The 57,671-nt window shown below is 72.0% G+C and carries 46 protein-coding genes and 2 pseudogenes (2 of these 48 running past the window's edge); 23 read left to right on the forward strand and 25 right to left on the reverse strand.

The window, feature by feature from the left end:
* Positions 1-1,431, forward strand: partial view of a GMC family oxidoreductase N-terminal domain-containing protein gene (locus ACFYUV_RS18275; RefSeq protein WP_387669780.1) — the 3' portion only. 90 nt of this gene lie to the left of the window's left edge; only the last 1,431 of its 1,521 coding nucleotides appear in the window; its start codon lies off the left edge, out of view; its stop codon occupies positions 1,429-1,431.
* A gap of 24 nt (positions 1,432-1,455) precedes the next feature.
* A pseudogene (locus ACFYUV_RS18280) lies at positions 1,456-1,887 on the forward strand (ATP-binding cassette domain-containing protein); the annotation flags it as partial.
* Here ACFYUV_RS18280 and ACFYUV_RS18285 read toward each other — a convergent pair.
* Complete coding sequence (locus ACFYUV_RS18285) at positions 1,884-3,095, reverse strand: ROK family protein (protein ID WP_387669781.1); 1,212 nt, start codon at positions 3,093-3,095, stop codon at positions 1,884-1,886. The pseudogene ACFYUV_RS18280 and the gene ACFYUV_RS18285 sit on opposite strands and share 4 nt — an antisense overlap.
* Before the next feature lie 215 nt (positions 3,096-3,310).
* Here ACFYUV_RS18285 and zwf point away from each other — a divergent pair, with 215 nt between their 5' ends.
* The 7 genes from zwf to ACFYUV_RS18320 all read left to right on the forward strand — a co-directional run bounded on the left by zwf (position 3,311) and on the right by ACFYUV_RS18320 (position 13,267).
* Positions 3,311-4,714: a glucose-6-phosphate dehydrogenase gene (zwf, locus tag ACFYUV_RS18290; RefSeq protein ID WP_387645503.1), complete on the forward strand. Its 1,404-nt coding sequence runs from the start codon at positions 3,311-3,313 to the stop codon at positions 4,712-4,714.
* Positions 4,711-6,663: a phosphogluconate dehydratase gene (edd, locus tag ACFYUV_RS18295; protein ID WP_387669782.1), complete on the forward strand. Its 1,953-nt coding sequence runs from the start codon at positions 4,711-4,713 to the stop codon at positions 6,661-6,663. Before zwf ends, edd begins: the two co-directional genes overlap by 4 nt.
* 88 nt (positions 6,664-6,751) lie before the next feature.
* On the forward strand, positions 6,752-7,717 hold the full coding sequence (gene glk, locus ACFYUV_RS18300) for a glucokinase (RefSeq protein ID WP_387669784.1): 966 nt from the start codon (positions 6,752-6,754) through the stop codon (positions 7,715-7,717).
* Positions 7,718-7,775: 58 nt separating this feature from the next.
* Positions 7,776-8,390, forward strand: a complete 615-nt coding sequence (eda, locus tag ACFYUV_RS18305) for a bifunctional 4-hydroxy-2-oxoglutarate aldolase/2-dehydro-3-deoxy-phosphogluconate aldolase (protein WP_352351613.1) — start codon at positions 7,776-7,778, stop codon at positions 8,388-8,390.
* Positions 8,391-8,705: 315 nt separating this feature from the next.
* Positions 8,706-9,488, forward strand: coding sequence for an IclR family transcriptional regulator (locus tag ACFYUV_RS18310; RefSeq protein WP_387669785.1), 783 nt, complete (start codon positions 8,706-8,708; stop codon positions 9,486-9,488).
* 212 nt (positions 9,489-9,700) lie between these two features.
* On the forward strand, positions 9,701-10,837 hold the full coding sequence (locus ACFYUV_RS18315; RefSeq protein ID WP_387669786.1) for a cytochrome P450: 1,137 nt from the start codon (positions 9,701-9,703) through the stop codon (positions 10,835-10,837).
* Positions 10,838-10,957: 120 nt separating this feature from the next.
* Entirely contained in the window at positions 10,958-13,267 is a 2,310-nt protein-coding gene (locus ACFYUV_RS18320) for a protein kinase (RefSeq protein WP_387669788.1), read from the forward strand.
* Positions 13,268-13,566: 299 nt separating this feature from the next.
* Here ACFYUV_RS18320 and ACFYUV_RS18325 read toward each other — a convergent pair whose 3' ends face one another.
* The 6 genes from ACFYUV_RS18325 to ACFYUV_RS18350 form a co-directional block, all read right to left on the reverse strand.
* Complete coding sequence (locus tag ACFYUV_RS18325; RefSeq protein ID WP_387669789.1) at positions 13,567-14,472, reverse strand: D-isomer specific 2-hydroxyacid dehydrogenase family protein; 906 nt, start codon at positions 14,470-14,472, stop codon at positions 13,567-13,569.
* Positions 14,469-15,200: a FadR/GntR family transcriptional regulator gene (locus ACFYUV_RS18330; protein WP_387669791.1), complete on the reverse strand. Its 732-nt coding sequence runs from the start codon at positions 15,198-15,200 to the stop codon at positions 14,469-14,471. Before ACFYUV_RS18330 ends, ACFYUV_RS18325 begins: the two co-directional genes overlap by 4 nt.
* A 2-nt stretch (positions 15,201-15,202) precedes the next feature.
* On the reverse strand, positions 15,203-15,823 hold the full coding sequence (locus ACFYUV_RS18335; protein WP_387669793.1) for a bifunctional 4-hydroxy-2-oxoglutarate aldolase/2-dehydro-3-deoxy-phosphogluconate aldolase: 621 nt from the start codon (positions 15,821-15,823) through the stop codon (positions 15,203-15,205).
* 863 nt (positions 15,824-16,686) lie between these two features.
* A complete protein-coding gene (locus ACFYUV_RS18340; RefSeq protein ID WP_387669795.1) occupies positions 16,687-17,601 on the reverse strand; it encodes a sugar kinase in 915 nt (304 codons plus the stop codon).
* A gap of 73 nt (positions 17,602-17,674) precedes the next feature.
* Positions 17,675-18,949, reverse strand: coding sequence for an MFS transporter (locus tag ACFYUV_RS18345; protein WP_387669797.1), 1,275 nt, complete (start codon positions 18,947-18,949; stop codon positions 17,675-17,677).
* Positions 18,950-19,251: 302 nt separating this feature from the next.
* Positions 19,252-19,857: a TetR/AcrR family transcriptional regulator gene (locus ACFYUV_RS18350; protein WP_364333638.1), complete on the reverse strand. Its 606-nt coding sequence runs from the start codon at positions 19,855-19,857 to the stop codon at positions 19,252-19,254.
* A 229-nt stretch (positions 19,858-20,086) separates the two neighbouring features.
* Here ACFYUV_RS18350 and ACFYUV_RS18355 point away from each other — a divergent pair, with 229 nt between their 5' ends.
* On the forward strand, positions 20,087-21,445 hold the full coding sequence (locus ACFYUV_RS18355; RefSeq protein WP_387669798.1) for a PQQ-dependent sugar dehydrogenase: 1,359 nt from the start codon (positions 20,087-20,089) through the stop codon (positions 21,443-21,445).
* 558 nt (positions 21,446-22,003) lie between these two features.
* Here ACFYUV_RS18355 and ACFYUV_RS18360 read toward each other — a convergent pair.
* The 4 genes from ACFYUV_RS18360 to ACFYUV_RS18375 form a co-directional block, all read right to left on the reverse strand.
* Positions 22,004-22,570 carry a signal peptidase II gene (locus ACFYUV_RS18360; protein ID WP_387669799.1) on the reverse strand — a complete coding sequence of 189 codons (567 nt, stop codon included), beginning with the start codon at positions 22,568-22,570 and terminating at the stop codon, positions 22,004-22,006.
* 84 nt (positions 22,571-22,654) lie between these two features.
* A complete protein-coding gene (locus ACFYUV_RS18365; RefSeq protein ID WP_387669801.1) occupies positions 22,655-23,533 on the reverse strand; it encodes a carbohydrate kinase family protein in 879 nt (292 codons plus the stop codon).
* Between the two features lie 72 nt (positions 23,534-23,605).
* Positions 23,606-24,631 (reverse strand): LacI family DNA-binding transcriptional regulator, encoded by a 1,026-nt coding sequence (locus ACFYUV_RS18370; protein ID WP_352328468.1) that lies wholly within the window; start codon positions 24,629-24,631, stop codon positions 23,606-23,608.
* Positions 24,628-26,097: a glycoside hydrolase family 13 protein gene (locus ACFYUV_RS18375; protein ID WP_387669803.1), complete on the reverse strand. Its 1,470-nt coding sequence runs from the start codon at positions 26,095-26,097 to the stop codon at positions 24,628-24,630. The genes ACFYUV_RS18370 and ACFYUV_RS18375 overlap by 4 nt, the downstream gene beginning before the upstream one ends.
* A 231-nt stretch (positions 26,098-26,328) precedes the next feature.
* On the opposite strand from ACFYUV_RS18375, the gene ACFYUV_RS18380 reads away from it, so the two are divergent.
* Complete coding sequence (locus tag ACFYUV_RS18380) at positions 26,329-27,612, forward strand: ABC transporter ATP-binding protein (protein ID WP_387669804.1); 1,284 nt, start codon at positions 26,329-26,331, stop codon at positions 27,610-27,612.
* 214 nt (positions 27,613-27,826) lie between these two features.
* Entirely contained in the window at positions 27,827-28,450 is a 624-nt protein-coding gene (locus tag ACFYUV_RS18385; protein ID WP_387669806.1) for an FMN-dependent NADH-azoreductase, read from the forward strand.
* On the opposite strand, the gene ACFYUV_RS18390 is transcribed toward ACFYUV_RS18385, so the two are convergent.
* From ACFYUV_RS18390 to ACFYUV_RS18400, 3 genes are all read right to left on the reverse strand, one after another.
* Positions 28,447-29,628 (reverse strand): hypothetical protein, encoded by a 1,182-nt coding sequence (locus ACFYUV_RS18390; RefSeq protein ID WP_387669807.1) that lies wholly within the window; start codon positions 29,626-29,628, stop codon positions 28,447-28,449. The genes ACFYUV_RS18385 and ACFYUV_RS18390 overlap by 4 nt on opposite strands.
* A gap of 193 nt (positions 29,629-29,821) precedes the next feature.
* Positions 29,822-31,084: an acyltransferase family protein gene (locus ACFYUV_RS18395; protein WP_387669808.1), complete on the reverse strand. Its 1,263-nt coding sequence runs from the start codon at positions 31,082-31,084 to the stop codon at positions 29,822-29,824.
* Between the two features lie 24 nt (positions 31,085-31,108).
* Positions 31,109-32,215 (reverse strand): cation diffusion facilitator family transporter, encoded by a 1,107-nt coding sequence (locus ACFYUV_RS18400; RefSeq protein WP_387669810.1) that lies wholly within the window; start codon positions 32,213-32,215, stop codon positions 31,109-31,111.
* 51 nt (positions 32,216-32,266) lie between these two features.
* On the opposite strand from ACFYUV_RS18400, the gene ACFYUV_RS18405 reads away from it, so the two are divergent.
* Positions 32,267-32,623, forward strand: coding sequence for a metalloregulator ArsR/SmtB family transcription factor (locus ACFYUV_RS18405; RefSeq protein ID WP_357969218.1), 357 nt, complete (start codon positions 32,267-32,269; stop codon positions 32,621-32,623).
* Here ACFYUV_RS18405 and ACFYUV_RS18410 read toward each other — a convergent pair whose 3' ends face one another.
* The 4 genes and pseudogenes from ACFYUV_RS18410 to ACFYUV_RS18425 all read right to left on the reverse strand — a co-directional run bounded on the left by ACFYUV_RS18410 (position 32,624) and on the right by ACFYUV_RS18425 (position 37,831).
* The gene (locus tag ACFYUV_RS18410; RefSeq protein ID WP_387670375.1) at positions 32,624-33,091 is read right to left on the reverse strand and encodes an acyl-CoA dehydrogenase family protein; all 468 of its coding nucleotides are present in this window, start codon (positions 33,089-33,091) and stop codon (positions 32,624-32,626) included.
* 57 nt (positions 33,092-33,148) lie between these two features.
* A pseudogene (locus ACFYUV_RS18415) lies at positions 33,149-33,787 on the reverse strand (acyl-CoA dehydrogenase family protein); the annotation flags it as partial.
* Between the two features lie 42 nt (positions 33,788-33,829).
* A complete protein-coding gene (locus ACFYUV_RS18420; protein WP_387669811.1) occupies positions 33,830-34,465 on the reverse strand; it encodes an amino acid-binding protein in 636 nt (211 codons plus the stop codon).
* A gap of 231 nt (positions 34,466-34,696) precedes the next feature.
* On the reverse strand, positions 34,697-37,831 hold the full coding sequence (locus tag ACFYUV_RS18425) for a bifunctional cytochrome P450/NADPH--P450 reductase (RefSeq protein WP_387669812.1): 3,135 nt from the start codon (positions 37,829-37,831) through the stop codon (positions 34,697-34,699).
* 54 nt (positions 37,832-37,885) lie between these two features.
* On the opposite strand from ACFYUV_RS18425, the gene ACFYUV_RS18430 reads away from it, so the two are divergent.
* A complete protein-coding gene (locus ACFYUV_RS18430; protein WP_387669813.1) occupies positions 37,886-38,443 on the forward strand; it encodes a TetR/AcrR family transcriptional regulator in 558 nt (185 codons plus the stop codon).
* A 70-nt stretch (positions 38,444-38,513) separates the two neighbouring features.
* Positions 38,514-39,674, forward strand: coding sequence for a thiolase family protein (locus ACFYUV_RS18435; protein ID WP_387669815.1), 1,161 nt, complete (start codon positions 38,514-38,516; stop codon positions 39,672-39,674).
* 3 nt (positions 39,675-39,677) lie between these two features.
* On the opposite strand, the gene ACFYUV_RS18440 is transcribed toward ACFYUV_RS18435, so the two are convergent.
* The 6 genes from ACFYUV_RS18440 to ACFYUV_RS18465 are packed head-to-tail and all read right to left on the reverse strand — an operon-like array spanning position 39,678 to position 46,775.
* Entirely contained in the window at positions 39,678-39,974 is a 297-nt protein-coding gene (locus ACFYUV_RS18440) for a hypothetical protein (protein WP_357969202.1), read from the reverse strand.
* Positions 39,975-39,992: 18 nt separating this feature from the next.
* Positions 39,993-41,243 carry a right-handed parallel beta-helix repeat-containing protein gene (locus ACFYUV_RS18445; RefSeq protein ID WP_387669816.1) on the reverse strand — a complete coding sequence of 417 codons (1,251 nt, stop codon included), beginning with the start codon at positions 41,241-41,243 and terminating at the stop codon, positions 39,993-39,995.
* 58 nt (positions 41,244-41,301) lie between these two features.
* Positions 41,302-43,086, reverse strand: coding sequence for a glycoside hydrolase family 13 protein (locus tag ACFYUV_RS18450; RefSeq protein ID WP_387669818.1), 1,785 nt, complete (start codon positions 43,084-43,086; stop codon positions 41,302-41,304).
* Positions 43,087-43,091: 5 nt separating this feature from the next.
* A complete protein-coding gene (locus tag ACFYUV_RS18455) occupies positions 43,092-43,931 on the reverse strand; it encodes a sugar ABC transporter permease (RefSeq protein ID WP_358292982.1) in 840 nt (279 codons plus the stop codon).
* On the reverse strand, positions 43,928-45,496 hold the full coding sequence (locus ACFYUV_RS18460; RefSeq protein ID WP_387669819.1) for an ABC transporter permease subunit: 1,569 nt from the start codon (positions 45,494-45,496) through the stop codon (positions 43,928-43,930). The genes ACFYUV_RS18455 and ACFYUV_RS18460 overlap by 4 nt, the downstream gene beginning before the upstream one ends.
* Position 45,497: 1 nt before the next feature.
* Entirely contained in the window at positions 45,498-46,775 is a 1,278-nt protein-coding gene (locus ACFYUV_RS18465; RefSeq protein WP_358292986.1) for a maltose ABC transporter substrate-binding protein, read from the reverse strand.
* Positions 46,776-47,073: 298 nt separating this feature from the next.
* Here ACFYUV_RS18465 and ACFYUV_RS18470 point away from each other — a divergent pair, with 298 nt between their 5' ends.
* The 3 genes from ACFYUV_RS18470 (at position 47,074) to ACFYUV_RS18480 (ending at position 50,855) form a co-directional block, all read left to right on the forward strand.
* Positions 47,074-48,567 carry a glycoside hydrolase family 13 protein gene (locus ACFYUV_RS18470; protein ID WP_387669821.1) on the forward strand — a complete coding sequence of 498 codons (1,494 nt, stop codon included), beginning with the start codon at positions 47,074-47,076 and terminating at the stop codon, positions 48,565-48,567.
* A gap of 63 nt (positions 48,568-48,630) precedes the next feature.
* Positions 48,631-49,989: a sensor histidine kinase gene (locus ACFYUV_RS18475; protein WP_387669823.1), complete on the forward strand. Its 1,359-nt coding sequence runs from the start codon at positions 48,631-48,633 to the stop codon at positions 49,987-49,989.
* A gap of 47 nt (positions 49,990-50,036) precedes the next feature.
* A complete protein-coding gene (locus ACFYUV_RS18480) occupies positions 50,037-50,855 on the forward strand; it encodes an SAM-dependent methyltransferase (RefSeq protein ID WP_387669824.1) in 819 nt (272 codons plus the stop codon).
* 27 nt (positions 50,856-50,882) lie between these two features.
* On the opposite strand, the gene ACFYUV_RS18485 is transcribed toward ACFYUV_RS18480, so the two are convergent.
* A complete protein-coding gene (locus ACFYUV_RS18485) occupies positions 50,883-52,211 on the reverse strand; it encodes a cation:dicarboxylate symporter family transporter (protein WP_387669825.1) in 1,329 nt (442 codons plus the stop codon).
* A 104-nt stretch (positions 52,212-52,315) separates the two neighbouring features.
* On the opposite strand from ACFYUV_RS18485, the gene ACFYUV_RS18490 reads away from it, so the two are divergent.
* The 5 genes from ACFYUV_RS18490 to ACFYUV_RS18510 all read left to right on the forward strand — a co-directional run.
* On the forward strand, positions 52,316-53,809 hold the full coding sequence (locus ACFYUV_RS18490; protein WP_387669827.1) for an ATP-binding protein: 1,494 nt from the start codon (positions 52,316-52,318) through the stop codon (positions 53,807-53,809).
* A complete protein-coding gene (locus ACFYUV_RS18495) occupies positions 53,806-54,525 on the forward strand; it encodes a response regulator (protein WP_387669829.1) in 720 nt (239 codons plus the stop codon). The genes ACFYUV_RS18490 and ACFYUV_RS18495 overlap by 4 nt, the downstream gene beginning before the upstream one ends.
* A gap of 73 nt (positions 54,526-54,598) precedes the next feature.
* Complete coding sequence (locus ACFYUV_RS18500) at positions 54,599-56,635, forward strand: N-acetylneuraminate synthase family protein (protein WP_387669830.1); 2,037 nt, start codon at positions 54,599-54,601, stop codon at positions 56,633-56,635.
* Positions 56,636-56,638: 3 nt separating this feature from the next.
* Entirely contained in the window at positions 56,639-57,625 is a 987-nt protein-coding gene (locus tag ACFYUV_RS18505) for a glycosyltransferase family 2 protein (RefSeq protein WP_358293003.1), read from the forward strand.
* Positions 57,625-57,671, forward strand: the beginning of a protein-coding gene (locus ACFYUV_RS18510; RefSeq protein ID WP_387669832.1) for an alpha-2,8-polysialyltransferase family protein. The gene runs 1,201 nt beyond the window's last position; 47 of the gene's 1,248 nt are visible here — the first part of the coding sequence; its start codon is at positions 57,625-57,627; its stop codon lies beyond the right edge, outside the window. The genes ACFYUV_RS18505 and ACFYUV_RS18510 overlap by 1 nt, the downstream gene beginning before the upstream one ends.

Raw genomic sequence — 57,671 nt, forward strand, 5'->3', positions numbered from 1 at the left:
GCCGGCATCGCCAACGTCGTGCTGGAACGGGGCCGTCGCTGGCCGATCACCTCCCGCGGCGGGAACTTCCCGGCGCTGCCCTCGCTCGACAGGCGGCTGGTCTGGCTGGAGGGCGAACGACACCCGCGGGCGCCCGGCCCGGCGACCCCCCTGTCGCGATTCGTCGACCGGATCACCTCGATCCCCCGGCCCCGCTCGACCGGCCTGCTGGACGTCCTGCTGCACAGGAACCTCACCGTGATGTGCGGCGCCGGAGTGGGCGGCGGGACCCTCGTCTACGGCGGCATGCTGCCACAGCCGATGCCGGAACCGTTCTCCCGCGTGTTCCCCGGCGAGATCGACTATGAGGAGCTCGATCAGGTCTACTATCCGCGCGCCCGCCGGCGCATGATCGCCGCGACCTTCCCCGAGGAACTGCTCACCCACACCCGCTACCGGTCCAGCCGGATCTGGCATTCCGCCGCCGTCGCTTCGGGACTCGAAGCGGAACTGGTGGTCGGCAACTACGATTTCGACGCCGTCCGGGCGGAACTCGCGGGAGACCGGGACGCCGCGATCACGCGGGGCCAGTACGCCTTCACGGGCTGCAACAGCGGCGCGAAGATGAGCGTCGACCGCACCTATCTGGCACGGGCCGAAGCGACCGGCATGACCGAGGTACGGTCCCTGCATCGGGTCACCGCCGTCGCCCAGGACCGCGAAGGCCGCTTCCGGGTGCGAGCGGACCGGCTCGGGACGGACGGCGCCACCCTCCAGCGGGTCACCCTGATGACCGACCGGCTCATCCTGGCCGCGGGCGGTGTGCACACCCCGCAGTTGCTGGTGCGGGCCCGGGACACCGGCGCCCTGCCCGACCTGAACGAACACGTCGGCGCGGACTGGGGCACCAACGGCGACCAGATCCCCCTGCTCATGACGCCGGCTCTCCCATCGTGGCCGGGGCAGGCTGGACCGCCTGCCGCTCTCGTCCGCAGCCGCGACGGCTCGGCCATGGTGACGCACGGTCCTCTGCCCCTGCCCGCGGGGATGATGACCTGTCCCGGGGTGGGAATCCCCGATCGGCTGGGGCGCTGGAACTACTCCGGCGAGTCCGGCACTGTGCGACTGGAGTGGGCGGCGGGCAGCGACGCGACGGCCCGGCGTACGGTCGGCGACCTGCTCCGTCAGATCGCCCGCCACATCCCGGCAGGCGCCTGCGTGATCGACCCGAACGCCGCGCACCCGCTCGTGCTGCACCCGCTGGGCGGAGCCGTGATCGGCAAGGCCACGGACGTCCACGGCCGCCTGCACGGATACAGCGGGCTCTACTGCCTCGACTCCGCTCTCATGCCCGGTTGCACCCCCGGCGTCAATCCCGCGCTGACCATCGCGGCGATCGTCGAACGTTGCCTGGACCACCTCATCGGCGAGTTCCTCGCGGCCGGGCACTGAGCCTCACGCAGAGCCGTGCCGGGGATGGGCGCCCGCGTCGTCCCCGGCCACTTCGCGCAGACCCACCTGCGGCCCGACCTGCACGGACGGCCCATCGGCGAGCTGGTGGCGGAGACGTTCGCGCTGACCAGGAACGACGCCATGGCCGCGCTGGCCCGCTACGAGCTGGCGCCGGCCGGCGGGCAGCGGTTCGAGACGTTGTCCGGCGGCCAGCAGGCGCGGCTGCAGATCCTGCGGCTGGAGCTGTCGGGGGCGACGCTGCTGCTGCTCGACGAGCCGACCGACAATCTCGACCTGGCCAGCGCGCAGGCGTTGCAGGAGGGCCTGAACGGCTTCGCGGGAACGGTGCCGGCGGTCACGCACGACCGCTGGTTCGCCGACGACCTGGACCGCCACCTGATCTTCGGCGCGGACGGCGTGGTGCGGGAGAGCCCCGAACCTCGCTGGGACCTCTAGCCGGCGCCGGCCAGGCCGCGCTCGCGGCGCAGCGTCGAGACCGTCATCGTCTCGTCGACCGCCTCGGGCGAGAGCACGTGGTCGAGCACCATCACCGCGCAGCCGCTGATGCCCGCGCCCGCGCCGAGCCGGCTCGGCTCGATGCGCAGCCGCCGGGTGGCCAGGGCGGTGGAGCGGCGGTAGACGACCTCGCGGATGCTCGACACCAGCGGGCCGAACGCCTCGGCCATGTCGCCGCCGAGCACCACGACCGAGGGGTTGAGGATGTTGACCGCCCCGGCCAGCACCTCGCCGATGCGGCGGCCGGCCGTGCGCACGATGGCCATCGTCTCGGCGTCGCCCGCGCGCACCAGGGCGGTCACGTCGGCGATGGTGCCGACGTCCTTGCCCGCCTCGCGCAGGTCGCGCAGCAGCGCGGTGCCGCTGGCGACGGAGTCGACGCAGTCGGTGTTGCCGCAGCGGCACAACACGCCGCCGCCGTCGAGCACGGGGATGTGGCCGATCTCGCCGGCCGCGCCGAGCGCGCCGCGCAGGATCTCGCCGCCGGCGATCACGCCCGCGCCGATGCGGGTGGAGACCTTCACGAACATCAGGTCGCCGAGGTCGGGGTAGGCGCCGCGGTGCTCGCCGATGGCCAGCACGTTGACGTCGTTGTCGACGAGCACCGGCACGGGGAACCGCTCGCGGATGATCGGCGGGATGACCACGCCGGTCCAGGAGGCCATCACCCGGGCGCTCTCGGTGCGGCCGTGGGCGAACTCGACGGTGGCGGGCACGCCCATGCCGACGCCCCTGACGCAGGAGCCGGGGCGGTCGCCGAGCAGCTCGTCCCAGGTGTCCATGAGCAGCGGGAGCACGACGTCGGGGCCCTGCTCGACGTCGATGAAGAAGTCGCGGCCGGCCAGCTCGCGCCCGGCCAGGTCGCAGACCGCGACCCGGGTGCGGCTCGCGCCCAGCGCGGCGACCAGGACGACGCCGCCCCCGGCGTTGAACTCCAGCCGGACCGGCGGCCGCCCGCCGGTCGAGGGGGCGTCGGTGCGCTCGACGACCAGGCCGCGGTCGAGCAGCTCGCCGACGCGCAGTTGCACCGCCGGGCGCGACAGACCGGTCACGCGGCCGAGGTCGGCGCGCGTGACGGCCTCACCCGTGCGGATGAGGCGGAGCACCTCGCCACTCGTGGCGAGGGTCGCGGCGGTACGTCGAGGCATCGGCTAAGTGAATCACATGGGCTTCGGTAATGAAAAGTGAAGACTTTTTCATCTCAGATGCCAAAACCCTGCTTGTGCACGACCCAAACTCTCGTTAGTGTCCGTTCTGTCCTTGCTTGGTAGATCAACGGAGCTTCGCCTTGTCCCCCCTCTCGACCGCCAGCCCCGCCCATACCGCCGATCTCGTCGTCTTCGGCGGCACCGGCGACCTGTCCATGCGCAAGCTGATCCCGGCGCTCTACCACAGCGACAGGGACGGCCGGCTGTCCCCCGAGACCCGCGTCATCGCCATGTCCCGGGGCGGGCTGACCGACGCCGACTTCCGCGGCAAGGTGGACGCCGAGGTACGCGACCAGGTCCCCGTGGACGATCCCGCCGTCTGGCAGCGCTTCCTGGGCCGCCTGCACCACGTCTCGGTGGACGTCGGCGGCGAGGACAAGTCGGGCTGGGGCGCGCTGACCAGGCTGCTGGCCGGTCACGAGCAGCGCGACCGGGTGTTCTACCTGGCCAGCCCGCCGATGACGTTCGGCCCCTTCTGCCGCGAGCTGGAGGAGGCCGGCCTGGTCACCCCGCTGTCGCGGGTGGTGCTGGAGAAGCCGCTCGGCCGCGACCTGCCCAGCGCCCAGCGGATCAACGACGAGGTCGGCGCCATCTTCGACGAGCGCCAGATCTTCCGCATCGACCACTACCTGGGCAAGGAGACGGTGCAGAACCTGCTGGTGCTGCGCTTTGCCAACGCCTTCCTGGAGCCGATCTGGAACTCGTTGTGGATCGACCACGTCCAGATCACCGCCGCCGAGACCGTCGGCACGCCGGGACGGCGCGGCTACTACGACCACGCCGGCGCGCTGCGCGACATGGTGCAGAACCACCTGCTCCAGCTGCTCACGCTGACCGCGATGGAGCCGCCGTCGCGCAACGACCGCGAGTCCATCCGGGACGAGAAGGTCAAGGTGCTGCAGTCGCTGCGGCCGATCGTGGGGACCGAGGTGGACCGGTTCACCGTGCGCGGCCAGTACACAGAGGCCGGCGGCATGCCGTCCTACCTGGACGAGCCCGCCTCCACGCCGACGACAGAGGCCTCGCGGCGGGTGGAGACGTTCACCGCGATCCGGGCCGAGATCAAGAACTGGCGCTGGGCGGGGGTGCCGTTCTACCTGCGGACCGGCAAGCGCATGCCGTACCGGCGGTCGGAGATCGTGGTGCAGTTCAAGGACGTGCCGCACTCCATCTTCCCCGGCGGCACGCCGAACCGCCTGGTGCTGCGGCTGCAGCCCGAGGAGGGCATCGAGCTGCACATCATGGCCAAGGAGCCGGGCGCGGGCGAGGTGACGCTGAAGCCGGTGCCGCTGTCGCTCAGCTTCGGCAAGACGTTCACCGCGCGGGTGCCGGAGGCCTACGAGCGGCTGCTGACCGACGTACTGGCGGGCAACCCGACGCTGTTCATGCGGCGTGACGAGGTGGAGGCGGCCTGGCGCTGGATCGATCCGATCCTGGCGGCCTGGGAGTCCTCCGCCGACCTGCCCGAGCCCTACCCCGCAGGAACCACCGGCCCCGCCGGGGCCCACGAACTGCTCGGCCGCAGCGGTCGCGCCTGGCACGAGGAGGAAGACCTGTGAATTCCGTCATCCAGGAGATCACCGATCGGATCGCCGAGCGCAGCGCGGCCAGCCGTACCGCCTACCTGGCGCGGATCCGGCGCGACGGCGAGGCGGCGCGGGCCAAGGGCCCGGCGCGCGCCCACCTGGGCTGCGCGAACCTGGCGCACGGGTTCGCCGCCGCCTCCGATGAGGACAAGCTGATCTTGCGCGGTGCCGGGAGCGCTGCCAAGCCCGGCGTGGCCATCGTGACCAGCTACAACGACATGCTCTCCGCCCACCAGCCGTACGAGACCTACCCGCCCGAGCTGAAGGCCGCGGTGCGCAGGGCGGGCGGCGTGGCGCAGGTCGCCGGCGGCGTGCCCGCGATGTGCGACGGCATCACGCAGGGCCGCGCCGGCATGGAGCTGTCCCTCTACAGCCGCGACGTGATCGCCATGGCGGCCGCCATCGCGCTGTCGCACGACATGTTCGACTCGTCGCTGCTGCTGGGCGTCTGCGACAAGATCGTGCCGGGCCTGTTCATCGGGGCGCTGCACTTCGGGCACCTGCCGGCGATCTTCGTGCCGGCCGGGCCGATGACCTCCGGCCTGCCGAACAAGGTCAAGGCGCGCACCCGCCAGCTCTTCGCCGAGGGCAAGGTCGGACGGGCGGAGCTGCTGGACGCCGAGGCCGAGTCCTACCACTCCCCCGGCACCTGCACCTTCTACGGCACCGCCAACTCCAACCAGGCGCTGATGGAGGTCATGGGCCTGCATCTGCCCGGCTCGACGTTCGTCAACCCGCACACCGAGCTGCGGCACGCCCTGACCGAGGCGGCCGGCCGCCGCGCGGTGGAGATCACCGCCCACGGTCCGGAGTACACGCCGATCGGCGAGCTGGTGGACGAGAAGTCGATCGTGAACGCCTGCGTAGCGCTGCTGGCCACCGGCGGCTCCACCAACCACACGCTGCACCTGGTCGCCATGGCCGCCGCCGCGGGCATCGTGCTGACCTGGGACGACCTGGCCTGCCTGTCGCGCGTCGTGCCGTCGCTGACCAAGATCTACCCCAACGGTCAGGCGGACGTGAACCACTTCCGCGACGCCGGCGGCATGCAGGTGCTCATCGGCGACCTGCTGGACGAGGGCCTGCTCCACGGCGACGTGCTGACCGTCGCCGGCCCCGGCCTCGACCGCTACCGCGAGGCGCCCTCGCTGGTGGACGGCGAGCTGGTCTGGGAGCCGGTCACCGGCGGCAGCAAGGACCGCGACGTGCTGCGCCCGGTCGCCGAGCCGTTCTCGGCCGACGGCGGGATCCACATGGTCGAGGGCAACCTCGGCCGGGCCGTCAGCAAGGTGTCGGCGGTCAAGCCGGAGCACCTGGTGATCGAGGCCCCGGCCAAGGTGTTCGACGACCAGCTCGACCTGCTGCGCGCCTTCGAGACCGGCGAGCTGGACGGGCAGGACTTCGTGGCCGTCATCCGCTACCAGGGCCCCAGCGCCAACGGCATGCCCGAGCTGCACAAGCTCACGCCGCCGATGGCGGTGCTGCTCGACCGCGGGCAGCGGGTGGCGATCGTCACCGACGGCCGCATGTCGGGCGCGTCGGGCAAGGTTCCCGCGGCCATCCACCTGTCGCCCGAGGCCGCCGACGGCGGGCCGATCGCGATCGTCCGCGAGGGCGACGTGATCAGGCTCGACTCGGCCGCCGGGACGCTGGAGCTGCTGGTGCCCGCCGAGGAGCTGGCCCGGCGCACGCCCGAGGGCCGGCCGCTGAGCGACGCGGAGTGGGTCGGCACGGGACGCGAGCTGTTCGCCACGTTCCGCCGCATGGCCGGGCACGCCGAGCAGGGCGCCGGGATCTTCGGGGTGAGCGGCGCCGAGTCGCCGCACCACGGCCCCGGGCTGGGCTTCCCCGCCGAGGCGGGCGCCTCGCACCTGGAGAGCGGCGCGCCCGTGGGCACGCGGGCCGCCGGGCTGGGCCGGTGAGCGTCCGTGGCATCCTTCCGGTGACGACGGCGTACGATCTTGGCCCCGTCGTCGTGGGCATCGGAGGCGTGAGCATCGGAGGTGTGGGATGAGTGCCTTTGACCTTCCCTGGCTGGTCGCCGACATCGGGGGGACCAACGCCCGGTTCGGGCTGGTCACCTCGCCGCAGGCCCGGCCGTCGAACGTCGCGGTGCTGGCCGGCTCCGCCTACCCCACGCTGCCCGACGCCGTCGACGCCTATCTCGCCGAGCACGCGGGCGGGGCGCGGCCGGGCGCGGCGTGCCTGGCGCTGGCCGGGCCGATCGACGGCGACCGCTACCGGCTGACGAACTCGGCGTGGGCCGGGTCCGTACGCGACCTGGGCATCCCGTACGCGGTGCTGCTCAACGACTTCGAGGCCCTGGCCGTGTCGCTGCCCCACCTGGAGGGCCCCGACCTGGTGTCCCTGGGCGGGCCCGAGCCCTCCCACGGCGTCAAGGCCGTGCTGGGCCCCGGGACCGGGCTCGGCGTCGGCGGGCTCGTGCCCACGGACCGGGGCTGGACGCCCGTCCCGGGCGAGGGCGGGCACGTCACGGTGCCGGTGATCGACCGGCGCGAGCTGGAGATCGTCCGGGTGCTGCAGGCCGAGGGGCTGCCGCACGTCGTGGCCGAGCACCTGCTGTCCGGCCCCGGCCTGGTACGCCTGCACCGGGCGCTGGCCAAGGTCAACGGCGTGAGCGCGCCCGACCTGAACGCCTCCGACATCGTGGCCCGGCTCGACGACTCGCTCTGCGCGGAGACCGTCGAGGTGTTCTGCGAGATGCTGGGCAGCTTCGCCGGGAACGTGGCGCTCACCCTGGGCGCCAGGGGTGGGGTCTACCTGGGCGGCGGAGTGCTGCCCCGTATCGTGGAACGGGTGCGGACCAGCGGGTTCCGTGCCCGGTTCGTCGGCAACCCCGACATGCCCGGATACCTGGAGGCGATCGCCACCACGCTGATCGTCGCGCCCCAGCCGGCGCTCACCGGCGCGGCCGCCTGGCTGCGCGCGCGGGCCACCACCGAACTCGTGGGCTGAGGCCCACCCTGATCACCACTAGACGGCCGTGACCCCGGCCGATGAGGAGAAGACTCTGATGAGCTTGCTCGACCTCGCCCCCGTGATCCCCGTCGTGGTGATCGACGACGTGGCGACCGCCGTGCCGATGGCCGAGGCTCTCGTGGCGGGCGGGCTGCCCGTCATCGAGGTGACGCTGCGCACGCCGGCCGCGCTCGGAGCGATCGAGCGGATCGCCGCGGAGGTGCCGGGGGCCACGGTCGGCGCGGGCACGATCCGCACCACCGCCGACATCTCGGCGGCCGTGGCGGCCGGTTCCCGGTTCCTGGTCTCGCCGGGCACGACGTTGTCGCTGGTGGAGGCGCTGGAGTCCAGCGGCGTGCCGTACCTGCCGGGCGCGGCGACCGTCTCGGAGGTGATGGCGCTGGCCGAGCGCGGCATCAAGGAGCTGAAGTTCTTCCCGGCCGAGGCGGCGGGCGGCGTCGCCTACCTGAAGTCGCTGGCCGGGCCGCTGCCGGACGTGCGTTTCTGCCCGACCGGCGGGATCCGGGCCGAGAGCGCCGCCGACTACCTGCGGCTGCCGAACGTGGGCTGCGTGGGCGGCAGCTGGCTCACCCCCGCCGACGCGCTGGCCGCGGGCGACTGGGCCCGCGTGGAGAAGCTCGCCGCCGCCGCGGCGGCACTGCCCCGGTAGCTTCCAGGGCCGCCACGGCGGCCCTGGGCTTTCCTGCGCTCGTTCACGGGTGGTGGGCCTTGGCGTCGCCGCGCGCCTTCTCTCACTCGTGAACGGGTGCGCGTCAACGACGGCGCGCGGCTGGTGGGCGCATATGCCGCAACTCTGGACCTTTCTCCCAGAACCCCCGCTGAACTGGCCCTTTCCAGGCACTCGGAGATCATCAGCCTGCGCCGAACCGGGTATTCGGACGCGTGACGGCGGGGTAGGGCAAGGAATGCCAAGCCGCAGCCCCGGGAAGCCCCATCCGCTCCTCGGAGAGCGAAAGGGAGCACCATGCCGCTGGAAACGGCCCGTCAGGAAGACCTCACGCGCCCGGTGACGCCGATCGGGAGCCTGGAGCGGGGCATCGACATCCTCCTGGCGCTGAGCGCCGCGCCCCGGCCGGTCAGCCTGGCCCAGCTCAGCCGGAGCACGGGCCTGCCCAAGTCCACGGCCCACCGGATCCTGGGCGTGTTGTGCGCGCGCGAGCTGGCCCGCCGCGTGGGCACCGGCTACCTGCCCGGCCGGCAGCTGGAGACGATGGCCGGCATCGCCCGCAACCGCATCCCCGGGTCGCGGCGGGTGGTCCTGCCGTACCTGCTCTGCCTGCAGGAGACCACCCGCCAGACCGTCAACCTGGCCGTGACCGCCGGCCTGGAGGCCCGCTACGTCGAGCGCCTGTACGGCCACGACCGCGTCCGGTCCCGCTCCGACGGCACCGACCTGGCGCCGCTGCACTGCACGGCGACCGGCAAGGCGCTGCTGGCCTTCGACACCGGGCTGCGCGAGGAGGTGCTCGGGCGGGGCGGCTTCGAGCGGCTGACCAGCCGCACGATCACCGGCGTGGCCACGCTGGAGCGGGAGCTGGCCCAGGTCCGCCGGTACGGCGTGGCCTACGCCCAGGAGGAGTACACCGAGGGCGTGTCGTGCGTGGCCGCGCCGGTGTTCGGGCCGGGCGGCGGCGTGTGCATGTCGGTGGGGGTGGCGGCGCCGGGCCCGTCCGCGCCGCTGGCCCGGCTGGGCCTCACCGTACGCGGTGCGGCGCAGGCGATCTCGGCCGCGCTGGTGGTGGCCTGACGTGTTCCGGCCCCTGGAACGCTCCACGGGACGCGTCCCGAAAACGTTCCGCCCAGCGAGACCCCCGCTTGCGCACCCGACGGACGGGCGATCGCATGACCCCATGGATTTCCTTCCCGTCCCGGCCACCGAGGAGGCGCCCGCGACCCCGCCAGATCAGGCCCGGACGACCTCAGGCACGCGGGCGCCGGCCGGAGACGGGGAGGCCACGCGTGCCTAGAGGCCTGCACAGGGCCACGGTGCTGGAGACCCTGCGCCTGGCCGGCGCCCTCCTGCCGCCGGGCACGCCGCACGCGACGGCCGGCCTCGACCTGCTGCGCTCCCGCGCCCTGCTGACCGGCCTGCACGTCCGGTACGGCGGCCGTCCGGTGCTCGTCCGCGGCCCGCGCCGCACGGCGCTGGTGGTGCTGTCCCAGCGGGACGCCGAACGCGTGTTGTCCGAGCCCGCCTTCGTCCCCACCGTGCGCGAACGGGCCGCCGGCCTGCCCTACGACGTGCTGCGGCCGGCGTTCGCGGAGGTGGCCCGGCAGGAGGCGGCCGCGCTGACGGACGGCGTCGTCGACTACGCCCGGCTGGAGTCGTGCTGGCAGCGGGTGGCGCGGCGGTGCGTCTACGGCGCGGGCGCGGCCGGCGACGAGGAGCTGAGCGCCCTGCTCGCCCAGGTCAGACGGGCAGGCAGGGGGCGGGCCAGACGCCGCCAGGAGATCCTTTCCGGCCGCTACGACGCCCGCATCCTCGACCATCTGCGTCGCGCCGAGCCCGGCACCCTCGCCGGTCTGCTCGCCGAGACCAGCGGCCCGGAGGCGCGCGGCCTGCGACAGGCGGCGTTCTGGCTGCTCGGCTTCAGCGTGACCGCCGCCAGCCTCATGCGCACCCTCGCCCTGCTGGCCACCTACCCGGTCCAGCGCAAGTGCGCCCGCGCCGACCCCGACTACCTGCGCGCCTGCCTGCGCGAGGGCCTGCGCCTGTGGCCGCCGGTCCCGGCCCTGTCCCGCCTCACCACCGAGGAGACCGACTGGTACGGCGTCCCGGTGCCCGCCGGCACCCACGTGATCCTCCCGTTCGCCCCCCACCAGCGCAGCCCCCGCCTGCACTACGCCGATTCCTTCGCCCCCGAGATCTGGCTCGACGGCACCGCCGCCGGCGAATGGTGGGCCCTGCCGCGCTGCGACGGCGTGCACCTGATGCTGGGCGTCGGCACGGCCTTCCTGGGCGGGATCCTGGCCTCGGCCCGCCCGAAGGCGACCGGCCGGCCGCTGTCCCCGCACCGCCCGCTGCCCCAGACGCTCAACGCCGCCCGCCTGCGGGTGACGATGCGCCCGCTGAAGCGGCGTCCGGGCCAGAGCTGACCGGGCTTCGTCGCCACCGGGCGGCGGCTTCTCCGTTAGAGTCTGGGGTGGAAAAAGGCGTACCGGCGGAAGAAACGGTTCGGTTTGCGACGGGATGACGACGGCGAGAGGACGGCGACCGTGGGGCGCTCGGCAGGCACTCCGCTGAAGCCTGAGGATCCGCCGGCGATCGGCCCCTACGAGCTGTTGAGCCGTCTCGGCTCGGGGGGCATGGGCACCGTCTACCTCGCCAGGGGCGCCGACGGGGTCAAGGTGGCGCTCAAGGCCATCAGGCGTGACTTCACGGCCGACCCGGTCTACCGGGCGCGTTTCCACGAAGAGGTGTCCAACGCGCGCAAGGTGGCCTCGTTCTGCACCGCGCGGGTGCTCGACCACGGCGAGGACCGCGGGGTGCTCTACCTGGTCACCGAGTACATCGACGGCATCTCGCTGGAAGACCAGCTGATCGAGCACGGCGCGCTGCCGCCGTCGGTGCTGCACTCGGCGGCCGTGGGCGTGGCGGCGGCGCTGACCGCCATCCACGCCGCGGGGCTGGTCCACCGCGACCTCAAGCCGGCCAACGTCATGCTGACGCTGGCCGGGCCGCGCGTGATCGACTTCGGCTTGGCGCGCTCCACGCACGTCGCGTCCCGGCACACGAACGCCGGCATGGTGATGGGCACGCCCGGCTGGATCGCTCCCGAGCAGGTCTTCGAGGGGCACACCAGCCCGGCCGGCGACGTGTTCGCCTGGGGCTCGCTGATCGCGTACGCGGGGCTCGGCGGGCATCCGTTCGGTGAGGGGGACGCGTACGTGATGGCGGCGCGGGCCCGTACCGCGCCACCGGACCTGCGCGGCCTGCCCGCCCCCCTGGACCGGCTGGTCGCCGCGGCCATCCACCCCGACCCCGCGCGCCGGCCCGCGGCCAAGCAGCTCCTGCTGGAACTGGTCGGCGCGGCCGACGAGCCCGCAGCCCAGCTGGCGGCCACCGAACACCTGACGAATGCATGGAACCCCTCGGAGTTCCGCCCCCTCGGCCACACGCCCCCACCCGCCGAACGCACGGGCCCCCCGCACCCGCCCTCACCCGCGGAACGCACGGGGCCTCCGCACCTGCCCTCACCCGCGGAACGCACGGGGCCTCCGCACCAGCCCTCACCCGCGGAACGCACGGGCTCCCCCCATCTGCTTCCGCCTGCGGAACGCACGGGCCCTCGCCCTCCGATGCCCTCTGCGCCGGGTTCTCGCCCCCCGATGCCCCCGTCCCCCGACCGGACGGGGTCCCGCTCCCCCATGCCCCCCGCTGCCGAACGCACGGGATCCGCCGTTCCGATGCCCCCCGCACCCGAACGCACGGGATCCCACCCTCCGCTGCCACCCACAGCCGAACGCACGGGGGCGGGCTCCGCGATGCCGCCTTCCGCCGAGCGCACGGGCCCGCGTCCACCGCACGCGCCCTCCCCGGCCGAGCGCACGGGCCCCCGCCCGCCCATGCCCATCCCGGCGGACCACCCAGGGCCAGGCACATCGCAGACTCCGTCCACAGCCGACCCCGCGGCACCCCACGCCGCCCAGATGCCTCCGGCGACCGAGCACACCGGCATGCGCCCACCACACATGCCCTCCCCGGCCGAACGCACCGGCCCCCGCCCGCCCATGCCCGCCGCCGCAGAGCACATGGGGCAGCGGCCCCCCATGCCTTCGGGCATGGAGCACCCTGGGCAGCAGTCCCCCATGCCGTCGCCCGCCGAGCGCACCGGACCGCGTCCGCCGCAGATGCCCTCCCCGGCCGAACGCACGGGCCCTCGCCCGCCCATGCCCGCCCCCACGGAGCACCCGGCACCTCGCGCGCCGCAGATGCCGCCTCCCGTGGACCGGACCGGGAACATCCCGCTCCCCCACCACCAGACCACCGGCCAGGCCCCCCTACCGCCGCACACCACGGGCCAGGGACCGCTGCCCGGGTACCCGCCTCCGCGCCGCAAGCGCGGCGTGTTCACCGGCTGCATGACCGCGCTGGTGATCGTGATCGTCCTGTTCGTGGTGCTCCTGGCCACCCTGGCCTGGATCTTCCGCTCCCCCGCCGTAGGCGAGGAGGGCCCGGTACAAGACGGAAAGCTGAAGTTCGCGGTAACCGGCACAAAGTGCCCCAAGCCAGCGAAGTCCGCCTCCCGCCGTACCTGCCAGGTCACGGTGAAGGTGAACAACGTCGGCCCCGACGCCCGCGTCCTCTACCCCGGCCAGCAGAAGCTGATCGACGAGGACGAGGCTCTGCACGGCGGCAGCAAGCTCCTGGACAAGAGCGGCACGGAGATCACCCCGGTCCGCATCGCCCCCAGCCAGTCCTTCATCGGCACGCTGGTGTTCGACCTGCCGAAAAGCGCCGAGCCGGCGGGCCTCGAAGTACATGACTCCGGCCTGAGCGCCGGAGCCCGAGTAGCCCTGAGCTAACCAGCGACTCAGATCTGACCGCCAGAGCCCAAGTAGCCCGTGGGCCAACCAAGAACCAACCCTCACATCCCGGCAAAACGCCGCCCTGGACCGCCCCCCTCACCACCCAGCACCGGCCAGCAGCCCCAAGCCAAGCCCTCTCAATCAGGCTCCATCAGGGCCATGGTCTGTTGGCGGTGTCACTCGAAAAGGCAGGACTCCGGATGAGAAGGCACGTCGTCGCCGCGGGACTCCGGACAAAAGGCACGGCTCGCGACAAGGGCACTCCCCCGTTCCGATGATTCCCAGGCTCTTCCCCCTCAGAACCCCTGCTCCGGCGACACCACCCCTTCCATCGGGGCGCCGTCGGCGAAGTGGCGCACGTTCGCGGCCACGCGTTCAGCCAGGCCGCGCCAATAGGACGACGGCGGGTTCGCCGTGTGCGGCGTGATCAGGACATTGTCCATGTGCCACAACGGGTGCCCGGACGGCAGCGGCTCCGGGTCGGTGACGTCCAGTGCGGCACCACCGATCCGTCCCTCGCGCAGCGCCGTCACCAGGTCATCGGTCACGACGAGCGCACCCCGGGCGATGTTGACCAGCCAGGCGTCCGTACGCATCAGGTCAAGCTCGGGAGCACCGATCATCCCCTTGGTGCTCGGCGTGGTCGCAGCGGCGAGGACGACGTACGCGGCCTCCGGCAGCGCCTCCTGATAACGGGCACGAGGCAGTATCCGGTGCGCACCGGGCGCACGGCCGCTGTCGGTGACCGCGATCACCGGACAGCCGAACGGCTCCAGCATCCTGATGAGCGCCCGCCCGATGCCTCCACAGCCGATGATCGCGACCGTCGAGCCGGCGAACTCCCTCGACTCGTTCCTCCCCCACTCTGTGGCCCTGGCCAGCCGGGGCAGGTTGCGGGCCGCGGCCAGCATGAGCGCGAGCGCGTGCTCGGCGACGGGCACACCGTAGGAGCCGGTGGCGGCGGTGAAGACGGGCTCCTCAGTGATCACTCCGGCCTCGGCGTACCGCTCGACGCCCGCCGCGGGCAGCTGCACCCACCGGATGCCGTCATGGATCATGGACCGCAGCTCCTCGGGGCCGCCGCGCCCGTAGTAGACGATCGCCTCGGCCTCCTCCAGCGGCACGACGCTGCCGCCCGACCGCCGTACGGCGTCGACCAACATGGGGACCGGCTCAGGGCCGACGTGGACGGCGACGCTCATCGGGGTACCTCCGTGACGTGCTCTCGGCTGTCTGCCAGGATCTGCTCGACCTCGTCGCGGGCCCGTCCGACGATGTCCGCGGCGGCCTGCGCCGCCTCGGCAGCCCGCCCGGCGGCAACCGCTTCGGCGATCTCGTGGTGGAGTCCGATGGCGGTCGTCTCCAGGCGTTCGGGCAGGAGCAGCAGGTCGCGTCTGGCTTCGAGCAGCACTTCGGTCACCTCGGCGAGCTGGGCGAACATGCCGTTGCACGACGCGGTCAGCAGCACCCGGTGGAAGGCGGCGTCTGCCGTGACGTAGGCCTGGCTGTCACCCTCACGAGCGGCGGCGTCCATGGCACGGGCGTGGGTGGCGAGCTCGTCCGGCACGCGGAGGTCGGGCCTGGACGCGGCGAGCGCGGCGGCGGCAGGCTCGACCGCGGCGCGCAGCTCGGCCAGCTCACGCAGCTGCGCCTCACGCCCCGGCGAGGCCAGCCGCCAGCGGATCACCTGGGGATCATAGAGGTTCCAGGCGCTCATCGGCCGTACGGTGACCCCGACACGAGGACGGCTGGTGACCACGCGCTTCGACTCCAACACGCGGACGGCCTCGCGCGCGACGGTCCGGGAAACCCCGTACCGCTCCTGGACGTCCTCCAGCCGCAACACCTGCCCCGCACGGATCTCCCCGCCCGCCAGCGACCTGCCGACCGCGTCGAGCACCTGCCCATGCAGGCCTCGTAGTGTCTCCACGCTCATCGGGCCCCCGCCAGCCCGGCCAGCAGCGCCGCAACCCGTTCAACCGCGGCACCCGGACCGCCCGAAGTCAGCGCCGATCCCATGCCGCAGGCCACGGCGCCGGCCGCGATCCACTCGGGCGCATCGTCCACGGTCACGCCGCCGGTGGGAATCGCCGGCGCCTGCGGAAGGGCAGCCCGCACGTCGCGCAGCCAGGCGGGTGATACGCCCGACGCCGGAAAGATCTTGACTGCGTCCGCCCCCTCTTCCAGGGCACGAACGATCTCGGTCGGGGTCGCCACGCCCGGGAAGACCGGGACGCCGTAGCGGTGCCCGGCGCGGATCACCTCAGGGTCCAGGTTGGGTGAGACCAGGAAGCGCGCGCCGGCCTCCACAGCGGCCCTGGCGGCGGCCGGGTCGAGGACGGTCCCCGCCCCGACCAGGGCGTCGGGCCGCTGCTCGGTGAGCCTCGCCACGGCGCTGAGGGCGCGGGGCGTGGTGAGCGCGACCTCGACGGCACGCAACCCGGCATCCAGCACGGCCTCGGCCGACGTCAGGGCCGCCTCGGGCGTGGCGGCCCTGACGATGCCGAACACGCGTTGCTCTGTGACAGCCTGGACGATCTCCCAGCGGTACATGACTTCCTTCCTAGGTTTCCTCACCGGCGAACAGCTACGGCGAGCCGCCCTCCGTGGTGACGCACGATCCCCGCCTGGCCACCCAACGCCCGGCCCGCCTCCCCCGAACCGCCTTCATCCCGACCTCGTCAGCTCATGGACGGACTCATTTCTCGCATGCCCACCTCAGCTCCGACCTCGTGAACCCACGAACGGACCGCCTCACGCATGCCCGCCTCAGCCCAAAATCGTCGGCTCCCGGACGGACCGCCTCCGCCGGACATCGTCGGCTTCCGGACGGACCGCCTCTCACATGCCCGCCGCAGCCCCGACCTCGTCACCCCACGAACGGACTGCCTCTCGCATGGCCACCCTCAGGTGAACCTGCCTGCACCGCACTTGCCGGTCCACCGTCGAAATGTCCTTCAGTCGCCTCAACCCGGAAAGGTTCCTTCGCCCGAAGCTCGCATCCTTCGATGGCCGCTTCCGCATGCACCCTCTTCGAACCAGCAGCCCTCCACGGGCTCTTCGCCTTCGGCATACCGTCTTCGGATCCCCCGTTCGTCGAGGCGACCGACATGGCGACCTCACCTATCCAGACAAACCCCTCCAGCAGACTCGCAATTCACCTTCGCTCGTCCTCAACGGGCTCATACGGCGGGAGAGGCCAGTTAGCGCAGGCCCCCGTCGCCATGTACATCATCAGCAGACCGACATCAGCGTCACGAACCTCCGGCGTGGACGGCCTCGAGCTCCGTACTCGACCGCCTTCGACAGGCTCGTGGTTGGTAGCAAACGACTTCGATGAATCAGTGATCAGCAGTGGCGGTTCTTCGGTAGTGATCGCGCTCTTGGCGGCGGAGAATCTTCGGCTGGTTCGCGGGCTATCGATGGACCGTTTCGGCGTGCCCCGTGAAGGCGGCCAAGGCACGATCCAGGCCCGGCCGGTCCGGAAGGCCGTCGGTGTCGTCGGCGCACTGGACGACGAGCGCCGCCACCGCCGCCGCCTCGCGCAGGCACACCTCGTACGACTCACCGCGCAACATCCCCGACAGGAACCCGGCGGCGAAGCCGTCCCCTGCTCCCACGGGATCGGTCACCGGCACCGTGAACGCCTCCTGCCGCAGCCCTGCGCACGTGGCGGACTTGTCCCGGTGCTTGACCACGGTGAGGCCGGGCAGCGTCGCCGGGTCGACGTGGAGCAGGTCGAGTTCGTCCTCGCCGGCCAGCACTACGTCCGCCCTGGACAGGAGCGGCGCCACCCGCTCGCGCCACGCCGCGGGTTCGCCCAGCTTGTATCGGATGTTCGGGTCGATGGAGACGAGCGCTCCGGCCTGCCCGGCCAACTCCAGCAGCCGCAGGGTCGCCAGGTGCGCGGAATCCGACAACATCGGAGTGATGCCCGTGACGTGGACGATCTTCGCACCGTTCACCATCTCCGGCGTCAGCTCATCCGGCCTCAACCTGGACGCGGCGGCCCCGGAACGGTAGTACTGCACGTCGATGGCCCGGAAAGGATGACTGTCGCGCACCAGCAGCCCGGTCGGCGCACCGGGGTCGATGACCGCGTGCCGGGTGTCGACCCCCTCAGCTCTGAGCATGGACAGGACCGCCCGGCCCGCCGGGTCAGCGCCGACCCGGCCGAGCCAGCGCACGTCATGGCCCAGTCTGGCGAGCCCCGCGGCCACGTTCGACTCCGCGCCCGCGATGGAGCGACGGAACACCGTGGCACGCTCCAACGGGATGCCGGGCTCGGCCAGCATCAGAAGCATGGCCTCACCGCACACCACGACGCTCATGACTCGCCCATCTCCTGTCGTTCCGGATCCGTCAACGGTGCTATCACGTCATGAAGGACAAGAGAAGGATCACTCAGGTCGTCTTGTAGGAGGAGGGCTGGGAGATGTCGATCCTGGATCGGTCGGGCAGAGCCAGCGCGGCGGCGAACCCGACGACCGCACCGACGATCATGAAGATCGCTATCGCCTGCCAGCCGTAGTCGTGCAACAACCATGTCGCGATCAGCGGCGCGGGGCCGCCGGCGATGATCGAGGCGAGCTGATAGCCGAGTCCCGCGCCGCCGTACCTGAGGCTGGTCGGGAAGCTCTCGGCGATGAGCGAGGCCTGCGGGCCGTACTCCATGGCGTGCTGGATCTGCGTAATCATGATCGTCAGGAAGACCACCAGCACGACGCCGGTGTTGAGCAGCACGAAGTACGGGAACGCCACCACCGCCAACAGCGCTGCTCCGGTCGCGTAGACGAGCCGCCGGCCGACACGGTCGCTCAGGTGCCCGAAGAACGGGATCGCGACCAACTCCACCGCCGCCGCGCACGTCACCGCCGACAGCGCGACCGTCCGGGACAGGCCGAGCTGCTGGGTCACGTACGTGATGGCGAACGTCGTGTAGAGGTAGAACGGCATCTGCTCCGACACACGCAGCAACGCGCTGAGCACCACCTCCTTCGGGTGCCGGCGCAGCACCTCGACGACCGGGAGCCTGACCACCTGCCGCCGTTCCAGCACCCGCGCGAACATCGGGGTCTCCAGCACCTTCAGCCGCACCCACAGGCCGACCGCCACCAGCGCCAAGCTGGCCACGAACGGCACCCGCCACCCCCAGTCCTTGAAGGTGTCGCCCGTCGTGGCGGCCAGCAGCGACATCGCGCCGGTGCCGAGGATCAGCCCGATGGGCACGCCCACCTGTGGCCAGCTCGCCATGAGCCCGCGCCTGCGCTGGTCGCCCCACTCCATCGACAGCAGCACCGACCCGCTCCACTCGCCGCCCACCGCGATGCCCTGCAGGACGCGCAGGACCACCAGGATGATCGGCGCGGCGATGCCGATGCTGTCGGTGCCCGGCAGCACTCCGATGAGCGCACTGGCCACGCCCATCGTCAGAAGGGTGACGATGAGTGTCGCCTTCCTGCCGATGCGGTCGCCCCAATGTCCGAAGATCGCCGCGCCCACGGGCCGGGCCGCGAAGCCCACGGCGTTGGTCGCGAAGGCCGCGAGCGTGCCCGCGTACGGCGTGGACTTCGGGAAGAAGACCTCGGCGAAGACCACAGCGGCGGCCGTGTTGTAGAGGAAGAAGTCGTACCACTCGATGGCGGTGCCGACCACGCTGGCCGTCGCGGCCTTGCGCACTTGGGCTCTGTGCTCGACGGTCGTTAATCCGCTGCTGCTCTCGGTCACGCTGCACCTCGAAGGCGTTCCTGGGTCGCGGCCGCGCCAACGGTTGCCTTACCCCGCGCCCGCGCCTCGAACCACCTCCGGCCTCCTCCCCCAGCGGGAAACCTCCGGCCATGGTCACGCCTCCCCTCATCGGGACGCCCCCTGACTCCGCCCGGCTGGATGCGGAGCCGAGCAGAACTCTAACACTCGTTAACTCGTGCGGCTACCGGTTTCGCTGGGCAGCCACATTGCGCAAGGGCATGCCCCGAAGGCCGTCAAGCAGGGGATTCACCTTCATCGCTGGGGTCGGGCAACCCGGCGAGGACGGCGTCGAGCGCGAACTTGAAGTGTTCAACCTGATCGGCCCGCAGGCGGGCGGCCTCGACGGCGTGATAGTGCGGATACCTGTCGGCGGGCAGCTCGGTCCAGTCCCGCGCGGCGGCCTCGTGCAGGACGAGATGCCCGACGCACACGCGCAGCACCGCCCCCTTCACGTGATCCGCCTGGTCAGGAGGGAAGCCCGCATCCAAGAGGATCCCGAAGATGGCCTCGTGGAGGCTCATCACGGGCGCGCGCCGGGCGTATGTGGTGATGGACCAGACCGAGGCTCGGGGATGCTCCAGCGACTGCCTGACCATCGAGGCCATGAGCCCGCGAAGCTGATCCTTCCATCCCCCTTCACGAGGGGCCTGGGAGACGATCTTGCTGCACACCTCGTCCACGATGGCCTCCAGCAGCGACTCGCGCCCGTCGAAGTAGTGATAGATCGCCGTCGCCGTCACATCGAGACGTTTGGCCAGCTTACGCATGCTGATCCCGTGAGCGCCGTCCGCCTCGAGGACCTCCAGGCCGGCTTCCAGGATCTTGTGACGGGTGAGCATCAGAATTGACCTCGCGCTTAACACATGTTAGAAATCTAACGGCCGTTAACTCAGCACAGCTTATCCGAGGAGAGAGCATCCCCGGCTGCCGCTCTTACGTGCCCTCCGGTCATCCATCCATGGTCAGCCGCTCACTGGGAGACACCCCGTGTCCACGACATCCAAAGTGACAGCGCCGGCGACGGCCCCGCGCCGCCCAAGACGCCGGATCCTGATGCGAGCCCTGCTTGTGCTGCTCCTGCTCATGGTCCTCGCGGTGGCCGGCGCGGCCTACGCGGTGAACCGGGGCGGAGCCCCCCAGACAGCCGCCCACCTGGGCTCCGAGCCCCAGCTCGGGGAACGCGAGACGTTCCCCATCCCCAAGGTCAACGCCCCCGACGTGGTCGGCTGGCCCTCCGGCAGAGCGCCGAAGGCACCGGCCGGGTTCATGGTCACGCGGTTCGCGGGCGAGTTGGAGCATCCTCGCTGGCTCTACGAGTTGCCCAACGGCGATGTGCTCGTGGCCGAGTCGGCCACCCTGCCCAAGGACCCGGAGTCCCCGATCATGGGGCTGTTCTACTGGCTGCGTCGCAACGACGGCTCCACCACCGAACGCAGCGCCAACCGGATCACGCTGCTGCGCGACACCGACGGCGACGGCGTGGCCGACTTCCGCAGCGTGTTCTTGGAGAACCTCAACCAGCCGTTCGGGATGGCACTGTTGGCCGCGTCCGCCCCGTACTCGCTCGGCCCGGCGGCCCCGAATGGCACCCAGGCGGCCTTCTACGTCGCGGGCACGGACGGCGTCTGGCGATTTCCGTACAAGCTGGGCGAAACCCGGGTCACGACCGCTGGGAAGAAGATCCTCGACCTGCCGGCCGGCGGCTACAACAACCACTGGACCCGTAACCTGTTCGCCGCCCCTGACGGCACCAAGCTCTACGTCACGGTTGGCTCGTCCAGCAACGCGGGCGAACATGGCCTGGATGCCGAACAACGGCGCGCCGCCATCCTGGAGATCAACCCTGACGGCAGCGGTGAGCGCATCCTGGCTTCCGGCCTCAGAAACCCCAATGGCCTGGCCCTCGAACCGCAGTCCAGGACACTCTGGACAGTCGTCAACGAACGCGATCTTCTGGGCGACGATGCCGCACCTGATTACTTCACACGTGTACGCCCTGGTGACTTCTACGGCTGGCCCTGGAGTTATTGGGGGCAGCACGTAGACGAGCGGGTCCAGCCACGGCGTCCCGAGATGGTGGCTCGGGCGCTCCGCCCCGACTACGCCCTCGGCGCTCACACGGCTCCCCTCGGTCTGGCCTTCTCCGAGAGCCCCACGTTCGCCGAGGCCTACCGTGGCGGCGCCTTCATCACCGAACACGGCTCCTGGAACCGCGGCGATCCGGTCGGCTACAAGGTCGTGTACGTCCCCTTCAAGAACGGCATGCCCAGCGCCAAGCCCCAGGACTTCCTGACCGGATTCAAACCGGCCCCCGACGAGAGCACCACGTACGGCCGGCCGGTCGGCGTGATCACAGGCAAGAACGGCCGCCTACTGGTCGCAGACGACGCAGGAAACACCATCTGGCACATCACGCCCCGATCGTGACCCGCGGGCAGGAGGATGTCGCGGGCCTCGGGCAGCCGGTCCACGCCGTGCAGGACCTTGCCCATGATCGCCAGGCCGTTCGCCTCGCTGGCCCGGCGCTCCAGCTCGCGGCACAGGGCCAGCGAGCGGTTCAAACTGGCCTCGGCGTGGCGGAGAGGTCCCACCTCCAGGTAGAGGCAGCTGAGGTTGCCCAGATTGACGGCCTGGGCCAGGGTGTGGGCGATGGCCCTCGTTCAGCATGAGGGCCCGTTCGAGGTGTTCGACGGCCTCGCGAAGCATGAGGGCGCGTTCCAGGTGATCGACGGCCTCGCGAAGCATGCCCAGGTCGCGTACGTGGCGCCGGCGTTGCACAGGGCTGCGGTGAGAGCCTCCTGCCAGCCGGTCTCCTCCACCAGACGCATGGGCCTCCATCAGGCGCAGGGCCTCGGTCAGGCGCAGGGGCCTCCGTCAAGCGCAGGGGCCTCCGTCAAGCGCAGGGGCCTCCGTCAAGCGCAGGGCCTTCGCGTAGTGGCGGGGGCCGGGCGGCGGTCCATCGCCGTCCGGCCTCCGGCCGTTCGATCAGGCGGCCGAGGACCCCGAGGACGCCGGAGGCGTCGAGGACAGGCGTTCCTCGCCGGAAGCGTCCCCCAGTGGGATCCCGCGGACGCTGAGCAGGAACAGCAGCGCACACCCGCCCGTCAGGGCGATGTCGGCGACGTTGCCGACGAACAACCCGCCGTAGTCGATGAAGTCCACCACGTGCCCCTGGGCGAACGCGGGCGGGCGGAAGAGGCGGTCGAGCAGGTGGGAGGTGGCCCCGCCGAGCAGCGCGCCCAACCCCACCCCCCAGGCCGGCGAACGCAGCCGCCGGGACGCGTACAGGATGCCGGCGACCGCCCCGGCGGCGGCCAGCGCGAACACCCAGGTCACGCCTTCCCCCAGGGAGAACGCGGCGCCGGGGTTGAGCAGCAGCCGCAACGAGAGCAGCCGCGGGATCACGGTGATCTCCTCACCACTGGACAAAGCCGACATCGCCCAGAACTTGGACGCCTGATCGACCAGGAGCACCACCGCGGCCAGCACGATCATCCACGCGCGAGGCCGCCTTCCCCGGCTGGTCTCCTGCGGGCCGCGTTCGTCCGACACTCTTGCCTCACAATCCATGGCTTCTCGCCCCGAATCTACCGAACCTTGGTCACGGCCACGCTCACTCGGGGCGGCCACGCTCACTCAGGGCTGGGACGCCCTGCTGAGCAGCAGTTTCTCGGTGATCGGGGATTCGTGAGTGCCCTCGACCGTGCACGCGTGCGCACCGGCGACCGCGCCCAGTGCGACGCACTCGGGGATCGTCCGGCCGTTCAGGAGGCCGTACAGGAAGCCGGAGACGAAGGCGTCGCCCGCGCCGTTGCTGTCGGCCACCGGGCCGGGCAGGGGCGCGGCGGGAAAGGCGCGTACGTCGGCCGAGTCGCGGGTCAGGACGAGGCAGCCGTCCGCGCCCCGCGTGCAGACGACCGTGTGGGCGCGCCCCTCGGCGAGGATGTCGCGCATCGTGGCCGCCGGGTCGGCCAGCGCGGTGGCCGACAGGAACACCAGGTCGGAGCCGTAGGCGAAGTCCTTCTGGTAATCGGCGACGCCGTCCCAGTCGTGCAGGTCGGTGGAGATGGGGACGCCGTCGAGGTGGGGGTAGACGTGGCGGCAGAAGTCCATGATCGAGATGTGCGCGTGCCTGGGGCGCAAACCGGCGTACAGCTCGCGGGGCAGCCGCTCCCCCGGCGTGACCTTGGGGTCGTGCAGGGAGGTGCGCCGCCCGTCGGGGCCGACGAGCAGCACGCTGCGCCGGGTGCCCGCCTGCGCCACCCCCCACCTGCAGTCGATGTCGCGCAGGGCGTGCCTGATCAGCGCGCCCTGCGGGTCGTCGCCGACGAGGTCGGCGAAGGCGACGCCGAGCCCGAGCGCGTGGCAGCCGAGGGCGACCCCGGCCCCGGTGTTGCCGACGCGGTCGACGACGGGCGGCACGTGGTAGGTGTCCTGGTACGGCAGAGGCAGCTCGGGCACGTAGACAGTGGTGTCCACCCCGGCGCCGCCGAGGACCAGCACGTCAGGCGTCATCGGTGGGTCGGCCTTTCACAGAGAGCCTTTCACAGAGAGCGTCCGGGAGCCTTTCACAGAGAGCGTCCGGGATCAGCGGTTGACCAGCGGACCGGAACCGGTGGAGCCGCGCACGACCAGCTCCGGCTGGAAGATCAGCTCGACGTGCTTGGCCGGCGCGCCGCTGACCTCCTCCAGCAGCGTCTGCACGGCGGCCGAGGCCATCGCCCCGATCGGCTTGCGCACGGTGGTGAGCGGCGGGTCGGTGAACGCGATCAGCGGCGAGTCGTCGAACCCGACCACCGACACGTCGCCCGGCACCGCCAGCCCCTTCTGCCGGCAGGCGCGGATCGCCCCGAGCGCCATCAGGTCGCTCGCGCACACGATCCCGGTGCAGCCGCGGGCCAGCAGCTGCGCGGCGGCGGCCTGCCCGCCCTCGACCGAGAACAGCGAGTGGGAGATCAGGTCGTCGACGTCGGTGGCGCCGAGCAGGTGGGCCATCGCCTGCTTGTAGCCCTCGATCTTCCTGATCACCGGGACGAACCGGCGCGGCCCGAGCGCGAGCCCGACGCGTTCGTGGCCGAGGTCGACCAGGTGCTGGACGGCCAGCCGCGCCGCGAGACGGTCGTCGGGCGAGATGAAGGGCGCGTCGATGTGCTCGCTGTAGCCGTCGACCAGCACGATCGGCAGGCCGCGGTCGATCAGACGGGTGTAGCGGTCCATCCGGGCGGTGGTGTCGGCGTGCAGGCCGGAGACGAAGACGATGCCGCTGACACCGCGGTCGACCAGCAGCTCGGTGAACTCGTCCTCAGGGGCGCCGCCGGGCAGCTGGGTGCACAGCACGGGCGTGTAGCCGTGCTGGGTCAGCGCCTTCTCGATGGCCTGCGCGAACGCCGGGAAGATCGGGTTGTCCAGCTCGGGCGTGACGAGCCCGATGAGCCCGTTGCTGCGCTGCCTGAGGCGGGGCGGCCGCTCGTAACCCATCAGGTCGAGGGCCGTCATCACCGCCTGCCGGGTGCCTGCCGAGACGCCGGGCTTGCCGTTGAGCACCCGGCTGACCGTGGCCTCACTCACCCCGGCCTGGGCGGCGATGTCGGCTAGGCGAGCGTGACCGTTCATGGAACACACTTTACTTTCCACCAGGCGGCCGAATCGGCTGCTCCGGGGACATCGGAGGCGAGCAGCAGCTCTCCCTCGACGCCGAAGTCGACGGGCGCGCCGGTCAGATTGACGGTGCACAGCACGTCGCCGCGGGAGAAGACCAGTGTGCCCTTGGGCGAGTCGTGCCAGACCAGGTCGCCGTCCAGGGAGCGGCGCAGGCGCAGTGCGGCGCGGTAAAGCTCCAGGGTGGAGCCCGTGACGCCGTCCTGGGCCTGGACGCTGAGGTCCGCCCAGTCGGCCGGGATCGGCAGCCACGGGTCGCGCCAGCCGAGCTCGCGGGTCCACGGCAGCGGCACGCGGCAGCCGTCCCGCCCGCTGTCGGGGTCGCGCAGCCGCTGCGGGTCCTGGCACACCTCGTCCGGCAGGTCGAGCACCTCGGGAAGGCCCAGCTCCTCGCCCTGGTAGACGTAGGCCGAGCCGGGCAGCGCGAGGGTCAGCAGCGCGGCGGCGCGGGCTCTGGCCAGGCTGCCGTAGCGGGTGACGTGCCGCTTGACGTCGTGGTTCGACAACACCCAGGTGGTGGGCGCGCCCACGGAGCCGGCCGTGGCGAGCGAGGAGTCGATCACCGCGCGCAGCTCGGCGGCGTCCCACGGGGTGAACAGGTAGTGGAAGTTGAAGGCCTGGTGGAGCTCGTCGGGCCGGACGTACATGGCCAGGCGTTCGGCGGTGGGCGCCCACGCCTCGGCGACGCCGATGCGCTCGCCGGGGTAGGAGTCGAGCACCCGCCGCCAGGCCCGGTGGATCTCGTGCACGCCGTCGTTGTCGAAGTACGGCACCGGCTCGCGGCCGATCATCCTGGTCTGGTTCGGGTGGCCGATGTCGGGCAGGCCGGCCGGTTTGACCATGCCGTGCGCCACGTCCACGCGGAAGCCGTCCACGCCCAGGTCGAGCCAGAAGCGCAGGATCGACTCGAACTCGCCGCGCACCTCGTCGTCGTCCCAGTTGAGGTCGGGCTGGGCGGGGTCGAACAGGTGCAGGTACCACTGGCCGTCCTCGACCTGCGTCCAGGCCGGGCCGCCGAAGATCGACTCCCAGTCGTTGGGCTGGTCGCGGAAGATGTACCGATCGCGCCGCTCGCCGCGCAGCGCGGCCTGGAACCAGGCGTGCGCCGACGAGGTGTGGTTCGGCACGACGTCCACGATGACGCGCAGGCCGTGGCCGTGGGCCTCGTCGATGAGCGCCTTGGCGTCGGCCAGGGAGCCGAACAGCGGGTCGACGTCCCGGTAGTCGGCCACGTCGTAGCCGAAGTCGGCCATCGGCGAGGTGTAGAAGGGCGTCAGCCAGACGGCGTCCACCCCCAGCTCGACCAGATACGGCAGGCGATCGCGCACGCCTATCAGGTCGCCGACGCCGTCGCCGTTGCCGTCGGCGAAACTGCGCACGTAGACCTGGTAGATCACGGCGTCACGCCACCACATGTTCATGGATCTCCCCCCGGGTTTCCCGCACCATGAAAGCCCTTGCCGCAAGTTTACGCAAGCCCTTCCATGCACCTCGTATCCGGATTTATGGGTATACGGCCGCCTAAAACCCCTGGCCGAAACCCCTGCGGGTGAGATTCTTTATGTCAAGGGTGGACATCCAGCGTTAAGGCGCGATGTACTACCTCTTCAATCAGCCTCGTCACAGGTGACACGCGCGCAAGGTGTGGGCCCATGAGCTCGGTCGTTCTCGACAAAGTGACCAAGGTGTATCCGGGCGACTACCTGGCAGTCGACCGGCTGAGCCTGCAGGCCGAGGATGGCGAGTTCCTCGTCCTCCTCGGTCCTTCCGGTTGCGGCAAGTCCACGCTGCTGCGGATGATCGCCGGCCTGGAGGAGATCACGGAAGGCGATCTCTGGCTGGACGGCCAGCTCGCCAACCACCTGCCGCCGCGCGACCGCGACGTGGCCATGGTGTTCCAGAACGGCGCCCTCTACCCGCACCGGACCGTGCGCGGGAACATCGCCTTCCCCCTGGAGATCGCCAAGTCGGACCCGGCGATGGTGCGCGACCGCGTCACCGAGCTGTCGAAGGCGCTGCACATCGACGAGACGCTCGACCGCCGCCCCGGCACCCTGTCGGGCGGCCAGCGGCAGCGCGTGGCGATGGGCCGGGCGATCGTCCGGCAGCCGAAGCTGTTCCTCATGGACGAGCCGCTGTCGAACCTCGACGCCGGCATGCGCACCGAACTGCGGATGGAGATCTCCGCGCTGGTCAGGTCGCTCGGGGTCACCACGATCTATGTCACGCACGACCAGGTCGAGGCGCTCACCCTGGCCGACCGGATCGCGATCCTGAATCGTGGTGTCCTGCAGGACGTCGGCACTCCGGCCCAGATTTACAACGATCCAGCGACGGCGTTCGTGGCCGCCTTCCTCAACTCCCAGCAGTTGAACCTGTTGGCGGCCGGTGTCAGGACGCCGCAGAACCAGTACGTCATGCTCGACTTCGGCCCGCACCGGCTCACGATGCCCTGGAGCGATCCCAGGGCGTACGCGATCTCTCAGCACACGGGCGGGCAGGTGCTGGTCGGCATGCGTCCCGACGGGCTGGCGCCGGTGCCGGAGTCGTATGACGGGCCGTCCTTCTACGGGCGGGTGCGGGCGCTGGAGTACCACGGGCACGAGTGGCTGGCGTACCTGGAGTGCGGCATGCCGGCGATGCCGGTGCCCGAGCCGCCGGACCCGCGCGCCCGCCTCAACGGCGAGCGCGACGGCGCGGGCGGGCTGACCGGGATGGTGCGGCGGCTCTTCTCGCAGCGCGCGCAGGAGCACGAGGAGCAGGAGCAGGTCGGCCAGAACGTGGGCAGCGGCTTCCACCGCCGCTCCGACCTGATCGTCCGGCTGGGCAACCGGCCGATGTGGCGGGCGGGGGACGCGGCGAAGGTCGCGGTGGACCTGTCCCGTCTCATGATCTTCACCCTGGACGGCGCCCGCATCGACCCGCCGCGCCGCTGACCCCTGGCACGCTTCGAAAGCACAGCGGTACCGACGCCCTCGTCACCACCGTCGAGCGCACCGACCTGACGCCCCGCCGGACTCGCGCCGCACCCACCGTGCCGCGCGGGCCCGGCCTTCGCCATGCCCCGATATAGCCCCACCTTGACCAAGCGGACCCCGGTCCGTATCGTTGGCGACACTAAACGGACCGCAGTCCAGAAAGGTGTCCGCCATGTCCAGGTTGCTGCACATCTCCGCCTCACCCCGCGGCACGGAGTCGATCTCCGCCGCCATCGCCGAGACGTTCGTCCAGGAGTACCTCGCCACCCACCCCGCCCACACCGTGGACCGCTTCGACCTCTGGGACGGCACGCTGCCCGAGTTCGGCCCCGCCGCCGCCCGCGCCAAGATGACGGTGTTCGGCGGCGGCACCCCCGTGGGTGAGGAGGCCGAGGCCTGGGCCGCGGCGGTCAGGACGTTCGAGCGCTTCGACGCCTACGACCGCTACCTGTTCAGCGTGCCGATGTGGAACGCGGGCGTGCCGTACAAGCTCAAGCAGTTCATCGACGTGGTCAGCCAGCCCGCGATGATCTTCGATGTGCACCCGGAGACGGGGTACCGCGCGCTGCTGACCGGCAAGCGGGCGGCCGTCGTCTACACCAGCGCGGTGTGGGGGCCGCGGCTCGGCCCGGAGTTCGGCACGGACTTCCAGTCCACGTTCTTCGGCGACTGGCTGCGCTGGACAGGCATCGCCGACGTGCAGGAGATCCGCCACCACCCCACGCTCACCGGCTCCTACGACGCCGAGCGCAAGCAGGCCGACGAGCACGCCCGCCGCGTCGCCAGGACCTTCTAGACCGTCGCCGGGCTCCAGCGCGGACCGGCCGGGGTGTCCTCCACGGTCACGCCGCCGCGCGCCATCGCCTCGCGCAGCGCGTCCGCGATCTCGTACCGCCCCTCCCCCCGCAGCCGCGCGCGCAGGTCGAGCAGGGGTTCGACCAGGGGGCGCAGGCCGGCGGTCGCGGCGGCCCCGCCCAGCCGGGCGATCAGCAGCCGCATCAGCTCCCGGGCCTGGTCGACCCCGCCGGCGTCCTCCTCGGTGTCGGCCGCCCACGTGACGATCTCCGCCTCCAGGTCGAGCACGAGCCGCGCCGCCGCCGCCAGGTCCGGCTTGCCGACCGCGTCCTCGAAGGACTGCTCGCAGGAGTGGATCGTCTCCTCCAGCGTGACGGCGGGCCCCGCGGCGGCGCGGGCGGCGGGCGGTAACGGCGGGACCGCGCCGGACATGGCGCCCGCCGCCAGGTCACGGACGGCGGCCAGGCTCGTCCGCGTCCCGGCCGGCAGGACGGTCACCGCCCCCGGACGCCGTACGGTCAGGCCGCCGCGCCCGGCCACCTCCACCGCCTCCGACTCCAGGTCGATGATCAGCGCCGTGTGCTCGTCGAGCCCCAGGACGGCGGTCTCCGGCGGCAGCTCCCGCTCCATCCGCGACAGCCGCCGCTCGCCCAGGTAGCAGTAGCGGGTGTCGTGGGTGCCGCCCTCGGCGTTGTCGAAGTGCGGGATCAGCACGGCCCGCAGGCCCAGCGGCTCCAGCAGGCCGATGCCCTCGCGCCAGTGAGGCTCGGCGCCCACCTTGTAGATCTCGTAGACGGGCACGGTGGCCAGGCCCGCGGTGCAGGCGGCGGCCGAGGCCAGCACGGTCACCCCCTGCCGGGAGCGCACCCGGGCACGCAGGTCGCCGGCCACGCCGGAGGCGGCCCACCGGTCGAGCGCGTACGTGGGGCTGCCCGGCCCGGAGAACACCCAGTCGGCGCCCGTGATCGCGGTGGCCGCTTCGACCTCCAGCCCGACGCTGCGGGCGAAGTAGCGGCGGGCGCGGGCGGAGATGTCGGCGGCGTTCTCCTGGAAGGCGTAGGGCGTGTCGAGCAGCACGGCACGGGCGCCCGCGCGCAGCCCGCGGGCCACCGCCCGGTGGACCTCGACCATGGTCGGGCTCGTCTCCCCCGACCCCATGAGCACCAGCGAACCCGGCATGACCTCGGCCCCTTCCCACCCGCCGGCGACCGCGGGGGTCCCGGCACGCGCCCTGACCAGCCCGAGCCCGGCGAGAGCCCCGAGGAGGCCGCGCGACGGCCCGGCGGGGTCCGCGCCGATGACCCGCCCCCCATCTTGCACTCCACGAGCCGGCGGCACGAGCCCGGCGACCGGATCGTGCGGCCTACACGGTCTACACGGTGTGCCCCGAGCCGTCGCCCTGGCCGCCCGCGGCCGAGGCTCCCGTGACGGGGACCGCGCGCGGCGCGGCGCCCGCGGCGGCGGACCGCCTGGAGACCCGTCGGCCCAGCGCCTGCATGGGGCGTTCGACGTAACGGTAGGAGAGCGCGCTGACGGCCAGGATCAGCGCCAGGGCCAGCCCGGCCATCGCGAGCTGGTACGGCAGCGGCGCCCGCCGCAGGTCGCCGGTGACCTCCACGAAGTACTTCAGCAACGGATGGTGCACCAGGTAGAGCGAGTAGCTGATCAGCCCGAGCCAGGTGAGCACGGCGGGCAGCCGCCGCCCGCGCAGCGCCATCGCGCCCGCGAAGGTGGCCGCCGCCAGCGCGATCGTGGTCAGCCACACGTCGGCCTCGACCCACCACCAGCCGCTCTCGATCGCCCACACCGGAGCCACGACGACCAGCGCCGCCGTCACCGCGACAGGCCAGAGGCCGCCGCGCCCGCGCTCCCAGCGGTGGATCGCCGTGCCGGCGAACATGACCGCGACCACGGCCGCGCCCAGCCACGGCACCCGGCTGCTCAGCAGCAGCAACGCCAGCGCCATCAGCCCGAGCAGGCACGCCGCGGTCCGGCGGAACCAGCCGCCGACCACGCAGGCGAGCCCGGCGGCGAACACCGCGCACGACACGTACGCCGGCCATCCGCCCCGCAGCACCGCCCCCGACACCACCAGACCCACCGCCACGGACGCCCCGGCGAACAGAACGGACACCAGCCCGCTGCGCTCGTGCGCCCCGATCAGGAACAGCGCCGTGACCAGCAGGTAGAACACCATCTCGTACGACAGCGTCCACATCGTGTCGGCCACGCCGCCCACGCTCACGACGTCGAGCAGCATGGTCGCGTGGGCCGCCACCGCGCTCCCGTCGCGCGGCACGCCCTCGCGCACCGGCACCCACCAGGACGCGGCCAGCACCAGCGCGATCACGGCCAGGTAGAGGGGGTAGAGGCGGAAGGCACGGCTGGCCCAGAAGGCCCGCACGTCACCGTGGCGTTCCAGTGAGGTCGGGATGATGTACCCGCTGACCAGGAAGAACACCAGGATGCCGTAGACGCCGAGGCTGAACCAGTAGGGGCGCAGCGCGGGCAGGAACCACGGCAGCAGGTGCTCGGCGACCACCGCGAGCGCGCCGATGCCGCGCAGGGCGTCGAGCCAGGCGAGCCTGGACGGCGCGCCCGGCGTGGTCGTGTGGGGGGTCGCGGCGGTCGGCACCCGCCCCAACTTACCCGCAGCGGGCTAGGTGATGCGGTGGGTCGTCAGGGACGCGTGGTGGTCGGCTCCGTCGGGGCCGCAGGGGTCGGTGTGGACGGTGGCGGCGCGCAGGCGCGGCAGGTCGTGGATCAGGCGGTGCTCGGCCTCGACCGCCACGGCGTGGGCGTCCACGACCGACATGGCGTGGTCGACCAGGATCTCGACCTCGGCGTGCAGGGCGTGGCCGAGCCAGCGCAGGCGCACCGAGCCGACGCGCTCGACGCCGGGGACGCCGGCCAGGATGCGTTCGGCCTCGTCCAGCAGGGCGGGGTCGACGGCGTCCATGAGGCGGTGGTAGATCTCGCGGGCGGCGTCGCGCAGCACGAAGCAGATGGCGACCGTGATCAGCAGGCCCACGACCGGGTCGGCGATCGGGAAGCCGAGCGCCGCGCCGCCCGCGCCGAGGAGCACGGCGAGGGAGGTGAAGCCGTCGGTCCTGGCGTGCAGGCCGTCGGCCACGAGCGCGGCCGAGCCGATCTGGCGGCCCACGGTGATGCGGTAGCGCGCCACCCACTCGTTGCCGACGAACCCGGCCAGCGCGGCGGCGGCGACCCAGCCGAGCGCCCGGACGTCCTGGGGCTCGACGAGCCGCCGGACGGCCTCGTACCCGGCGAGCGCGGCCGAGGCGGCGATGAGCACGACGATGACGATGCCCGCGAGGTCCTCGGCCCTGCCGTAGCCGTAGGTGAAGCGGCGGGTGGCGGCCCGGCGGCCGAGCGAGAACGCGATGGCCAGCGGGACGGCGGTCAGCGCGTCGGCCAGGTTGTGCAGGGTGTCGCCGAGCAGCGCGACCGACCCCGACGCCACGACGATCACGGCCTGGACCACGGCGGTGAGCATGAGGACCGCGAAGGACACGGCCAGCACGCGCATGCCCCGGCTGCTGGACTCCAGGGCGCCGTCGGTTCTGGCGGCGCTGTCGTGGCTGTGCGGCGTTAACACGTGCGCGGCCTTGGCGGCCAGCGCCCTGAGCCCCCGCCGCTCCCCCGGACCGTGCCCATGCCCGTGGCCGTGGCCATGACCGTGACCGTGGCCATGACCGTCACCGTGGCCATGACCATGGCCGTGCGGATGGGTATCGGAGTCAGACATGAGCACCCCTTCGCTTGCGCTTCTCGTCCGCTCCGGCCAGGATATGTAGTCATGTACGCACGCGACAACGTCTCAGGTGCGGACCACTCGCAGGAGCAACCCACTCCCGCCCAGGTCAACGCCGCCGTGGACGCCTTCCGCATGCTCAGCGACGCCACCCGGCTCCGGCTGATGTGGGAACTGTCAGCCGGTGAGCTGGACGTGAACTCCCTGGCCGAGGCGGTCGGCGCGGCGCGCCCGTCGGTGTCGCAGCACCTGGCCAAGCTCCGGCTGGCCGGTCTGGTGGACACCCGCAGGGACGGCCGCCGGGTGCTCTACCGCGCCCGCGACGGGCACGTGCGGGCGCTCATCGCCGAGGCGCTGTCCCATGCCGACCACGAGGTCTCGGGGCTGCCCCGGCACGACTAGCTACCAGCCCACCCGGCCCTTGCCGGAGACGAGGGCGCGGGCGATCACCAGCCGCTGCACGTCGTTGGTGCCCTCGCCGATCGCCATCAGCGGCGCGTCCCGGTAGAGCCGTTCGACCACGAACTCCTGGGAGTAGCCGTAGCCTCCGTGGATGCGCATCGCCTCCAGCGACGCCTTCAGCGCCACCTCGGAGGCGAAGTACTTGGCCATGCCCGCCTCCATGTCCACCCGCTTGCCGCCGTCGGCCTGGGCGGCGGCCCAGTACGTGAGCAGCCGGGCGGCCTGGATCTCGGTGGCCAGGTCGGCGAGCTTGAGCTGGACGGCCTGGAAGTCGGCGATGGGCTGCCCGAACGCGGTGCGCTCGCGCGCGTACTCCAGGGCGGCGTCGTAGGCCGCCTGCGCGACGCCGACCGCGCGGGCGGCGATGTTGACCCGGCCGATCTCCAGCCCGCCCAGCACCTGCTGCATGCCGCGCCCTTCGACGCCCCCGAGCAGCGCCGAGACCGGCACGCGCACCTCGTCGAGCACGACCTCGCAGGTCTCGGTGCCCTTGTAGCCGAGTTTGGGCAGGTCGCGGCTGACGCCGAAGCCGGGTGAGGCGGGATCGACGAGCAGCACCGACATGCCCTTGTGGGCGGGCTCGGTGATCGAGGTCTTGACCAGGACGGGCAGCGGGTCGGCGTGCCGGGCGTTGGTGATCCACGTCTTGGTGCCGGTCACCACGTAGTGGTCGCCGTCGCGGACCGCGCGGGTCTGGATGCCCTGCAGGTCGGTGCCGGCGCCGGGCTCGGTGAGCGCGATGGCGGTACGCCGGACGCCCGCGGCCAGGTCGGCGAGGTGGAGGCGTTTCTGCTCGTCGGTGCCGTGTCTGGCGATCATCCAGCAGGCCAGCGAGTGGGAGCCGATCGTGCCGGCCACGCCCATCCAGCCGCGCGCGATCTCCTCGAAGACCAGCGCGAAGGAGACCATGTCAGCGCCGAGGCCGCCGTACTCCTCGGGGACGGTCAGCCCGAACAGCCCCATCTGCTTCATCTTCTCGACGATCTCGGTGGGTTAGCGGCCCGAGTGCTCCCACTCGGTGGCCACGGGCAGGATCTCCTTCTCCACGAAGGCGCGCAGGGTCTCGCGGAAGGCCTTCTGCTCGTCGGTCAGCTCGAAATCCATGGCCTCAGGTCCTCTGCGCGGGAGGGACGGTCGAGGCTCACGTTATTCGTCTGATGTTTGGCCGGTCAATCGTTCGGGCGCGCGAGCGGCCAGCTTGGCGACGACGTCCACGATGCGGACCGCGCGTTCCAGCTCGGCCCGGTGGAAGACGGGCCCGCCGGCGCGGGCGACGACGACGTGCATGCCCTGCGGGACGAGGGGCAGCAACATCAGCCGCAGGTCCGCCGAGTCCAGCGTGATCGCGCGCGGCGGCGGGTCGGGCAGGTTCAGCACCTCCGGCGCGGCCATCGAGGCGTGCCGGACGGCTCCGTCCTCGACCGCGACCGACCACTCGGCGCCGCACAGCGCGGGCAGGGCGTCCACCAGCGTGGCCAGACCGCGTGCCGGTTCCGTCGCCACGTGCATGAGCAGGTCGTAGTCGGGGGCGGAGCCGGGCACGTCGCGGGTGGGCCAGACGCCCTCGACGCGTACGCCCGGCGTCGCCGACAACCGCTCGCAGACCTCCGTCGCGCTGATCGGGCCCGGCCAGGACACGATGAAGTCGTCCACCGCCCGGCCGGTCTCCCGTTCCAGCACGGTGACCTGCAGGATGTCGGCGCCGAGTGTCCCCAGCGCCTTCGCGACCTGGCCAAGGCCGCCCGGCCGGTCCGGCAGGGACACCCTCAGTCGCAGCAGCATTGGCCGCCCCCTTTCCCAGAGGCTCTCACAGTGCCGTGGACAGGTTTCGCGCATGTTCCACGGATATGTCGCGCATGCTGCGCTTATATCCCAGGATCCGGCGCTAAGTCCGGATTGTCGAACCTGGGTGGCGGTTTGAGCAGGTGTTTTCCCAAAAACGACCAAGGATCGTTCAAGGATCAGGCAGACCGATCCCCGCACGTGGGGATCAGGCAGTGGATCAGGCGGGGATCAGGCGAACACGTCCTGCTGGTAGCGGCCGTCCGCCTCCAGCGCGGCCAGCCAGGCCGCGCCGTCCTCGCCGCCTTCTCCGCCCTCGCCGGTGTGCCGCCGGTGGACGTCCAGCAGCGCCTGACGGACCGCCGGGGCCATGCGCAGGCCGTCGCCGCAGACGTACACGTACGCGCCCTGCTCCAGCAGCTCCCACACCTCCTCGGCGTGATCGGCCACGGCGTCCTGGACGTACCGGTACGGATGCCCGGCCACGGCCGAGAACGCGGTGTGCACGTTCACCTCCGCGCGGGCGGCCCAGGCGGTCACCTCGTCCCGGTACAGCCAGTCGTGGTCGGGGTGGCGGCAGCCGGTGAACACCTCGGCCCGGCCGCCCGCCCCGCTCAGCGCCCGCTCCTCCAGGAAGCCGCGCAGCGGCGCGAACCCCGTGCCGGGGCCGACCAGGATCACCGGGGTGGCCGGATCGGCGGGCAGCCGGAACGGCGGCGCGGGCACGCGGACGTACCCGTAGAACACCTCACCGGGCCGCAGCCCGGCCAGGTACGCCGAGCACATGCCCTGGTAGGTGCCGCTGCCGGACCAGGCGGGCCCCTCGACCAGCCCGACGGTGAGCCGCACCAGACCCGGATCGGCCAGCGGCGAGGAGGAGACCGAGTAGTAGCGCGGCCGGATCGGCCCGGCCATCTCCAGGAACACCGGCAGCGGCAGCTCGACGGCCGGGAAGCGCTCCAGCAGGGCCAGCGGGGAGACCCGCTTGGCCAGGATCTCGTCGGCGTAGTTCGCTGTCAGCTCGGCGAGCTGGCCACGCGTCCAGGGGCAGCCGGTGTGCGCGGCCAGGGCCTCCAGGTCGGCCCTGGTGGCCACCTCCTGCAGCTCGGCGAACTCGGTCAGCAGCAGGCCGGCCGTCACCGGCGTGTCCACGGGCAGGTGGGTGGCGCCGGCGGCGCGCAGCCGCACCACCTGCTCGCGCGGCACCCGCAGGCAGCGCAGGGCCCACTCGACCAGCTCGGGGTCGTTCTTGGCGAAGACGGCGACGTGGTCGCCCGCCGTGTAGGTGACGCCCTCGGGCAGGCGGGCCACGATGGAGCGCACGCCGGGTCTCGGGGCCTCGGCCGAGAAGTCCCACAGCCCGGTGGGGTCGCCGGTCAGCTCCTCGTTGGACACGACGGTCATCGGCACGGCCCGCTCGGACACGACGGCCGGCCTGACCTCGCTCTCGCCGAGCACCTCCATCTCGTAGCGCGGCCCGGCCGCGCCCGCCGGGGCGCTGTACTCGTCGGCCAGCGCCGCCCACAACCCGGCCGTCCACGCCGAGACGTCGCCGTCGAAGTCGCCGTCGGCGTCGGCCTCGCCGCGCTCGACGAGCGGCACCGCCCCGGCGGCGGTCAGCTTCTCGCCGGCCCGGCGCGGGAAGTCCTGGTACGTCGGCCACTGGGAGTTGCCGCAGCCGAGCACCGCCAGGCGCACGCCCGACAGGTCGGGCAGCTCCTCCAGGGCGTCGAAGCGCTGGGCGTTGTCGGGCGCCTTGCCGTTGTAGGAGGAGGCGACCACGACGAGCAGGCCCTGCGACGGCGGCGTCAGGTCGTCCAGGGTGGTCAGGGTGGTGGCGAAGCCGGACCGGCCGGCCCGCTCGGCCAGCCGCTCGGCGATGTCGGCGGCGGTGCCCAGGTTGGAGCCGTAGGCGACGGTGAGCGGCACTCCGGTGACCGCGAGGTCGTGCCGCTCCCCCTCACCGGCGGCCTGGACGCCGGCGGCGGGGGCGGTGCGCTCGTGGGCGCGGCGCTCGCGCACCCGCAGGGTGAACCCGTCGGGCTTGATGGTCAGCGTCTGCTTGATCTTCATCCGGTAGGCGTCGGGGTCGGAGACGGCGAACCGGCGCAGGATCATGGCCAGGGCGAGCCGGGCCTCGGTCAGCGCGAACTGGCGGCCGATGCAGGCCCGCTCGCCGTTGCCGAACGGCTTGTACGCCGCCGGGTGGTGGGCCTTCTTGTGCTCCGGCAGCCAGCGGTCGATGTCGAACTCCGCCGGCCGCTCCCACGCCTTGGGGTGGCGGTGCAGCGACGGCAGCAGCACGGCGACGCTCTGGTCGGCCTCGATCTCGTACCCGCCGATGGTGGTGGCCTCGACGGCGCTGACGGCGAAGGCGGGGATCGGCGACCAGATCCGCAGCGTCTCCTCCAGGATCCGGGGGATGACGTCGAGCTTCATGATCGTCTCGTAGCTGGGCGGCTCGTCGCCGGGCAGCAGGCGGTCGACCTCGTCGTAGGCCCTGGCCAGGGTGTGCGGGTCGCGCAGCAGGTTGTACAGGGCGAAGGAGAGCAGGCCGCTGGTGGTCTCGTGCCCGGCGATCAGGAAGGTGAGCACCTGGTTGCGGATGTTCTCGTCGGACAGGCGGCCGCCGGTCTGCGGGTCGGCGGCCGCCAGCATGAGGCCCAGCAGGTCCTTGGCGTCGCCGGCGCCCTCGGCGCGGCGCTGCTTGATCACGTCGTCCACCAGGGCGCGCATGGTCTCGATGTCGCGGCGGTAGGCGTCCTCGTGGCCGCGCTTCAGCTTGGTGACGAACGGGAGCTGCTGATTGCGCAGCATGGCCTCGGTCAGCGCGCCGCCCATGGCCTTCAGGAACGGGTGCAGCTCGGGCGAGGCGAAGGAGTCGAACCGGAAGCCGAAGCCGGTCAGCGAGATCGTGTCCAGCGTGAGCCGGGTCATGTCGTCGGCCACGGGCAGGTCCTGCCCCTGGCGGCCGGCCCACGAGGCGACGAGCTGCTCGGCGACCTCCAGCATCTGCGGGTAGTACGCCTTCATCGAGCGCTGGCTGAAGGCGGGCAGCAGGATGCGGTGCGCCTGCCCCCAGACCGGCTCGTGCGGCTCGGCGGTGAACAGGCCGTCGCCGCCGAAGTCGCGCACGATCGACAGCGGCGGCTTGATGCGCTTGACGAACCTGCTCTCGTCGCACACCTCCGCGACCAGGTCGGGGTCGTAGACCAGCACGATCGTGCGGCCGGCGACCTCCAGCCGGAAGATGCCCTCCTCGTACCGCTCGGCGACCTTGACGAAGTGCTCCACCGGCGAGTGGGCCGGGATCTGCAGCGTGTTGCCCAGGATCGGCAGGCCCTGCGGGGCGGGGATACGCCTCATGAGTGCTCCCTTCGGGTAGCCATACACCGTATGGCTGACGCTACCATACGCTGTATGGCAGTGAGCGCGCGCAGGGGAGCTCCCCTGAGTCTTGACGAGATCTGTTCCACGGCGCTTCGCCTGATCGACGAGGCCGGCGTCGAGGGGTTGTCGATGCGGAAACTGGCCGCCGAGCTCGACGTCAACCCCATGTCGGTCTATCACCACGTCGCGAGCAAGGAGGCGCTGCTGGCCCGCATCTGCGAGACGGTCAGTGTCCGGCTGCCGCTGCCGCCCGACGACGGCACCCCGTGGCAGGCCCAGCTCCGCGCCCTGGCCCTGGCCTACCACCGGCACGCCCGGGAACATCCGGCCATGTGGAACTACCTGCACAACCATCCCGAGTTCAGCGAGGACCGGCGGCTGCCGCTGTGGCAGGCGCTCTACCGCATCCTGCGCGCCTCCGGGGTGCCCGAGGAGGAGCTGCGGCGGACGAGCGAGGTGCTGCACGCGTTCGTCTCGGGGTTCGTCTTCGCCGAGACGCGGGGGCACCTGAGCGGCGACCCCGAGGAGGTCGAGCGCAGCTTCGAGGTCGCCCTGCACATGATCATCAACGGTCTGGCCGCCCGGTGACGCCTGCGTTGGAAACTCCAACCCGCTCGCGTTAGAGTGAGTTGGAATTTCCAACGGACAGGAGGCCGCGATGCGCGACGCCGTCATCGTGCAAGCCGTACGCACCCCGATCGGCAGGGGCAAACCCGGCGGCGGGCTGCACGGGACGCACCCCGTCGACCTGCTCGCCCACGCCCTGCGCGCCCTGATCGAGCGCAGCGGCGTGGACCCGTCGCTGGTCGACGACGTGATCGGCGGCTGCGTCGACCAGGTGGGCGAGCAGGCCATGAACACCACCCGCTACGCCTGGCTGGCCGCCGGCTTCCCCGACTCGGTGCCCGCGGTCACGGTCGACCGGCAGTGCGGCTCGTCCCAGCAGGCCGTGCACTTCGCCGCGCAGGGCGTCATGTCCGGCGCGTACGACCTGGTCGTGGCCTGCGGCGTGGAGTCGATGAGCCGGGTGCCCATGTGGTCGAACGTGCCGCCGGGCGCCGACCCGTTCGGGCCCTCGGTGGCCGCGCGCTTCCCCGGCGGGCTGGTCCCGCAGGGCATCAGCGCCGAGCTGATCGCCGCCAAGTGGTCACTGAGCCGCGAGCAGATGGACGTCTTCGCCGCCGCCTCCCACGCCAAGGCCGCCGCCGCGGACTTCGGCGCCGAGCTCGCCCCGATCGCCGGCCTGGACCGCGACGAGTCGATCCGGCCCGCCACCACGCCCGAGATCCTGGCCGGGCTGCGGCCGGCCTACGCCGACCCCGGCTACGCCGAGCGTTTCCCGCAGATCAGCTGGTCGGTCACCGCGGGCAACGCCAGCCCGATCAACGACGGCGCGGCGGCCGTCCTGATCACCAGCTCCGAGACCGCCGCCCGGCTCGGCCTGCGCCCGCTGGCCCGGCTGCACAGCTTCGCCGTCACCGGCTCCGACCCGCTGCTCATGCTCACCGGCGTGATCCCGGCCACGGAGAAGGTGCTGCGCCGCGCCGGGCTCGCGCTGTCCGACATCGACCTGTTCGAGGTGAACGAGGCCTTCGCCAGCGTCGTGCTGGCCTGGCTGCAGGAGACGGGGGCCGACCCGGCGAAGGTCAACGTCAACGGCGGCGCCATCGCCCTCGGCCATCCGCTCGGCGCCAGCGGCGCCCGCATCACGACCACGCTCGTGCACGCCATGCGCACGCGCGGCGCCCGCTACGCCCTGCAGACCATGTGCGAGGCGGGCGGCCTGGCCAACGCGCTCGTGCTGGAGAACGCCGGCTGAGGCTCAGGCGGCGGCCCAGACGGCCTCGAACGCCGCCTGGGTGATCTCGGTCAGCTCCCAGATCTCCAGCGGCTGGTCGGTGAGGAAGCCGCGATCGTCCTGGAGCCGGCCCCACCAGTAGCGGTGGGCGACGCGGTCGGTGTCGACCTCGATCTGCCTGATCGCCCAGTGTTCGCCGTCGCCCTCGACGCTCTCGAACAGCCAGACGCGCCCGCCGGGGCCGGCGGTGTGCCAGAAGCGGTGGGGCACGTCGGCCTCGGCGAGCTGCTTGACCAGCGGCAGGCGAAGATCCGGGACCATGCCCCGTAGGTTACACCGCTACCGCTGGTAGGCCCCGGCGTCCGGCGACCCGGACAGCGGCCGGCCCAGCATGTCCTTGCCGAGGTCGGCGCCGCCGTACCAGGTGGGCGACAGCGGCAGGCCGCGGCCCAGCGCCGGCGAGCCCGGACGCAGGCGCAGGTCGGTGCGGGAGACGAACAGCGGGTCGGCCCTGACCGACTTCGGCCCCAGCTTGAAGGTGAGCTTGCGGCCGTAGTAGACGCTGCCGCCGTCGTCGACGCCCTTGCCGTCGGCCCAGCCCGCCTCGCCGCCGACCGCGATCACGTTGTTGCGCAGCCTGAGGATGGAGGGGCCGCAGCCGTCGTGGCAGGACCAGCCGATGGTGTCCTTGGCCGGCAGGTAGACCGAGTTGTGCACGGCGATCGTGCCCTTGACCGGGCCCACGACGTGGCCGGGCCCGCGGGTGATGAGGAAGGAGCCGCGGCTGCGGCCGGAGGTGACGACGTTGAAGGCGAAGACGTTGCCGGTGGCGGTCTTGCCCTTCTGGGCGCCGAGCTCGGTGAAGGTCTCGTTGTCGCGCGCGTGGTTGTAGGTGATGCGGTTGCGGTCGCCGTTGAAGATCTCGACGGCGGCGCCGTCGGTGCCGTAGTCGTGGCTCTTGGCGTAGCTGCCGGTGATGGTGTTGCGGGTCACCAGGTTGTCGTCGCCGTTGAGCAGCACGCCGAAGGCGCCGGAGTCGTTGTCGCCGCCCTCGTCGTCGACGCTCATGCGGTTGTTGGCGGTGAGCGTGCTGTCGCGGACGGTGTTGTGCGAGCCGGACGGCGTGACCCACACGCCCGCGACGTTGCCGTCGGCCGCGACGCCGGTCAGCTCGATGTGGTGGCCGCCGAGCTGGAACCCGGCGAACCGGCAGCCGGTGGCGCGCAGGCCGCTGATCTGCCAGTAGGAGCCCTTGACGACCACGCAGTCGCGCTCGTCGCCGCTGATGCGGGGCAGCGCGCCGGTGCCGTGGGAGCGGATGACGATGGGGCGGGCCGCGGTGCCGCTGGCGGTGAGCCGGAGCGGGCCGGTGAAGCTGCCGCCCCGCTTGAAGCTGACGATGTCGCCCGGCTTGAGCTCGGCGGAGCCGACCTTCTCCAGCGACTTCCACGGCTTGTCGGGGCTGGTGCCGGCGGCGGAGTCGTCGCCGGCCCTGGAGTCGACGTAGTAGGTGGTGGCCGCCCTGGCTTCCGCGGCGGTCGGTACGGCGGTAAGAAGCGAAGCTGCGACGGCTACGGAGAGCAACCTCATGCGGGCACACCACTATCCAGTTGAAGACGGTACGGGGCCAGGCCATACCGTAGCGTGATCAGCGTGTGATGCGCCACACACTCACCGAAGGACCATCCCCCGGGATCACGTCTCCGTCCTGGGCATTGTGGACGCCCTGGGCCTGCGTCCCGATGGGCAGCGCGGCGCCGGGCGCCCGGCGGACGGCCACCAGCAGCGACTCCTCGAACGTCTCGCGCGCGAAGACCAGGCAGTCGGCGTCGGAGTGCAGCCAGCGCAACCCTCCGTGACGCAGCGCGGGCTCGGCGCGGCGCAGCCCGAGCAGCTCGCGGTAGGCCGACAGGGTCGCCAGGTCCTGGTCGTGCGGCCGGTTCCAGGGCATGGGGGTGCGCGAGTGCTCCCCGTTGATCCCGGTCAGGCCGAACTCGCTGCCGGCGAAGACCATGGGCGTGCCGGGCAGCGTGGCCTGCAGGCCGAGGGCCAGCAGGTGGCGTTCGCGCGAGCCGGTCACCGTGCGGATGCGCGGCGAGTCGTGGGAGTCCAGGAGCTGCCAGGAGTGCGTGAGCGAGCGCCAGGACATGTGCGAGGCGAAGGACCTGAACGTGGCCAGGGTGTCGGTGCCGTCGCGCGCGGGCACGCCGCCCGGCACGCCGAGGAAGTGCGGCAGGTCCAGGTCGGGGCCGCGCAGCCAGGCCCAGACCGGACGGGTGAAGCCGCCGTAGTTCATGGTGCCGTGCCAGCCGTCGCGGTCGAGGTCGAGCGAGGCGTCGTGGTTGTGCTCGGCGATGAAGGCGGCCTCGGGACCGAGCTGGCGGCGCAGCATGGCGGCGACCTCGTGGTTGCGGTCGTCGGCGCCGAGCCTGGCGGTCATGTTGGCGACGTCCACGCGCCAGCCGTCCAGCGGGCCGAGCCACTTCTTCAGCACCGCGCGCATGCTGGAGCGCACCAGCTCGCTGCCCCAGTTGAGCTTGGGCAGCGACTTGACGCCCCACCACGACTCGTAGTCGCCGGTGTCGGGGTCGAAGTAGAACATCTCCCGTTCGAGGGCGTTGACGTCGGAGACGGCGGCGGTGAACCATTCGTGGGCGTCGCCGCAGTGGTTGGTGGTGATGTCGCCGAGCAGGCGCATGCCGCGGGCGTGCAGCGCGCCGGACAGCCGGTGCAGGGCCTCGTCACCGCCGAGCAGCGGGTCGACGTGCTCGAAGCTCGCGGCGTCGTAGCGGTGGTTGGAGCGGGCCGGGAAGATCGGCGTCAGGTAGACGGTGTCGGCGCCGAGCCCCTGGACGTGGTCCAGGCGCCGGGTGATGCCGTCGAGGTCGCCGCCGTAGAACTGCTGGGCGGTGCCGGGGCCGCTGGGGATCACCGGGTCGCGGTCCCAGTCGCGCGGCAGCGCCCAGTCGGGCAGGTCCGGCATCGGGCCGGAGCGGTCGAAGCGGTCGGGGAAGATCTGGTAGACGATCGCGTCCGACATCCACGAGGGCGGCGCCTGGTGGCAGACCAGGCGGAAGTCGCTCGCGTCGGTCACGTCGTGGGCGACCGGGCCGGCCGCGGTCAGCCACAGCTGGCCGCGGCGGGTGTGCAGCAGGAAGCGGTACGGGGTGACCGGGTTGACGGCGGTGATCTCCGCCTGCCACCACACGTCGTCCGCGCCGTAGCCGGCGACCGGCGTGCCGGTCCTGGAGTCGTCGACGCGGGCCTCGGCGTAGCGGGGCTCGCCGTCGCAGACGGTGCGCACGTGCACCCCGGTGATCCCGGCGGCGCGCGGGGCGCGCAGCCAGAGGGTCACCCGCGAGCCGAGCGCCGGTTCCCGGCTGGAGACGTAGAGAGCTGAGCCGTCGTGGTGCGGCTCGCCGACATGACGCAATGGACCTATCCCTTGACAGCCCCGGCCGTCAGGCCGGAGACGATGTACTTCTGCAGCCATAGGAACACGCTCACCGTGGGTACGGCGGTGAGCAACGTCGCGGCGGCGAACATGCCGAAGTTGGCGTTGCGGTGGTCGCCGGCGATCATGCCGTACATGCCGACGGCCAGGGTCTTGCTCTCGGGGTCGCGCAGGAACACGTTGGCCATGAGGAACTCGCTCATGATGCCGATGAAGGCCAGCAACGCGGTGACCGCCAGGATCGGCGTGACCAGCGGCATGATGATCCGCCAGAAGATCTGCGCGTGGGTGGCGCCGTCCACGGTGGCGGCCTCGTCGAGCTCCTTGGGCACGGTGTCGAGGAAGCCCTTCATCAGCCAGGTGTTCACGCCGAGCGCGCCGCCCAGGTAGAGCAGCAGCAGGCCCCAGACGGTGTTGAAGCCGAACGCCGGGTACAGCTCGGTCACCCTGGTGAAGATCATGAAGATCGTCACGATGGCCAGGAACTGCGGGAACATCTGGATGAGCAGCAGCGCCAGCAGCCCGACCCGGCGGCCGGTGAAGCGCATGCGGCTGAAGGCGTAGGCGGCCAGCATCGACAGCAGCAGGCTCGCGAACGACGAGACCAGCGCGATGAACACCGAGTTGAAGAACCACCGGCCGAACGGATAGTCGTCGGAGGTGAGCAGGTTGGCGAAGTTGTTCAGGCTCGCCCCCGACGGCAGCAGGTCGGTGGAGGCCAGCGTGCCCATGGGGTTGATCGCGGCCGAGACCACGAACAGGATGGGGAACAGCGCGAACGCGCACACCGCCAGCACGAACACGTGCCTGAGCGCGATCCTCATGCGTAGACCTCCTCCTGCTTGCGGGTACGGCGGAAGGCCACGGCCGAGATGACCGCCACGATCGCGAAGATGAACACCGAGATCGCCGCCGCGAACCCGAACTGCGCCCCGCCCGCGCCGAACGCCAGCCGGAAGGTGTAGGTGATCAGCAGGTCGGTGGCCCCCACCTGCGGGCTCTCGGCCGGGAACGGCCCGCCGTCGGTGGTGAGCGCGATGGCGTTGAAGTTGTTGAAGTTGAACGCGAACGACGAGATCAGCAGCGGCGTCAGCGCGACCAGCAGCAGCGGCAGCGTCACCCGGCGGAACGCCTTCCACGGCGTGGCGCCGTCGATGGAGGCCGCCTCGGTCAGCTCGCGCGGGATCGCCTGGAGCGCGCCGGTGGTGACCAGGAACATGTACGGGAAGCCGAGCCACAGGTTGACCAGGATGACCGCGAAGCGGGCGGTGACGGGCTCGCCGAGCCAGTCGACGCTCAGCCCGAAGAACTGGTTGATCAGGCCGAAGTCGCGGTTGAACATGTCCCGCCAGACCAGCAGCATGGCGAAGGCCGGCATCGCGTACGGCAGGATCAGCGCGATCCGGTAGATCTTCGTGCCGCGCATGCGCGGGTGGTGCAGGGCCAGCGCCACGGCCATGCCGAGCCCGAACGTGCCGGCCACGGAGGCCAGCGCGAACACCAGGTTCCAGCCCAGCACGCCGACGAAGTAGCCGGAGATGGTGGGGTTGGTCAGCACCCGGGCGAAGTTGTCCAGGCCGACGTTCGCCTGCCAGCCTTGCGCCAGGTGCTCGCCCTCGGCGTTGACGAAGTAGCCCTGGGCCTCGTCGGCCGTCCAGGTGTCGCCGTTGCCCTTGACGCAGTCGCAGGCGGCGTCGTAGACCAGCGCGGCCTTGCCCTCCACGGCCCGGCTGAGGCCGTTGGCCTTGATCGCGCCGCCCGGCGTCGGCACGGACAGCGCCGAGATCTCCTGGCCGCGGGCGGCCGCCTCGGGCGCCTTCAGCACGGTCACGCCGGGGGCCGACAGGACCTTGCCGGTGAGCCCGACCTGGGCGCCGGCGAGCGGGGTCAGCCCTTCGGCGGTGCCCAGCCGGACCTGCTTGGTCGTGGGGTCGACCAGCAGGAACACCAGCTCGTCGCCGCGCAGGGCGGCGGTCAGGCCGTACTCGGGCGAGCCGGGGGCCTGGCGCACCGAACCGGTCTCGATGGCGGTGACCGCGTCGGCCTTGTCGCCGCGGTGCCCGTCGCCGAAGTTCGTGAACGCCGTGGTCACCGTGTAGAGCACGGGCAGCACCTGGAAGGCGATCAGGAAGACGGTGCCGGGGACGAGGTACTTGGCCGGGATGAAGCGGCGGGTCAGGTACAGGTAGGAGATGGCCGCGGCGGCCAGCCCCAGCAGCGTGAGCGAGACCCACGACTCCGCGGCGACCAGCGGCGGCACGGCGTAGAGCAGGATCGCCGCGGCCACGGCCAGCACCGCGATCCTGCTCACCACGAACGCCGTGGTGAGCTCCCGGCGAGGCCGCGGGGACGCGGTGGTCCCCACGGCCTCGTGCACGTCCTGGGCCATGTCAGTTCTTGAGCGCGCCGTCGATGGCCTTCTGCGCGGCCGCGGCGGCCTTGGCGGCGTCGCCGCCCTTGACCACGGCGGTCTCCGCGATGCCGAACGGCTCCCAGATCGCGGCCATCTCGGGGATGGCGGGCATCGGCATGCCGCTCTTGCCGGCGTCCATGAACTTGGCGGCGTCGGGGTCGGCGGCCTGGACCTCCTGGAGGGCGGCGGTCAGCGCCGGGGGCCGCGGGTCGGCCTCGTACAGGGCCTTGGCGACGTCCTTGTTGGTGACGTAGTTGGCGACGAACTCCTGGGCCAGGGCCTTGCTCTTGCCCTTGGCCGCCACGAAGAACGACTGGACGCCGACGAACGGCGTGGCCGGCTTGCCGTCCTTGAACGCCGGGACGGGCGTGATGTCGTAGGAGATGCCGCCCTTCTTGACCTCGCTCATGGCCCACGGGCCGGAGATCAGGTAGGCGCACTTGCCGGCGGCGAAGTTGACGATGTAGTTCTCGTTGGTGACCGACGTCTTGAGCGCGCCGTCACCCTTCTCGCCGAGCTCCTTCAGCTTGCCGAACGCCTTGACCGAGCCCTCGGAGCCGAGCAGCACCTGCTTGGGGTCCGGGTCGCCGGAGGCGGTCTGGCCGAACAGCGCGCCGCCCGCGGAGGCGAACAGCGGGTAGGCGTGGAAGGCGTCGCCCTTGACGCCGACGGGCAGGCAGAGCACCTCCTTGACCTTGCCGGCCTTCTTCAGCTCCTTGCCCTTGTCGATCATCTCGTCGAGCGTGGCGGGGGCGTCGGGGGCGAGCTTGGTGTTGCGGATCAGGGCGATGTTCTCCACCGCGTAAGGGGCGCCGTACACCTGGCCGTTGAAGGTGACCGCCTTCATGGCGATCTCCGAGAAGGCCGCCTTCTGCTCGTCGGTCAGCGTGACGGGGTCGATGGCGCCGTTCTGGACGAGGTTGCCGATCCAGTCGTGCGCGCCGATCATGATGTCCGGGCCGCTGCCCTGCTGGGAGGCGGTCAGGAAGGTCATCTGGTTGTCCTTGCTGATCTCCTTCACCTCGACGGTCACGCCGTTCTCGGTGCCGAACTGGTCGGCGAAGGGCTTGAGCGGCTTGACCCGGCTCGGGTCGGCCCAGATGACCAGCGTGCCGCCCGCCGCGGCGGCCGGGGCCGAGGCCGAGGCCGAGCCGCTGGGCTGCGCCGACGGGGCGGTCGAGCCGGAGTCACCGCAAGCCGTGGCGGCGAACGCGAGGGTGGAGAGGGCGGCCACTCCCAGGACCCGAACACGCATGAGACCTCCCGAGGTCATGGAGGAGCGGCGGCGCCTGCGTGCGCCGCCGCCGAAGATCGTTTTCCGCCGCTGTTCACGGCTTACGTTTCCGGGACGTTAGCGGCTCTTTGCAAGAATTGGAAGAACTTGCGAAAGAGCGTTACCGGAACCACATCCGACCCGTGACGCGCTGACCTCGCCGCACCTCAGATAACTGGCGTACCGGGAATCTGCAACTTTCCGAAACTTGCACTTGACCTGTCGCAAGGACGCGCGACATCCTGCACCAGACATCACGGACATCGGGGGAAGGAAAGCCATGCTCGGCAACGACGACTGGTGGCGGGACGCCGTCGTGTACCAGGTCTACCCCCGGAGCTTCGCCGACGCCGACGGCGACGGCACCGGCGACCTGAAGGGCGTGCGGGAACGCCTGGGCCACCTCGCGCGGCTGGGCGTGGACGCGATCTGGCTGAGCCCCTTCTACACCTCGCCCATGGCCGACGGCGGCTACGACGTGGCCGACTACCGGGACGTGGACCCGATGTTCGGCACGCTGGCCGACTTCGACGCCCTGATCGCCGAGGCCCACGAGCGCGGCATCCGGGTGATCGTGGACCTGGTCCCCAACCACTCCTCGGACCGGCACCCCTGGTTCCAGGCCGGCCTGCGCGACCGTTACATCTTCCGCGACCGGCCCAACGACTGGGAGTCGATCTTCGGCGGCCCGGCCTGGACCCAGGTCGAGGACGGCCAGTGGTACCTGCACCTGTTCGCGCCCGAGCAGCCCGACCTCAACTGGGACAACCCCGAGGTGCGCGCCGAGTTCCGCGACGTCCTGCGCTTCTGGCTGGACCGGGGCGTGGACGGCTTCCGCGTGGACGTGGCCCACGGCATGGTCAAGGCCGAGGGCCTGCCCGACGTGGGCCCGAAGGAGGGCCGCCAGGCCGAGATGCTGGGCGACGAGCAGGTGCCCTACTTCGACCAGGACGGCGTGCACGACATCTACCGGGAGTGGCGGCCGATCCTCGACTCCTACCCCGGCGGGCGGATGGCCGTCGCCGAGGCGTGGGTGTCCTCGCCCGAGCGGCTGGCCCGCTACGTCGGGCCCGACGAGCTGCACCAGGCGTTCAACTTCGAGTTCATGATGGCCGACTTCCACGCCAAGTCGTTCCGTACGGTGATCGAGAAGTCGCTGGCGGAGGCCGAGCTGGTCGGCGCGCCCACCACCTGGGTGCTGTCCAACCACGACAAGCCGCGCCACGTCACCCGGCACGGCGGCCTGGCCCGCGCCCGTGCGGCGACGCTGCTCATGCTGGCCCTGCCCGGCTCGGCCTACCTCTACAACGGCGAGGAGCTGGGCCTGCCCGAGGTCCTCGACCTGCCCGACGAGCTGCGCCAGGACCCGGCCTTCCGGCGCACCGGCGAGAGCCGCGACGGCTGCCGGGTGCCGATCCCGTGGACGAGCGAGCCGGGCTGCGGCTGGCGCGACCCGTGGCTGCCGATCCCGCCGTCGTGGACGCGGCTGTCGGCCGAGGCCCAGGAGCACGACCCGGACTCGACGCTGAACCTCTACCGGGCCGCGCTCCGGCTGCGCAAGCAGCACCCGGCGCTCGGCGGCGGCACGCTGCGGTGGCTGGAGGCCCCCGAGGACGTGCTGGCCGTCCAGCGCGACCCGGGCCTGGTCGTGATGCTGAACACCGGCGAGCGCACGGTCGCCCCGGTCGTGCCCGGCACGGTGCTGCTGGCCAGCGGCCCGCTGGCGGCCGACGGTTCCGTCCCGCCGGACACCACCGTGTGGATCCAGCGTTGAGGTTGGGGGAACCTTTCCCTTGACGCGGCATTTGGCGGCAATGACGGTTAGTAGTCTCGGGGAGTGCCACCCCTGTGGGCCCGCTCCCTGCGCGGACGCGTCACCCTCATCGCGACGGCCGTAGCCGCCCTCGTGCTGATCCCCGTGGGCGTCGCCGGGTGCATCGTCTCGCGTTCGCTGGTGACGGCCGGCGTCTACCGGGACACGCGGGACACCGCCGAGCGGGTGGCCTCCGAGATGCGCGCGGGCGGGCTGCCGCCGCAGGGCGCCACGATCCCGGTGCCCAACCCGTCCATCGACCTGATCCAGATCGTCGGCACCGACGGCCGCGTCCTGGCCAGCAGCGACGCGGCCAGGAACCTGCCGCCGCTCAGCGACGTGCGGCCCACCGCCGAGAGCCGGGTGGTCAACACCACCAACTGCCTGCCGACCGAGTGCGTGCACCTGTCGGCGGTCAAGGCCGGCATGTCGGAGGACTCCCCCATCGTCTACGCCGGCCGCAGCACCCCGGAGGTGCTGGCCTCGCAGACGCTGGAGGTGATCGTGTTCTCCCAGGTGGCGGTGCTGATCGCGCTCACCGCCTGGGCGACCTGGCTGGTCACCGGCCGCGCGCTGCGCCCGGTGGCGACCATGCGCGCCGAGCTGGACGCGGTCAGCGCCGGCGACCTGAGCCACCGGGTCACCCAGCCGGGCGGCGAGGACGAGGTCGCCATGCTGGCCAAGGCCGTCAACAACACGCTGGCCCGATTGGAACGTTCCGCGCTGCAGCAGCGCCAGTTCGCCTCCGACGCCTCCCACGAGCTGCGCACCCCGATCGCCGGGCTGCGCGCCCAGCTGGAGAGCGCCCAGCTCTACCCGGAGGACACCGACGTCGAGGCGCTGGTGGACAGCGCCCTGCGGGACACCGACCGGCTGGAGGCGATCATCACCGACCTGCTCCTGCTGGCCAGGATCGGCTCCCGGGTGGACGTGGCCAGGGAGCCGGTGGACCTGGCCCAGCTCGTCCGGCAGGAGCTGGCCGTGCGCAGCGACAAGCTGCCCACCCGGCTGGAGCTGACCGAAGGCGTGGTGGTCGAGGGCGTGCGTCTGCAACTGGCCAGGGTGCTGACGAACCTGCTGGACAACGCCCAGCGGCACGCCGAGACCATGGTGCGGGTCGTGGTCACCAGGGAGGCGGGCCCGGCCAGGGGCGGCACCGCCGTGCTGGCGGTGGAGAACGACGGCCAGGAGATCCGCGAGGCCGACCGCGAGCGCATCTTCGAGCGGTTCACCCGCCTCGACGCCGCCCGCAGCCGCGACTCCGGCGGCACCGGGCTCGGCCTGGCCATCGCCAGGGACGTGGCGATGGCCCACCGGGGCAGCGTGCGGGTGGAGGACCGTCCGGGCGGGGCGCGGTTCGTCCTGCGGCTTCCCGCCATCTGATGTCGAAAGCGTAGATTTCCGGCAGCCGGTTAGTGGATCATGCCCTCATGACGCAAGAAGTCCCCCAGGGCGTGGATCCTCACATCCCCAACACCGCGCGCATGTACGACTACTTCCTGGGCGGAAAGAACAATTTCCCGGCCGACCGTGAGCTGGCCGAGCTGGTGCTGAGCGCGATGCCGGAGGTCAGGGACGGCACGCGGGAGAACCGGCTGCTGATCGGCCGGGTGGTGCGGTACCTGTGCGAGCAGGGTGTCACCCAGTTCCTCGACCTGGGCTCCGGCCTGCCGGCCGCCGAGAACGTGCACGAGGTGGCGCTGCGGTACGCGCCGCAGGCCCGCGTGGTCTACGTGGACAGCGACCCGGTGGTGGCCGCCCACGGGCGGGCCCTGCTGGCCGGCCCCGAGCAGGTGGCCATGCTGCACGGCGACGTCCGGCGCCCGCGGGAGGTGCTGGACAGCCCCGAGGTGCGCGGGCTGCTGGACTTCGGCAGGCCCGTCGCCGTGCTCATGATGTTCCTGCTGCACCTGATCCCCGACACCGACCACCCGCAGGGCTTCGTGGCCGCCTACCGCGACGCGCTCGCGCCCGGCAGCTACCTGGCCCTGTCGCACGTCGGCACCGACCACGCGCCCGAGCGCGTGGCCCGCGTCAGCCAGTTCTACCGGCGGGCCAACGCGCCGTTCTGCCCGCGGCCGGGCAAGGAGATCGCCGCCTTCTTCGGCGACTTCGAGCTGATCCCGCCCGGTCTGGCCACGGGCAAGGGGCCGGAGCTCGGTTTCCCGTTCACCGACCCCGAGAGCCCGCCCTTCTACGACGACGACTTCGCCCGCATGGGGTACGCGGGCATCGGCCGCAAACCCTAGAGCGGCGAGCGCCGAGAGCCGGCGACCCTAGACGCGCGCGGCCTGCCGATCGGGCTCAGGCTCGGGGCGGTCGTCCTCCTCGTCGATCAGCGTGGACTCGTCGAACGGCGCCCGCCCGGCCAGCACCTCGGCGGCCCGCTCCCGGTCGAAGTCGCCGGTCCAGGTGCCGACCACGACGGTGGCCACGGCGTTGCCCGCGAAGTTGGTCAGCGCCCTGGCCTCGGACATGAACCGGTCGATGCCGACGATGAGGCCGACGCCGTCCACCAGCTCGGGGCGGTGCGACTGCAGGCCGCCGGCGAGCGTGGCCAGGCCCGCCCCGGTCACGCCCGCGGCGCCCTTGGAGGCGACCATCATGAACAGCAGCAGCGAGACCTGCTCGCCGACCTGCAGCGGCGCGCCGGTGGCCGAGGCGATGAACAGCGTGGCCATGGTGAGGTAGATGGCGGTGCCGTCGAGGTTGAAGGAGTAGCCGGTCGGCACGGTGATGCCGGCCACCGTCCGGCTCACGCCGAGGTGCTCCATCTTCGCGATCAGCCGCGGCAGCGCCGTCTCCGACGACGACGTGGACAGGATCAGCAGGAACTCCCGGCCGAGGTAGCGCAGCAGCGACCACAGGTTGACCCGGGCCACCAGCCACAGCAGCGCGCCCAGCACCACGCCGACGAACAGCAGGCAGGTGACGTAGAAGGCGATCATGATGATGGCCAGGCTCTTGAGCGCCTCGATCCCGGTGGCCCCCACCACGGCCGCGATGGCCCCGAACGCGCCGACCGGCGCGGCCCACATGACCATGGCCAGGATGCGGAACACCAGCCGCTGGACGTGCTCGACGCCGCGCAGGATCGGCGCGCCCCGCTCGCCCATGGCCTGCAGCGCGAACCCGGCCAGCAGCGCCACCAGCAGCGTCTGCAGGACCGAGCCCTCGGTGAAGGCCGACACCAGCGTGACGGGGATGATGCCGAGCAGGAAGTCGACCCCGCCGGTGGCCTCGCCCTTGGCCGCCTCGGCCTCGGCGGCCTGCCGGGCGGCGTCGGTCAGGTGCAGCCCGGAGCCGGGGTCGATGACGTTGCCGACCAGCAGGCCGATGACCAGGGCGACGGTGGACATCACCATGAAGTAGCCGAGCGCGAGGCCGCCCACCTTGCCGACCTTGGCGGCCTGGCGTACCGAGCCGATGCCGAGCACGATCGTGCAGAAGATGATGGGGCTGATCAGCATCTTGATCAGCGCCACGAACCCGGTGCCGAGGGGTTTGAGCTCCTTGCCCGCCTCCGGCCAGACGAACCCGACCAGGATGCCGAGCAGGACCGCCACGATGACGGCCAGGTACAGATATCGAGTGCGATCACGCATGAGGGGTCTCCACCGCTTGGGAAAAAGGGGCTGGTCGTGCGACTATGCGGCTCGCTGTGACCCACGTCACGATTGAGTAAGTTTCGTTCACGCAAGGGGGGCTCATGCGCCGCTGGAGCCTGGCGGGCCAGATGCTGGTCCTGCAATTGGTCGTGGTCGCGGTCGCCGTGACGGGCTGCGCGGTGCTCGCGCTGGTGCAGGCCCACCGCCTGCTCACCGAGGAGGCGGGCGCCACGGCCAGGGCCGTGGCGGTCAGCGTGGCCGCCGCGCCGGGCGTGGCCGCCGCCCTCGACGGCCCGGAGCCGACCCTGGTCCTGCAGCCGTACGCCGAACGGGTGCGCAAGGAGACCGGCGTCGACTTCGTCACCATCATGAAGCCGGACGGCACCCGCTACACCCACCCGAACCCGGCCGAGATCGGCCGGCGCTTCCTCGGCCACACCGGGCGGGCCCTGGCCGGCCGGACGTTCGTCGAGACCTACACCGGCACGCTCGGCCCCTCCAAGCGGGCCGTGACGCCCGTGTGGTCCGGCGGCCGGGTCCGGGGCCTGGTCAGCGCGGGCATCACGATCGACCGGATCAGCGCCCGGCTGCGCGACCAGGTCGCCTGGAGCGGCCTGGTCGCCGCCCTCGCGCTCGGCCTCGGCGCGGCCGGGACGTGGCTGGTCACCGTACGGCTGCGCCGCCAGACGCACGGGCTCGGCCCGGTGGAGCTGGGCCGCATCCACGACCACCACGACGCCGTCCTGCACGCCGTGCGGGAGGGCCTGCTGCTGGTCGGCGGCGACGGCACGCTGACGCTCTGCAACGACGCCGCCAGGCAGCTCCTGGACCTGCCGCCGGACGCCGAGGGCCGGCACATGGCCGAGCTGGGCCTGTCGGCGCTGCTGGAGGGCCACGAGGAACGCGTGCACCTGGCCGGCGACCGGGTGCTGGCCGTCAACGGCGCGGCCAGCAGGCTCGGCACGGTGGTGACCGTACGCGACCACACCGAGCTGCAGGCGCTGGCCGGGCAGCTCGACGCCGAACGCGGCTTCGCCGACTCGCTGCGCTCGGCCGCGCACGAGGCCGCCAACCGGCTGCACACCGTGATCACGCTGGTCGAGCTGGGACGCACCGAGCAGGCCGTCGCGCTGGGCACGGCCGAGCTGCGCGCGGCGCAGGAGCTGACCGACCGGGTGGTGGGCGCGGTGCGCGAGCCGGTGCTGGCCGCGCTGCTGCTCGGCAAGAGCGCCGAGGCGGCCGAACGCGGCGGCGAGCTGGTGCTCACACCCGACAGCGACCTCGACGACCTGGGCCTGGACCCGCGCGACCTGGTGACGATCGTCGGCAACCTGGTCGACAACGCCCTCGACGCGGCCACCCGGGTCGAGGTGCACCTGAGCGCTTACGGGGACGGGGTGGTGATCAGGGTGGCCGACGACGGGCCGGGGCTGACCGCGCCGGAGGCGTTCGCGAAGGGCTGGACCACCAAGGGCGACGGCCACGGGCTCGGGCTGGCGCTGGTCGGGCAGGCGGTGCGGCGGCTGGGCGGCACGATCGAGGTGGCCGGGTCGGCCTTCACGGTGCGGCTGCCGGTCCCGGAGCGGGTCCGATGAACCGGCCGGACACCGGGCCCGGAGCGGGCGCGGCGAGCCGGCCGGACGGGCCGGTCTCCGTGCTGATCGTGGAGGACGAGGAGATCACGGCCGAGGCCAACCGGGTCTACGTCGAGCGGGTGGCCGGGTTCGAGGTGGCCGGGGTGGCGCGTTCGGGCGGCGAGGCGCTGCGGTTCCTGCGCGGCCGGCCGGTCGACCTCATCCTGCTCGACCTGTACCTGCCCGACATGCACGGCCTGGAGGTGTGCCGCGCGGTGCGGGCCGGCGGGCTGCTGTGCGACGTCATCGCCGTCACCTCGGCGCGCGACCTGGCGACGGTGCGCTCGGCGGTGTCGCTGGGCGTCTCCCAGTACCTTCTCAAGCCGTTCACCTACGCGACCCTGGCCGAGAAGCTGGCGCGTTACGCCCGGTTCAGGCAGGACACCGGCGTGATCGTCGCCCAGGGCGACGTCGACCGGGTGCTCGGCACCCTGCGCGGCAGCTCCGAGCTGCCCAAAGGGCTGGCCCGCGACACCCTCGACGCCGTGTCGGCGCGGCTGCGCGAGCGGCCCGGCGGCAGCACCGCGCAGAGCGTGGCGCAGGCCGTCGGGGTGTCCCGGGTGACCGCCCGCCGCTACCTGGAACACCTGGTCGAGCTGGGGACGGCGGTGCGCGTGCCGCAGTACGGCGGGGTGGGCCGGCCAGAGTTGCTCTACCGGATCCCCATGGAAAGTTAATGGCGGTGACGCTGCCCGTTCAATCCGGGCCCTTAGCTTCTGGGTGCGATCCGATGCACTGAGGAGAAGTCACTTGCGAGTCCTGGCCGTTGTTCCCGCCCGCGGAGGTTCGGCGGGCGTTCCCCTGAAGAACCTCGCCCTGGTCGGGGGCGTCCCGCTGGTCACCCGCGCGGTACGGGCGTGCCTGCGGGCCGAGCTCGTCGACCAGGTCGTGGTCAGCACCGACCACCCGCAGATCGCCGAGACCGCCCGCGCGGCGGGGGCGACCGTGGTGGAGCGGCCCGAGGAGCTGAGCGGCGCGACCGCCTCCAGCGAGTCGGCCGTGCTGCACGCCCTGGACGCGCTCGGCGCGGACCCGGACGTGGTCGTCCTGGTGCAGTGCACCAGCGCGTTCATCGACCCCGAGGACCTGTCTGCGGCCGTGCGCAAGGTCCTGGACGGCGAGGCCGACTCGGTCGTGTCCGGGCTGCCGACGCACGAGTTCCTGTGGACGGCCGCGGGCGCGGGCGTCAACCACGACCCCGCCGTGCGGCCGCGCAGGCAGGACCGCGAGCCGCAGTTCCGCGAGAACGGCGCCTTCTACGTCATGCGCACCGCCGGCCTGCGCGAGCACGGCCACCGCTTCTTCGGCGAGGTCGCCGTGCAGCCGGTGCCGCCGCAGCACGCCATCGAGGTCGACGACCCCGAGGACCTGGAGCTGGTGCGCGCCCTGGCGCCGTTCATCGACAAGCCCGAGCCGATCGACGTGGACGCGGTCATCACCGACTTCGACGGCGTGCACACCGACGACCGTGCCTACATCGACTCCGACGGCCGGGAGATGGTCCTGGTCAGCCGCTCGGACGGGATGGGCGTCTCGCTGCTGCGCCGCTCCGGGGTCAAGGTGCTGGTGATGTCCACCGAGCAGAACCCGGTCGTGGCCGCCCGCGCCCGCAAGCTGGGCGTGCCCGTGCTGCAGGGCCTGGCCGAGAAGCGCATCGTGCTGCGCGACTGGCTGGCCATCGAGGGCCTGGACCCGGCGCGCGTGGCCTACGTCGGCAACGACGTCAACGATCTGGGCCCGATGGCCGAGGTCGGCTGGCCGATCGCCACCCCGGACGCGCACCCGCGCGTGCGCGCCGCCGCCCGCGTGGTGCTGACCAGGCCCGGCGGCTCCGGCGCGGTGCGCGAGCTGTGCGACCTGGTGGTGGCCGCCCGGCCCGAGCCGCCCGTCGCCGAGGTCAAGGCCCGGCCGCGGCTCGGCCCGGTCGCGATCGGCGACGTGCTGGTCGGCGACGGCGAGCCGGTGTACGTGATCGGCGAGATCGGCATCAACCACAACGGCGACCTCGACCTCGCCCGCCGGCTCATCGACGTGGCGGCCGACGCGGGCTGCCAGGCGGTCAAGTTCCAGAAGCGCACCCCCGCGATCTGCGTGCCCGAGGAGCAGAAGGGCCAGATCAGGCAGACGCCGTGGGGCGAGATGACGTACCTGGAGTACAAGGAGCGCACCGAGTTCGGCCACGACGAGTACCGGCAGATCGCGAAGTACTGCGACGAGCGCGGCCTGCACTGGTTCGCCTCGCCGTGGGACGTGCCGTCCGTGGAGTTCCTGGAGGACATGGACGTGCTGACGCACAAGATCGCCTCGGCCAGCGTCGCCGACCACGAGCTGCTGCGCGCCCTGGCGGCCACCGGCAAGCCGCTCATCCTGTCCACCGGCATGTCCACGCTGTCGGAGATCGACCAGGCGGTCGAGATCCTCGGCACCGACCGGCTGATCATGATGCACGCCACCTCCACGTACCCGCTGCCGCCGGAGGAGGCCAACCTGCGCACGATCACCACGCTCAAGGAGCGCTACGGCGTGCCGGTCGGCTACTCCGGGCACGAGCGCGGCCTGCAGATCTCGCTGGCGGCGGTCACCCTGGGCGCGGTCTGCGTCGAGCGGCACATCACGCTCGACCGCACCATGTGGGGCTCCGACCACGCCGCCTCGCTGGAGCCGTCGGGGCTGGAGCACCTCGTCCGGGACATCCGCATCATCGAGCAGGCCATGGGCGACGGCGTCAAGCGCGTCTTCCCCGGCGAGGAGGCGCCCAAGGCCCGGCTGCGCCGGGTGACCGTCTGAGTCATGACGCCGACCACTCTCTCCGTCGTCGTGCCGGTGCGTGACGGTGAGCGCTTCATCGCCGACGCGCTCACCTCGCTCGCCCGCAACGCCCGGCCCGACTTCGAGTTCATCGTCGTGGACGACGGCTCCGTTGACGCCACCCCGGACATCATCGCCGACTTCGCCCGCGACCTGCCCGGCCTGGCCGTGCTGCGCAATCCCGCCCCCGTGGGGCTGGCCGACGCCCGCAACACCGGGCTGTCGGCCGCCTCTGGGCGGTTCGTCACGTTCATGGACGGCGACGACTGGCTGGCGCCCGGCTACCTGGCCGGGCTGGTGGCGGCCATCGACGGGCTCGGCTGCGACTTCGTGCGCGTCGACCACGTCCAGGTGGAGGGGCGCAGGCGGGTGGTGCACCGGGCCCCGCTGTCGCGCCGCGGCGTCGTGCTCGACCCCCGCTCGGCGATCCTGCCGGCCGGGGAGCGGACCATGGTGGACTACCCGTACGCGTGGGCCGGGGTCTACCGGCGTTCGCTGCGGGACCTGCTGCACTTCCCCGGCTCGCTGCACACCGCCGAGGACCGGCCGTGGATCTGGCGGCTGCACCGGGAGGCGGCCACGTTCGCGGTGGTGCCGATGGCCGGGGTGTTCTACCGGCGGCTGGTGTCCGGGTCGCTGACACAGGTCGGCGACGAGCGGCAGCTGCACTTCTTCGACGCCTTCGAGCTGGTCCTCAAGGACCTGGAGCCGGAGTTCCTGCCCAAGGCGGCGCGCAACTTCTGCGCGCTGCTGGCCCACCACCTGGAGCTCGCGGGCCGGTTCACGCCCGCGCTGCGCGCCCGGTTCGAGGAGCGGGGCGCGCAGATGGTCCGCGGCCTGCCGCCCGCCCTGGTGGCCGACGCCGTGTCGCGGATGGCCGTCGAGCGGGAGGCCGTGCTGCGCGCCCTGGTGCCCGACATTCCCCCCAGCCCCCACGTCCGGATCCGCCGGGATCGGGAGGACTCCTGATGAAGGTCTTCTACGCCTCGACGCTGTTCGGCGCGATGTCGCTGGC

The sequence above is a fragment of the Nonomuraea sp. NPDC003560 genome, assembly GCF_042878785.1.
In the GTDB taxonomy this organism is placed as follows: Bacteria; Actinomycetota; Actinomycetes; order Streptosporangiales; family Streptosporangiaceae; genus Nonomuraea.

Excerpts from the sequence above, each read along its gene's own strand:
- ACFYUV_RS18285 (WP_387669781.1), bottom strand. The coding sequence starts at position 3,095 with ATGCCTCGACGTACCGCCGCGACCCTCGCCACGAGTGGCGAGGTGCTC.
- zwf (WP_387645503.1), top strand. The coding sequence starts at position 3,311 with ATGCGCAAGCTGATCCCGGCGCTCTACCACAGCGACAGGGACGGCCGG.
- glk (WP_387669784.1), top strand. The coding sequence starts at position 6,752 with ATGAGTGCCTTTGACCTTCCCTGGCTGGTCGCCGACATCGGGGGGACC.
- eda (WP_352351613.1), top strand. The coding sequence starts at position 7,776 with ATGAGCTTGCTCGACCTCGCCCCCGTGATCCCCGTCGTGGTGATCGAC.
- ACFYUV_RS18310 (WP_387669785.1), top strand. The coding sequence starts at position 8,706 with ATGCCGCTGGAAACGGCCCGTCAGGAAGACCTCACGCGCCCGGTGACG.
- ACFYUV_RS18325 (WP_387669789.1), bottom strand. The coding sequence starts at position 14,472 with ATGAGCGTCGCCGTCCACGTCGGCCCTGAGCCGGTCCCCATGTTGGTC.
- ACFYUV_RS18335 (WP_387669793.1), bottom strand. The coding sequence starts at position 15,823 with ATGTACCGCTGGGAGATCGTCCAGGCTGTCACAGAGCAACGCGTGTTC.
- ACFYUV_RS18340 (WP_387669795.1), bottom strand. The coding sequence starts at position 17,601 with ATGAGCGTCGTGGTGTGCGGTGAGGCCATGCTTCTGATGCTGGCCGAG.
- ACFYUV_RS18350 (WP_364333638.1), bottom strand. The coding sequence starts at position 19,857 with ATGCTCACCCGTCACAAGATCCTGGAAGCCGGCCTGGAGGTCCTCGAG.
- ACFYUV_RS18365 (WP_387669801.1), bottom strand. The coding sequence starts at position 23,533 with ATGACGCCTGACGTGCTGGTCCTCGGCGGCGCCGGGGTGGACACCACT.
- ACFYUV_RS18370 (WP_352328468.1), bottom strand. The coding sequence starts at position 24,631 with ATGAACGGTCACGCTCGCCTAGCCGACATCGCCGCCCAGGCCGGGGTG.
- ACFYUV_RS18375 (WP_387669803.1), bottom strand. The coding sequence starts at position 26,097 with ATGAACATGTGGTGGCGTGACGCCGTGATCTACCAGGTCTACGTGCGC.
- ACFYUV_RS18380 (WP_387669804.1), top strand. The coding sequence starts at position 26,329 with ATGAGCTCGGTCGTTCTCGACAAAGTGACCAAGGTGTATCCGGGCGAC.
- ACFYUV_RS18385 (WP_387669806.1), top strand. The coding sequence starts at position 27,827 with ATGTCCAGGTTGCTGCACATCTCCGCCTCACCCCGCGGCACGGAGTCG.
- ACFYUV_RS18390 (WP_387669807.1), bottom strand. The coding sequence starts at position 29,628 with ATGCCGGGTTCGCTGGTGCTCATGGGGTCGGGGGAGACGAGCCCGACC.
- ACFYUV_RS18400 (WP_387669810.1), bottom strand. The coding sequence starts at position 32,215 with ATGTCTGACTCCGATACCCATCCGCACGGCCATGGTCATGGCCACGGT.
- ACFYUV_RS18405 (WP_357969218.1), top strand. The coding sequence starts at position 32,267 with ATGTACGCACGCGACAACGTCTCAGGTGCGGACCACTCGCAGGAGCAA.
- ACFYUV_RS18410 (WP_387670375.1), bottom strand. The coding sequence starts at position 33,091 with ATGCAGCAGGTGCTGGGCGGGCTGGAGATCGGCCGGGTCAACATCGCC.
- ACFYUV_RS18420 (WP_387669811.1), bottom strand. The coding sequence starts at position 34,465 with ATGCTGCTGCGACTGAGGGTGTCCCTGCCGGACCGGCCGGGCGGCCTT.
- ACFYUV_RS18425 (WP_387669812.1), bottom strand. The coding sequence starts at position 37,831 with ATGAGGCGTATCCCCGCCCCGCAGGGCCTGCCGATCCTGGGCAACACG.
- ACFYUV_RS18430 (WP_387669813.1), top strand. The coding sequence starts at position 37,886 with ATGGCAGTGAGCGCGCGCAGGGGAGCTCCCCTGAGTCTTGACGAGATC.
- ACFYUV_RS18435 (WP_387669815.1), top strand. The coding sequence starts at position 38,514 with ATGCGCGACGCCGTCATCGTGCAAGCCGTACGCACCCCGATCGGCAGG.
- ACFYUV_RS18440 (WP_357969202.1), bottom strand. The coding sequence starts at position 39,974 with ATGGTCCCGGATCTTCGCCTGCCGCTGGTCAAGCAGCTCGCCGAGGCC.
- ACFYUV_RS18445 (WP_387669816.1), bottom strand. The coding sequence starts at position 41,243 with ATGAGGTTGCTCTCCGTAGCCGTCGCAGCTTCGCTTCTTACCGCCGTA.
- ACFYUV_RS18455 (WP_358292982.1), bottom strand. The coding sequence starts at position 43,931 with ATGAGGATCGCGCTCAGGCACGTGTTCGTGCTGGCGGTGTGCGCGTTC.
- ACFYUV_RS18460 (WP_387669819.1), bottom strand. The coding sequence starts at position 45,496 with ATGGCCCAGGACGTGCACGAGGCCGTGGGGACCACCGCGTCCCCGCGG.
- ACFYUV_RS18465 (WP_358292986.1), bottom strand. The coding sequence starts at position 46,775 with ATGCGTGTTCGGGTCCTGGGAGTGGCCGCCCTCTCCACCCTCGCGTTC.
- ACFYUV_RS18470 (WP_387669821.1), top strand. The coding sequence starts at position 47,074 with ATGCTCGGCAACGACGACTGGTGGCGGGACGCCGTCGTGTACCAGGTC.
- ACFYUV_RS18480 (WP_387669824.1), top strand. The coding sequence starts at position 50,037 with ATGACGCAAGAAGTCCCCCAGGGCGTGGATCCTCACATCCCCAACACC.
- ACFYUV_RS18485 (WP_387669825.1), bottom strand. The coding sequence starts at position 52,211 with ATGCGTGATCGCACTCGATATCTGTACCTGGCCGTCATCGTGGCGGTC.
- ACFYUV_RS18490 (WP_387669827.1), top strand. The coding sequence starts at position 52,316 with ATGCGCCGCTGGAGCCTGGCGGGCCAGATGCTGGTCCTGCAATTGGTC.
- ACFYUV_RS18495 (WP_387669829.1), top strand. The coding sequence starts at position 53,806 with ATGAACCGGCCGGACACCGGGCCCGGAGCGGGCGCGGCGAGCCGGCCG.
- ACFYUV_RS18505 (WP_358293003.1), top strand. The coding sequence starts at position 56,639 with ATGACGCCGACCACTCTCTCCGTCGTCGTGCCGGTGCGTGACGGTGAG.